The organism is Caulobacter sp. 10L414, assembly GCF_056395525.1.
Window position 1 is genome coordinate 1 of the sequence record NZ_JBFTJR010000024.1, and the last position, 53029, is coordinate 53029.

The window sequence follows — 53029 nt, forward strand, 5'->3', positions numbered from 1 at the left end:
TCTTCGCCACCGTCTCCACTACCAACATCCCCGTCTCGATCCGCGGCTACACAAGCCGCCGATCTGGCCATCAAAGCCTCAAGGACAGGGGGTCATTTTTGGACGCCGATATCCCCGAGATGGGGGTCATTTTTGCAAGCCGAAACACAGTTCAAGGGCGATATGGGCACGTTCGTGCGGCTCTACAGCTTCCTCAGCCAGATCCTCGACTACGGGAACACCGAGATCGAGAAGCGCGCGATCTTCTATCGCCGCCTGCTGCCCTTGCTGGAGTTCGGCCGCGAGCGCGAAGGGATCGACCTGTCGGGCGTAAAGCTGACGCACCACAGCCTGAAGGCCGAGGCCAAGCGCGACCTGCTCTATGGCGGGGGCGACGCGCCCAAGCTGCCGGGCATGTCCGAGACGGGCTCGGGCAGTCTGCAGGAGAAGGACAAGGCGCTGCTGGACGAGATCATCGCCCGCGTGAACGACCTGTTCGAAGGCCAGCTCACCGACGACGATCAGCTCAACTACGTCAACGGCTTCCTGAAGAGCCACATGCTGCAGTCCGAAGAGCTGCAGGAGCAGGCCATGGCCAATACGCGGGCGCAGTTCAGCAACTCGCCTACGCTGCAGAGCCAACTCCTCGACGCCGCCATGGACAGCGACGACGCCTTTACGTCGATGAGCCGGCAGGTGCTCGCATCGGAACGCATCCGCGAGGAGTTGCTGAAGATCCTGCTGGGGCCGGGCGATCTCTACGGGGCGCTGCGGCGCGCCGCCGGGGCGAATGAGGTCGAGGAGACTTAAGCGGCTTCAGGCTTGCCGGGGAACGGTCGGACCTCGGCATCCACCGGGCGCTTCTTAATGGCCTCGCGGATGCCTCGGCGCTTCTTTTCAAAGAGTCGGCGTAGCTCTCCTCGCTATGCGTTCCGGGCGCGCCATTCTTCTTCTCCCCTGAAAATTCAGACGGTTCGAGCGGCGCAGTGCGTCAGGCTTCGGGCGATTTGGCGCGTGGGGCCAGGGCGGTTTCCAGGCAGCCGATGATGCTGTCGCCGCTGAAGGGCTTCTTCAGAAAGCAGGTGGCGCCGAGGTCGAGGCCGCGGGTGCGGGCGCGTTCATCGTCGAAGGCGGTGATCAGGATCACCGGGGTGGGCACGCCGCGTTCGCCCAGGGCCTGCTGCAGGTCGAAGCCGGAAAGGCCGGGCATCTGCACGTCGCTGATCAGGCAGTCGGCGCCGTCCGAGACCTCCGAGGCCAGGAAGGCGGCGGCGGAATCGAAGGTGGCGACGCGGTGTCCCAGCGAGCGGATCAGGGCCTCCAGCGAGGTCCGGACGGCTTCGTCGTCGTCCACGACGGCGATCAACGGGGCTTGCGACACCAACTCGTCCTCTTTCGTCCCGTCGGCGCGTCCAGGCAAGCGGCGGCGACGAGGCTTCTATCTGCCGCAAGCGGCGAGCGGACGGAACTATACTCGGGTGTGTGGCGTCAGGTCGCGGCGGCGCCCTTGGCGCCCAGCTGCTCGGCCATGCGCACGAACTCGACCACCGAGCGGGCCTGCATCTTCCGCATGGCCGCGCCGCGGTGGATCTTCACGGTGATCTCCGACAGGCCGATCTCGAAGGCGATCTGCTTGTTCATCAGGCCCTCGGCGACCAGACCCATCACCTGACGCTCGCGCGTGGTCAGGGTCTCGTAGCGGCGGCGCAGGTCGTCCAGGCCCGAGCGCTCGGCGCGCTGGGCGTGGTCGCGGTCCATGGCGGCCATCACCGCGTCGAGCATGTCCTGGTCGCGGAAGGGCTTGGCCAGGAAGTCGACGGCGCCGGCCTTCATACCGCGCACGGTCATGGGGATGTCGCCGTGGCCGGTCATCAGCACCACCGGCATGCGGATGTCGGCGGCGTTCAGCTGGGCCTGGAAGTCGAGACCGCTGACCCCGGGGAGTCGAACGTCCAAGACAAGGCAGCCGGCGTCATGCGCATGTCCCGAGCGGAAGAAGTCCTGGGCGTTGCCGAACAGGCGCGTCTCCAGCCCGACGGACCTGAACAGGCTGTCGAGGGCCTCCCGCAGGGGGCCGTCGTCGTCGACAATGTGCACCGTCGGACCGGACATGGGCAAATAGCTGGACCCGCCGCCAGCGCGGCGTCAACAATGAGGGAGCGCATCCTTCGGTGAGCTCGATGCACGACCATCCGGGCGACGTCTTGCACATATCGGCCAATAGTCTGGCCGGGCTCCTGGACGCGGCCCACGAGCCGATCCTGGTGCGCGACCTGGACGGGCGCATCCTGTTCTGGAACCAGGGCTGCGAGGCGCTTTACGGCCACGGCCGGCAGGCCGCGCAGGGCGCGCTGGCCCGCGACCTGCTGGGCACGGTGTTTCCCGCGCCGCTCGACGAGATAGAGGCCCGCCTGCTGGCGCAGGGGCGTTGGGAGGGCGAGGTCACCCGCCGCCTGGCTGACGGCCGCGAGGCGGTGATCGCCCTGCGCTGGTCGCTGCGCCGGGATGTTTCGGGCGCGCCCGCCCAGGTGCTGGAGACCGGCCGCGACGTCACCGAGGCCCGCAGGGCCGAGGAGGCCCTGCGGCGCAGCGAGTACCGCTTCCGCAACGTCTTCCACGCCATGAGCGTGTCGTTCTGGGAGCTGGATTTCTCGGCCCTGGCCGGGATGTTCGGGGCCCTGCGCGCCAAGGGCGTGACCAGCCTTCGGGCCCACATCGCCGAGAACCCGCGCTTCGTGCGGCAGATGATGGAGGCCAGCCAGGTCGTCGACGTCAACGAGAAGTCGCTGCAGCTGTTTTCCGCCACGCGTGAGCAACTGCTGGGGCCGGTCGACCGCTTCTGGCCGCCGTGCAGCGAGCACGTCTTCGCCGCCAGCGTGATCGCGGCCCTGGAGAAGCGGCCGCACTATGAAAGCGAGGCGCGCTTTCGCACCTATGACGGCCGTGAGTTCGACGGCCTTTTCACCTGCTGCTACCCGCGCGAATACCTGCCGCAGGGCGCGACCCTGGTGGGGGTCATCGACATCACCGACCGCCTGCGCGCCCAGGAGGACCTGGCCCGCGTGCAGGCCGAGCTGGCCCACGCCGCGCGGATCTCGACGCTGGGCGAGCTGACCGCCTCGATCGCCCACGAGGTCAACCAGCCGTTGTCGGCCATCGTCACCAACGGCGAGGCGGGGCTGCGCTGGCTGCGGCGCGACGCGCCGGACCTCGACGAGGTGGGCCGCGCCTTCGACCGGATGATCGGCGAGGCCAACCGCGCCTCGGGCGTCATCGGCCGCATCCGCACCATGGCCGTGAAGGGCGAGCCGGAGAAGGCGCGCCTGTCGCTGGGCGCCCTGGTGGAGGACGCGGTGCTGCTGGTGCGGCGCGAGCTGACCACCCACGATGTGGCCCTGCGCGTGCAGGTCGCGCCCGACCTGCCGGAGGTCGAGGGCGACCGGGTCCAGCTGCAGCAGGTGATGGTCAACCTGATGGTCAACGCCGTGCAGGCCATGGCCCATTCCGACGAGCGGGTGCTGGTCGTGCGCGTCCAGGCAAACGAAGCCCAGGCCGGCGAAGAGGGGGTGACGGTGTCGGTCTCCGACACCGGGCCCGGCGTGCCGACCGAGCGCCTGGGCCAACTGTTCAACGCCTTCTACACGACCAAGGCCGGCGGGATGGGCATGGGGCTGTCGATCTGCAAGACGATCGCCCAGGCCCATGGCGGCGAGATCGCCGTGGTCTCGCGGCCGGGGGAGGGGGCGAGCTTCGTGCTGAAACTGCCGCGAGCGGTTGATCCGCAAGAGGTAAATTGATGAAATTTACTCATCAGCCCGTGCAAATCTGAGCGGCTAATTTTACGGTCGCGCGTGCGCTAGGTTGGCTTTGCGAGACCCCCTGGGGTCTCCGACTCCCCCAAAAAAGCCAATCGGAACATCCTGCACATGGCCATCAAAGCCTATGGCGCCTTCGCCGCCGACAAGCCGCTGGAAGCGATGGACATCACGCGCCGCGCGGTCGGTCCCAGCGACGTCCAGATCGAGATCGCCTATTGCGGCGTCTGCCACTCGGACCTGCACACCGTGCGCTCGGAATGGGCCGGCACCCTCTTCCCCTGCGTGCCCGGCCACGAGATCGTCGGCCGCGTGTCGGCCGTCGGCGGCCAGGTCAGCCGCTTCAAGGAAGGCGACGTCGTCGGCGTCGGCTGCCTGGTCGACAGCTGCAAGCATTGCCACTCGTGCGACGAGGGCCTGGAGCAGTTCTGCGAGAACGGCTTCGTGGGCACCTACAACGGCCCCACCAGCGACGCCCCCGGCCACACCCTGGGCGGCTATTCGCAGCAGATCGTCGTCAAGGACGACTTCGTGCTGAAGATCAGCCACCCCGAGGAGCAGCTGGCCGCCGTGGCCCCGCTGCTGTGCGCCGGCATCACCACCTGGTCGCCGCTGCGCCACTGGAACGTCGGCCCGGGCAAGAAGGTCGGCGTCGTCGGCATCGGCGGTCTTGGCCACATGGGCGTCAAGCTGGCCCACGCCCTGGGCGCCCACGTCGTGGCCTTCACCACCTCGGAAGCCAAGCGCCAGGACGCCCTGGACCTGGGCGCCGACGAGGTCGTGGTGTCGCGCAACGAAGGTGAGATGGCCGCCCACGCCAATTCGTTCGACTTCATCCTCAACACCGTCTCGGTCAGCCACAGCCTCGACGCCTTCACCGCCCTGCTGAAGCGCGACGGCACCCTGTGCCTGGTCGGCGTGCCCGAGCATGCTCACCCCAGCCCCGACGTCGCCGCCCTGATCTTCAAGCGCCGGTCGATCGCCGGTTCGCTGATCGGCGGCATCGCCGAGACCCAGGAGATGCTCGATTTCTGCGCCGAGCACGGCATCGTCTCGGAGATCGAGAAGATCGACATCCAGGACATCGAGACCGCCTACGAGCGTATGCAGAAGAGCGACGTGAAGTACCGCTTCGTGATCGACAGCGCTTCGCTGGCCAAGGGTTAAGTCTCCGGTTCCGCGCGGCCTTCCGGGTCGCGCGGACCACCCCTGGCGATAGCGGTCTCATACCTGGGTATGACGCCGCCAAACCCAGGGAGCGCGACGATAAGCCCAGGTGCGATGGCGGCGCGCACGCCCTGGGAAGAACAATGATCCCCGAAAAGAGAGGGCCCTTGGGGGGCGCTCCAGCCAGGGATCGAAACCATGTCCTTCCTCGCCATCGACACCGCCTCCGCCGCTCCCGTCCCGGGCCTGCTGGCCGGCCACGAACTGGCCGGCGAGGCGCGCAGCTTCGCCGACCTGCGCGAGGTGCTGGAGGCCCTGGAACGTTCGCTGGAGCCGGAGGCGCAGGCCGCCCGCGCCCTGGTCGCCCGGGCCTCGGCCATCGTCGTGGGCGTGGGCGCGCCGGCCGCCGTCGCCCCGATCCAGGGCGGCCTGGCCCCCTGGCAGGCGCGCAAGCTGCGCAAGCACATCGACGAGAACCTCGACACGACCCTGACCACGGCCGTGCTCGGCGACCTGGTGGCGCTGAGCGCCAGCTATTTCGGCCGCGCCTTCAAGTCGACCTTCGGCGAGACGCCCCACGCCTACATCACCCGCCGCCGGCTGGAGGCGGCCAAGGACCTGATGCTGGCCACCCGCGATCCGTTGAGCCAGATCGCCTACCAGTGCGGCTTCGCCGACCAGTCGCACCTGTGCCGTCTGTTCCGCCGCTCGGCGGGCATGGCGCCCCAGGCCTGGCGCCGGGCCAACCGCATTGCGGCCTGAGGGGCGGCTTGAGGGCGGCTTATCGGGTGGCGAAGGCGGCGCCGGCCTTCCGTCGATGCATCTTGGAAAGCGCTTCGAAGCGACCGATCACATGCCGTTGGTAGATCGGCTCGACGGCCGCTTCGAACCACGGATCTTCCAGCGGCATGGGGCCGCGTCCGATCGCCTCGCGCGCCACCCGCTCGACATCTGGAACGTGGCTCAGGCGGCCGCTGAGAACGGCCTCCCTGAAGGGGCCGCCATCGACCTCCTCGAACTCGCACCACTCATCATAGAGCGCGCACAGGATGGCGATCGCCGACCCGACATGGAGAAAGTCGAGGTCGATCAGCGGTGCGTAGCCGGGCCGGCTGGCCGACTCGGCGTCGACGAACCTGAGCGGATCGAAGCGCTGGTAGACGTTCGCGGCGTGGCCGAACCCGGAATAGCTCTCCGCCAGTTCGACATAGAGCAGCAGGATGTCGCGCAGCGCGTCCCGCGCCTCGCCTTGGTTCTCGTCGGTGATGAGATGCGGGGCCATGAGCCATGCGTCGCACGTTCGAGCCAGAAGCGTCCATCCGGGATGTCATCAGGCGCGTCTCCACCCAGCGACCGTTCCGACCGAACCGCGCGCCGCTCCCGCCGATCCGGGCCACACCTCCTGCCGGGAGACCCCAGGAGGACAGGACCATGGCCAGGTGGTTGAAGACCGGCGCCGACGCCGGCGCGGTGGCGAACGCGGATCGGGCGGTGCGCGAGACGGTGGAAGGCATCCTCGCCGACGTGGCCGCGCGCGGCGATGCGGCGGTGCGCGACCTGTCGGTGAAGTTCGACGGCTGGGACCGTGAAAGCTATCGCCTGTCGAACGCCGAGATCCAGGCCTGCGTCGACCAGCTGTCGGCCCGCGACCTGGCCGACATCGAGTTCGCCCAGGCCCAGGTGAAGAACTTCGCCCAGAAGCAGCGCGAGACGCTGCTGGACCTGGAGGTCGAGACCCTGCCGGGCGTGGTGCTGGGCCACAAGCACATCCCCGTGGGCGCGGCCGGCTGCTACGTGCCCGGCGGCAAGTATCCGCTGCTGGCCTCGGCCCACATGTCGGTGCTGACGGCCAAGGTGGCCGGCGTGCCCCGCGTGGTCACCTGCGCCCCGCCGTTCGGCGGCAAGCCCGCCCCGGCCATCGTCGCGGCCCAGGCCCTGGCCGGCGCCGACGAGATCTATTGCCTGGGCGGCGTGCAGGCCGTGGCCGCCATGGCGCTGGGCACGCAGACCATCGCGCCGGTCGACATGCTGGTCGGCCCCGGCAACGCCTATGTGGCCGAGGCCAAGCGCCAGCTGTTCGGCCGCGTGGGCATCGACCTCTTCGCCGGTCCGACCGAGACCCTGGTCATCGCCGACGACACGGTGGACGGCGAGTTGTGCGCCACCGACCTTCTGGGCCAGGCCGAGCACGGCCCCGACAGCCCGGCCATCCTGCTGACCACCTCGCGCAAGCTGGCCGAAGACACCATCGCCTGGGTGGAAAAGCTGCTGCAGGTGCTGCCCACCGCCGCGGTGGCCCGCCGGGCGTGGGAGAGCTTCGGCCAGGTGATCCTCGCCGACAGCGACGCCGAGATGGTCGAGATCGCCGACCGCATCGCCTCCGAGCACGTGCAGGTGATGACCGCCGACCCGGACTATTTCCTGCGCAACATGAGCAACTACGGCGCGCTGTTCCTGGGCGAGCGCACCAACGTCTCGTACGGCGACAAGGTGATCGGCACCAACCACACCCTGCCGACCAAGCTGGCGGCCCGCTACACCGGCGGCCTGTGGGTGGGCAAGTTCCTCAAGACCTGCACCTATCAACGGGTGGAGACCGACGAGGCCTCGGCCCTGGTCGGCGAGTACTGCTCGCGCCTGTGCGCCCTGGAGGGCTTCGCCGGTCACGGCGAGCAGGCCAACATCCGCGTGCGCCGTTATGGCGGGCGCGAGGTGCCCTATGCGGGCGCGGCCTCGCCCGTGCTGGCGGCGGAGTAGGGGTCTTGGATCTGCCGCGCACGCCCTCGTTCCGTCTCGACGGCCGCCGGGCTCTGGTGACGGGGGCGGGGCGGGGCATCGGCCTGGCCGCCGCCGCCGCCCTGGCCCAGGCCGGGGCTGCTGTGACGCTGGCGGCGCGCTCGGCCGGCGAGATCGAGACCGCGGCGCAGGCGATCCGCGCCGAGGGCGGGACGGCCGACGCGCTGGTGCTCGACGTCGGCGATCTTGCGGCCGTGAGGGCGGCCGTGGCCGCGCGGCCGGCCTTCCATGTGCTGGTCAACAACGCCGGCACCAACCGTCCCAAGCCCTTMGTCGAGGTCACCGAAGACGACTACGACGCCGTGCTCGACCTCAACCTGAAGGCCGCCTTCTTCGTGGCCCAGGCCGTGGCGGCGCGGATGGTCGAGGCCGGCGTGAAGGGCTCGATCGTTAACCTGACCTCGCAGATGGGCCACGTTGGCGGGGCGCGGCGCAGCCTCTATTGCGCGTCGAAATGGGGCCTGGAGGGGCTGTCCAAGGCCATGGCGCTGGACCTCGCCCCGCACGGAATCCGGGTCAACACCATCGCCCCGACCTTCATCGAGACCCCGCTGACCAGGCCGTTCTTCGAGGACAAGGCGTTCCTCGATAGCGTGCTGGCCAAGATCAAGCTGGGCCGCCTGGGCCAGGTCGAGGACCTGATGGGCGCGGTGGTGTTCCTGGCCGGCGACGCCAGCGCCCTGATGACCGGCAGTTCCCTGGTGGCGGACGGCGGCTGGACGGCCGACTGAGGGCTCGACGCCTTCCGCGAGCTAGGCTAGGCCTCGCTTACCAGTGCGGGCATGGCGAAACTGGTAGACGCAGCGGACTTAAAATCCGCCGGCCGCAAGGCCTTGCCGGTTCGACCCCGGCTGCCCGCACCAAACGATTTCAATGGCTTAGGCGAAATTCCCCTCCCCAGAAGGGCGATTTTGTGCGTTTCGTGAAGCGCATTGATTTTCCTAGCTTTTCCGACGTTTTCCCAGTTTTCCCCTCAGCTCCGAACGCACAACGAGCGCACAAAGGTTCGCTGCTCGTTCTGACCGCGAAACGGTTTCGTCCTCCGGTCGATTGACTCTTCCGTCGTGCAGGATGAGAACATTTGCGGAACATTCTGGAGCCGACAAATGCCTTCCCCTCCGCGCTCAGGAGCGCGCGACGGCGCACGCCTGCACGTCCCTGTTGATCGACCGCCAAAGGTTTTGCGCAAGCAGGTGGTGAAGCTCAAGCGCATGACGGCACTGATCGGCGCGCGTCGTACGACGCTGTGCTTCACCTTCCCCGGTTCGACGAAGGGCGCGAGATCATCGGTGACCCATGTGAGCCGCGAGCACGTGCCGCCGTTCGAGGGCGACGAGGCGTGGTTCGAAGTCGAGATGGTTCAGGCCAAGCCCTGGTCCTACTGGCGAGCCGTGCGCCAGGTGGAGCCGCCCGATGCCTGAGCCATCCGACAGTGATCGGCGCAAGGCCGCCCAACTCAGCGACACCTTTGCCAACGTGCGGCTCGTCGAGGCGCTGGAGCGTGGATGGGAGATTGGGTTTCGCTGCCAGTTCTGCGGTCACGGCAAGACCTGGCGGCGCGACGTCATGCTCGGCCGAGCCAGTGGGCTGCTGAACTGCACCATGACCGAGATCCAGGCCAAAGCCGTCTGTCCTCGCTGCCCGGGCCGGATGCCGATCATGACCTTCAACGGCGTGCTCCACCCGGCCGACCCGGCCAGGGCGCGCTGGGATGTGATGAACGCCTTGATGGAAGCCGGGTTGATCCCGGCGCACTACGGCTATGGCCATGGCGGCCGATGACGCATGGCGCAGATTTGGCCCACCCTGCGCCGCATCAAGACGGCGCTTACGATCCGGTGCATCCGTTGCGGCAACAGGGCCGTTTGGAGCCGAGAGAAGGCGATCGTGAACCTGGGCGGACACACCATGCCGCATCAGATCCGAGGCAAGCTCCGGTGCAGCCGCTGCGGTGCCCGGGGCCGGGATCACCTAGTCGATGTCGATGCAGGGATGTAGCGTCCGAACATGAGCCAGTGGAAGAAGCCCGATCGCGCGCCTGACCACGAGCAATTCGAGGAAGGCCCGCCGCCCGACGCGGTGAGACAGGTCGAAAGCGACGCACGACATCACTACGAACTGTTCGTCGACATGGGCGATCCAGAGCACGCCCCGCGCGGTTGGTGGGTGCTGCGCCGCTGGGACCGGCGGCCGGGCGATGTGTAATCTCTACAGCCTCAAGACCGCCGACCTGTTCGAGACCTGGGCCAAGGTCTTGCGCCTGCCGGTCGTGTGGGAAGGCCAGGCCAGCAACTTCGAGCCACGGCCTGAAATCCGCATGACCGAGGCCGCGCCGATCGTACGGCACGTCGGCGACCAAGCCACGGTGTCGATGACGCCGTGGGGCTGGCCGGGCCCTCGTGGGCCGGTTTTCAACTTCGTCAGCGAAGGCCGCGATTTCTCCGGCAGCGACCGAGTGCTTATTCCCGCCGACGCCTTCTATGAGTTCACGTCGCCCCAGCCAGGCCAGAAGCGAAAAACTCGTTGGCGCTTCACAATGCCCGGCAGCCCTTTGTTCTGGATCGCCGGCATAGTGAAGAACGGAGCCTGGACGATGCTGACCACTGAGCCAGGGCCGGACGTCGCGCCCTATCATGATCGGCAAGTCGTCGTGCTAGCTGGTCAGCATGGCCGAGACTGGCTCGATCTGGCGCGGCCGGCGGCGGAGATCCTGAGAGCCTTGCCCGCCGGCGAGCTGGCTGTAGAGAGAGATTTTCCACCGGCCAGTCAGGACCTCTTCAGCGCATGAGCGCCCCTATCGACTACTGGAAAGAGATCGTACGCAGGGGCGTCCTCGCGGTGGGCTATTCCCTGCAACGCACCGTAGGCGAGCCGATCTTGGCTGCGGAACTGGCCCAGCCGCAGGAGGGCCTGAAGCTTCGTGCGGCATATGCGGCGATCGAGATGCACAAGCTTGCCAGCGCTGAGACCGGGACGTTGCTCCACGCCGCCCAGCGTCGCTTGGCGGCCGCCATGGCGGGCAGCCCCGCGGTTGCCGAACTGGCAGCATATCAAGGTCTGCTGACGGAGCGTCTTTGGGTCGAGGTGGCGGCGGATCCTCCCCACGGCCTAGAGCGGCTGGCCTATCCGCACGAGGAGTGATCGCTTCCCCTAAGCGGACGTTGTCAACTGCCGTGCAGGGTGGAAAGCCGCCACAACACTCCCTAGTCTCCAGGCCGTGGATACAGATGCAGAACTTCTAGAAGTAGCCGACACCTTCCAGATTTCAGGTTTGGGGCTGGTCGTTGTGCCGGATTTCTCGGTCCCGAAGACCGTTTGGCGGGGGCGCACCGTGTCTGCTTGCGTTCTGCGGCCCGACGGAAGCCAACTCCGTGCGGATTTGAGCTTACACGTGTCTCACTTCAACATTCGCGATCCTTCAGCACCGCTCGACCGGCGATGGCGTGTCGTCCCAACATTTCCCCGGCTCACCAAGGATGAAGTGCCTATTGGCAGCCGTGTCTTTGTCGAAGTCGACGTCGTAAACGCGCTCGGGGGCGCGGCCGAATAGGTCTGCAACGGGTCGAAAGCGTCCATCGGCGGTGCACTGATAACAGGCCCCCTAAATTTAGGGGATTGCAGACCGCTGAATAGGGGCGCAACCATGGCATGGCGTAGGGGCCAAATCGTCACGAGAGGGTGATGCCGAGGCCGCTGAACGCGGGCCGTCCTGCCCCCTCTCTGTGGAGCGGCCACTCAGCGCGGCGCTCAAGGCGCCGAGTGAGCGCGCGGGCGTCGAATTGAAGGTCGCGGCGATAGCAAGGGGCAGATGAGCGACCCCGGCGTCCCTCTCGACAACTACCGCCCGAACAGCGGGTGTCCCTAGTTGATCAGGCCGTGGGTGCGAGCCATGTCTTCCATGGCCTTGAGCCGCTGGCTTACCCCCTGCAGCGCCGTCATGACCGCTTGAAGCTCGGCCTGGGTGTAGGTGGCCGAAGCGGTCCCCGCCGAATAGGTCGCGTAGGCGCCCTTGCTGGCGATGCCAGTCGACGCGGTCCATCCGACCTCTCGCGGACCGATCACCTTCTCCAGCCCGCCCCCGGAGCGGCGCACCAGTACCCCAGTGGCGTCCAGACGGATTGAATCGACAGGCGTCCCGAAGATATCGGTCCTCAGGATCAAGGAGCCGCCGAGCCCAGCCACCCCGAAGCGGAAGTTCGTTGTGGCATCAGCCCCAACAGCCCGCATCTCCACGGGGTTGCCGGTCGTGCTTCCATACACCTCCACACGGTTCACGATGGCGCCGGACTGATATACCGCGCGCAGGGCCTCGAACCCTCGGAAGCCGCCGAAGGAGCGGGTCAGGGGCTCGCCCTGCTGGTCGACCGAAGCTGTCAGGGCATAGGTGTTGGCGGTGGCAATGCCTTCGATCGAGTTTGAGTGTCCGATCTTCGATTGGAGAATGCTGCCCGCGCCGGACGCAGCCTCGTAAATTCCGCGGGTTCCGCCGACGATCTTGTTGTCGTCGATGACGTGGCCGCCACAGGGCAGCGTGTACCCCCGGATGGCGATGTTATCGGCCGAGTTGTTGTACAGGCTGTTGCCGCACACGATTGCGCCCTGAACATCGGCCAGGAGAATCGCCTCGTTTGTGGTTCCGATTACAGTGTTACCTTCAATGACTGTAACACAGGGTGCGTCCGAGCCTTCGACAGTGATGCCCTGGAGGTTTCCGCCGCAGATATTCCCCTGCACGATGATCTGACGCTGAGTGTCGCCAGGGATAGCGAACTTGGCGATCCGGATGCCGTGCTCGTTGTTGAAGCAGCGATTACCGATGAACGCGACGTTCTCACACCGGTCCGCGCCGATCCCCGTAGACAGGTTGTTGGCGACGTAGTTCCCCTCGAACACGGCATTGTCCACGTCGATGGACAGGGCGAAGCCCCAGTCGCGATTGTTCGTGATGCGGCAGTTCTTGACGAGGACATCACGAGAGGCCGAGCTAACCGCGCCGCCATCGCCTTTGCAGTTGTCGAAGAGGCAGCTGTCGAAAACCACCCCGGTGCTCTCGAACAGGACTACCCCGGTGGCATACCAGGTGACGTCGCCAATATCCTTCCAGCCGCAGTCACGCGCCAGGAAGTTGGTGACGTTGCGCAGAGCGACGTTCACGATCTTCGTGTTGCCAGCCCCCGGACCTTGGAACGAGAAGCCCTCGAAAATCACGTTCGAGATGCTCGGATTGTTCCAAACCGCTCGCTGGTCTCCGCCGTAGCTCGGCGCGCCGGTCATGTCGATGTTCGCCGGCAGAAACACCGTCGAGCTGTCACGGCCGGCTCCGACGAAATGCGTGTGCGACTTGATCTGCAGGTTCTTGTTCAGAACGATCTGGCCGGCCGGGAGGCGCACGGGGATCTTGCTCGTCTCCATCCAGTTGATGGCCGCCTGCATCGCATCGGCGACCGTCGAAGAGGGGGACGAGTAGAACTCCAGAAGGGACGGAAAATCCCGAACGCGATCAGCGCCGGAGCGGAAAGCGTAAAGGCTCGTGCCTTGGAACAGCTTCGCGCCGAACGAGGCGGACGGAACGTTGGAAAGGTTGGCCAGGGCCCCAAGCGCACCGGCGTCCACGCCAACCGTGGGCTTTCCGTCATCATCGAAGCCGAGCAGAAGACCAGCGCGCTCGTCCGCGGCGGGGATTTCAAGGCCGCCCTCCCCGAGCGGCGCCAGCAGCGCGCGGCCGGCGTCACGGCTCACGTCCTGGATCGCCAACATGGCCTTATCCAGCGCCTGTTCGTGCGTCGATGCGGGGAACGGACCATTCGCCGTGTAGGCCGCCGTCTGGGTCAGGCCCGTGCTGCGGAAGATGCGCAGGGTCTCGCCGACGGCGACCGGCGCACCGGTCGTGAGCGAACCTCCAGTGGGCGCGCCGGCGCCCGTGATGGTGTTGCCGGTAAGGGTGGTTTCCGATCCGTCCGCAGCGATCTTCACCGCAACGATGTCGGTGTTGGCCAGGAACTTGAACGGGATCGCGAAGGGCCCCGTCGCGCCGGCGCCGGCGTAGACCACATATGCGGCTGTGGTGGAAACGGTCATGGCAACCTGAGATCAGGAGCCCGACAGCTTGTCCGCACCGCGCGGGGCCAATCGAAGCGGTTGGCCTATTCTACCGCTTGTCGCACCACGCCTTGACTGCGGAGAGGCGGCGGGTCTTCTCGGCGTTGTCGGCGCCCTCGGTGGTCAGCCATGCGCCGTACTTGGCCACGGCGGCGCGCTCTTCGGGGGTGACGGGAAGCGGGAAGCCGGCGCCATCGGGCACGCGGGGCGTCGCAGGAACGGGCGCGGTCGCTTCACTCGGGCAGCGCTCCGGCGACAGGTTCAGCCTGGCCGGCAAGCTCGCGCACGCACTGAGCGTCGCACATGCCGCGAGAGCCATCAGGGTTCGGCTGCGCATTGGTGATCCTTTCGAGGGTTCGGCCGGCCTGGATGGTGATGGGCAGRCGGCCGGCGCAGGCGGCGGCGAGGCCTTCGTACGAGACCTCGGCCTGGCCGCCCTCCAGGGCCCGCAGGCGCTCGCTCGCGTCATTGGCGTCCTGCAGGGCGTCGATCTTCGCCGCGGCGACGTTGGCCTCGTACTTCAGGCGGCCGATGCGCCAGGTCTGGAGGCCGCCGAACGCCGCCAGGGCCACCATGCCGGCCGCAACGTAGGGCGTGGCGGGTCCGAACAGGGTCACGCCGCGCCTCGGTACATCGCAGCCTCCGCGGCACGCCGCGTGGTCAGGCCGTTGAGCACCTTGCCCTTCTGCTTGTTCCAGCGAGCGAACTGCGCGGCCGCGCCGGCGTAGTCCCCCGCCTTGTGGAGGCGCAGGAGGGTGGACGTTTTCAGGCCACCGTCGCCGTAGCCCACGTTGTAGGCGAAGCTGACGAGGGCATCGAACTGAGCCTGGGTCGTGGGCGCCTTGCCGACGAGGGTCGAGACGTTCGCGGCGAACCGGGCGAGATCAGCGGCGAACCGCGCGTCGGCCTGGGCCTGGGTCCAGGTCATGCCCAGCTTGATGTCGGGGCCCGTCGAGCCCCAGCCGATGGTCGGAACATCGTCCTTGGTCGGCAGGTAGGCCGTCAGCCGGCACTTCTCGTAGCCCTTGATGAAGCTGGCGCAGCGAGCGGAAGGCGTCACTTCAGCATCTCCTGGATCTTGTCGGAGATCAGCCACCAGATCGCGACCATCATCAGCCCCATCCCGGCGGTGGCGCCGGTGGCGTACTTGCGCATCCCGTCGAAGGCCGTGACCTTGGCCTTGACGTTGTTCTCGACCCGCATGACCCGGCCCGTGAGGCCGGTGCCGATGGGCTCGCCCTTCTCGTCGAGCTTTTCCCAGCCCACGGCGTCGGTGAGGCTGTCGACCTTGGTCGTGAGACCCTTCACCTCCGTCAGGATCTTCTGAAGGGTGACGTTGTTCAGGATGTCCTGCTCGGTCACTCCCGGCCCTCCAGAGCGATGTGGTTTGACCCGGCGGACGCCTCGACGCGCCCGACCCAGGGCGAGGCCAGCGCGAAGGCGAAGAGGGGGATGCAGGCGACGGCGACGAGAAGCGCCCAGCCCAGGAACCAGACACGCCGGTTGGCGGTCATTTCGGGCCAGGGCGCGAAGGTCAGGGCCCCGCCGATCAGCAGGGCGACGATGGCCACTCCGACCAGACCAGCAAAGAGCGTCCAGACCGCGCCCGTGGTCGGCCTGGACACCTTCACGGTGCTTGGCGTGCCTTCGCCGGAAACAGCGGCGGCCACGCCCGCCGCTGTCGTTGCCACGTCCTCGGCCATCCGGCAGATCCTATTGTGTAGTCGGCACAGCGATCACCTGGACCGGGATGCCGGCCAGGGAAGCGCCATAGGGCGAAAGGGTCAGGCCCGCCGTGATGATCGACAGGTTCAGCAGCGTGGTCTGGGCCGTCCAGCACTTGCCGGCCGCCGTTGTGGTGGTGCGGGTGGTGACGTTGCAGGTCACCGGCTGCGAGCCGGAGTTGACCGGGATGGCGAAGACACCAGGCGTCGCCGCGAGGGCGCTGGACCACGTCACCGACCAGTTTCCCGAAGCGTCGGTGTTCACCACGGCCACGCGAGTGATCCGCGGATGGGTGTGATCCGGCAGGGCGTACATGGCCACGTCGGTCCCCACGCCGCCGCCGACCGTCTCCGACGGCGGGACCATGTTGGACGGCAGCGGCACGGCGGCGGGATTACTCACGCCCATCTGGGCCGCGGATGGCTGCATCAGCGACGGCATGATCGCCGCCAGGGCCATGGCCGCCACACAGGCCACCATGACGATGCGGTCCTGGGTCGTTGAGAGCGGGATCCGGCTCACTTCGCCGCCCCAGCGAGATAGGGCGCCGCCACCTTCGTCAGGCTGGCGCCGCAGGCCGTGGACGAGAACAGGAGCACCGCGCCGGTCGATGCCACGCGCGGCACGGCAAAGGTCTTGTCGAGGCCCGCGCTCGCCGCCAGAGGCATGCACCAGATCGGCGTGTTCGTGGTGGCATCCGCCGGCACGGCCGTGAGGTTCAGAAGTTGGACGTAGCCAGCGCTGGCCGGCGCCACGACGCTCAGGTCATAGACGTTCCCGGCCGAAGCCTTGAGCACGATGCCGGTCGACGAAACCCCCGTCACCGCCGCCAGGCCGGCGGCTGTCGCAGAACTCGGACACGCCGACGCCAGAATCCACTGGGCGCCGTCCCAGCAGAAGTTCAGCGAAAGACCCGCGGGAAAGACCGTGGCGCCGCTGGACGCGATCGCGGCGTTGTTCGCTCGCAACGTGGTCAGGTTGCCGGCCATGTCGGTCTGGACGATGGCCAGTTGGCCGCGCAGGCCGCACCAGACGTCCTCTCGCTGGCCGTTCGTCACCGCGGTCGGCGCCGTCGACATGGCATAGCAGCCGATCTTGACCGGGTTGCCGCTGTCGGTCTGTGCGGAGGCGACGTTGCCCTGCACGGCCACGGGATCGCCAGTCGTTCCGGCCGGAGCAGCGCTGCCCGTGGACGACCTGATCACGACCCGTTGGGCGTCGACCGCAGGATCATAGGCGCTGCGGTTTTCGGTCTGGCGCCCCTGGGCCATTGCGCCGGTGGCGAACAGCGATCCGATCAGAAAGGCGGCGAGGAACTTGCGCGGCGTCATGGCGACCTGGGAGTTCAGGGCCTGACGGCTTGTCCACGCGTGCGGGGCCAATCGAAGCGGTTGGGGAATTCTACCCCGCGACTAGCACTCGTACTTCATGTAGCCGGAGCCGCAGGTGTCCGCGTCGACCGAACGATGCGGTGCGCGCGGGTAGAAGACCACCACGCCGAGCGCCACGACCAGCAAGATGGCGGCCAGTCCTTTCGGCCAGGCGGCCTTCGCCCGGCTGCTTAGGATGAGGACGCACAACAGAGTCGTTAGGCCGGCCGCCGCCGACACAGCAAATTCGATCATCAGTTCGGCTTCTCCGGTAGATCCATGGCGTCGCCGGCCTCGTCCTCGACGTGGTCGAGCAGCCAGCGCAGATAGAAGAGGTTCTGGAACGGCAGCAGGCGGCGCGCCTTGTGCAGATCCGATCGCGAGACCTTTCCTTCGGCCGTAGCTCCGACAATCGCGGCCGCATCGTCGACAGTGCCGACCGAGGGGCCCAGCAGGGTGTCGGAGATGTTGCGCGAGGCGTAGCGGGACGATGGCGGCAGGCCCATGGCGGCGTTCAACMCGACCCGGCCGCGCGTCACCTTCTCGGCGATGTTGTTGGCTTCGAAGATCCAGCCCAGCGTGCCGGACTGGTCCAGCCCCTCGGAGATCCACTTGCGCGGGTCTTCCGAAACATCCTTGCCGGCCACCTTCGACTTCACGGCATAGGCCAGCATCCCCAGCGCGACAGCCGCGACGAAACCCTGCAGCACGTTGGCGTCGCGCTGCTGGAGACCGTTCAGCATGACTCGCGACATCGACGAGAAGGTGAAGGTCTTGAACTGGCCTATCGTCTTGCCCAGCTCGCTCGACATCCACAGCGGCTTTTCCTGGCCGGGCGTGGCGATTATCAGGTCGACTTCCTTGGCCAGGGCGCCGCGATAGGCGGCGGCGGCCTCGAAGTCGGTCCAGTCGACAGTATTGGCCAGCCAGACGCCACCGTCTTTGTCGCCGTGCGCCTTGAACTGCTTGGCGATGCGGCTAGCCATGTCCTCGTCGATCCCGAGGAAGGCAAGGCGCCGCGCTTCGGCGGGGCTGGCTCCCTGGGTGATCGCCTTCAGCGTCCGCGTCTGGGTGATGAGCCCGACCATCTGCTTCATGCCGGCGTTCCAGAGCGACATGCCCGACACCACGCCCATCTTCTCGCCTGCGTAGGTGATGGCGCGCTCGACCTTGGAATAGCGACCGAAGTCCTCGAACACGTCCGCGAGTTGCTGGGCCCGGCTGTCGAGCACCATGTCCAGCGCCGTGCCGGCCAGTTTCACCTCGGCGGCCGCCAGCCGCGTCCCTCTGAAGTTACGCACCAGCGGCGCCAGGCCATCGCCCATCACTCGGCCCAGGCCGTGAACCATGATCGGACGGGCCACATCCGGAATGGCCGACAGCGTCATCCCGCCCAGCATACGCAGGTAGTTGATGGTCCGCAGCGACCGCGCAGTGCGGACGGCCAAGCCCATCGGATTGTCCGGCACGCCATAGGTCCCGCGGATGCGGTCGCGCATGGCCTCAAGGTCGCGCACGTCCCGATCGAGCGCCTTCTTCAGCCGGGTCTGCTCGGCTCCGTCTTTGGCCTTGGCCACCAGCGGTTCATAGGATCGCTGGATTTCGCCGATGGTGTCGGCCATGTCCGGCCGGCCGAAAGCCCGGGAGAGCTCTACGTCGGCGGCCATGGTGCGGGCATAGACCCGGGCGACGCGCTCGACGTCGCTCTCCAGGAAGTCTTCGATCAGGCTGTCAGGCACGTTCAGCACCCGCTCGCGCATCGGGCCCCGGATATTGGGGGTGACGTCGTAGGAGGTCCGCCCGGGCGCGCCGCCCAGCAGTTTCGCCACCACCTCCTGTGCGATCCGGCCAGCTTCGTCGGAAAACTGGCCGCCGCCCGGCGTGTTCAGATCGACACCCTTGCCTTGGGCGCCGGTCTCCCAACGGTCGTAGAACTTGGCCTCCGCTGAGCGGATCCGCTTTTCCAGCCCCTTGATCTGCTCGTCGACAACCTCGGGGCCCATGGCGGCGATGCGCTGCCTGAAACGGGCCGCCATCTCACCACGCCGCATCGTGGCCTTGGCTGCTATCTCGGCGCTCTCCTTGATGCTGGCGCGCACGTCGGCCAGCATCGCGGCCGGGTCCTTGGCCTCGGCCTTTTCCAGGCGGTCGGCGATCTTACTCAGGCGCTCGGCCCGGGCGGCCTGGCGCTGCACTTCTTCGTCCAGCCGCGCTGACGCGGCGGCGTCATCGCCGGCGTCGCGCGTCCGATCGGCGGCCTTGGTCGCCCGTTCAAGCGCCGCATCGGCCTTTTCCGCCTCCAGGGCGAAGGCGTTGCGAAGCCGCGCTACCTCGGCCTTGGCATTGGCAGGGTCCAGACTGCGAATGCTGCGCTCCAGCGTACGGCCGCGCCCGACTAGGCGCTCGACGCTCTTGGCGCTTTCCTCCTCCAGGTCGGCGATGCGCTCAAGCGCCTTTTCCACCCGGGCGTTGAGGCCGGCGTAGTTGAAGTTGACCCGGTCCTGGCGCCCGCGCAGCCGGCCGCGCTCCTTCAGATAGAGATCGAGCTCGCCGCCGCCCTGGGCCTTCAGTTGGTCCAGCGCGTCGCGCGCCGCGGTCCTCGCCGCCTCATCACCAGACTTTGTCGCCTGGCGCAGCGCCTGCTGCTGGGCTCGGTATTGCTCGGCGATCTGGGTGATGGCCGGGTCCTTCTGTGCCAACGTCAGCAGATCGTCCTTGATCTGGCCGAGGACCGCGAGCCGATCATCCGGACTCAGGCGGAGGTCCGAAATCTGGCCGGTCAGATCCTTGATCCGCTCCACCGTCGTGACGCGGTTGCCCTCGTAGCTCTGCTGCAGGCCTCCGGCGAACCAGTCCTGCAGGCGCCGGGTGAAGTCGTTCCTGTTCTCGACGATCTTTTCGAGGTTGTAGACCCGCGTCAGATAGCTGTCGGCGGTCGCGACATCGACACCTTCCGGCAGCAGCCCAAGTTCGATCGCCTGGTCCTTCAATGGGTCGAAGATCCTGCGGCGGATGGCTTGGGCGGCTTCGGCGACCTCGGGTATGTCGTGGGCATCGCCGCGGCGCATGGCCTTGCCCACCTCCTGCTTGAACTGGCTGTAGGAGAGCTTGCCGGCCGCCTGGCCGGTCAGATCCTGGACGCCCGCCCGGGTCTGGTCGAAGAGTTTGCGATCCCGGCTGAAGCGATAGCGCGCGAAGGCGTCGTCCATCTCGCCGAGACCCTGCGCGAGCGGTCCCTGCCACTGCTTGATGCGGGTCTCAGCCGCCAGCGGCGACGCCACACCGCGGTCATTGCCCTGCAGGTAGTATGGCGTCTCGGCCAATTCGGCGGCGACGCGCGCCACTTCGGGATTGGTCGAGGTGAGAGAACGCAGCAGCGGATTGTCGCTGACGGGGTTCTTGGCCTCCAGCTTTTCGAGACCCAGCGCCGACGCGGGGCGCGCATCATCTCCGGTGATGCGCTGCGCGGCGCCGACGGACGAACCGCCACTCCTCGCCGCGTCCCATTCCGATGCGAAGCGCTCGCTGACCTTGCCAGCCATCGGCGAGGCGTTGAAGAGCCCCAACGCGCCGCCCAGTGCTCCACCCAGGACGACGCCGGCGCCGATGTTGGTGGCCGCCTCCTGATAGGAGCGATCCTCTTGGGTCGCCATCAGCACCCCCTCGGCGGCCGATGCTGAGAGGCCGCCAACGAGCGCTCCTTCGCCGATGCGGCCGAGCACGCTTGCACCCTTGGCGCCTTTCGCCGCCCAACCACCGACCGGGATCAGGTTCACGGGGTCGAGGATGCCCGCGCCGATCGAGGCGACGACGCCTGGCGCGCCGGCCCGCGCCAAGACTTCTCGGGCACGGATCTCGTCGTCGACCCGGCGCTTGATGATCTCCACCTGGCCAGGATTGATCGCCTCGATGAAAGACGAGGCGTAGGGTTGATAGTCCTCGGGCAGATCCGCGAGTGGGTCGAAGTCGACCGGATTGCTCCTGGCCGCCTCAGTCATTGCGAAGGTGTCGCGGAAGGCGCCGATAGCGCTGCCGACGGTGTTGTTCTGCGTGAACGCCGAGCCGATCGTCTCGCCCAGTCCGGGCTTGGCCGGATTGGGTGCGCGAGGGGCGAAGCCGGCCAAACCGGCGGGCTGGAGTTCCTGCTCAGTGAAGACGCCCACTACATTCCTCCCGCGCGCGCCGGCACGGCGCCGATGGTGGTCAGGGTCGGATCGATGACACCGAGGCGATCGCGGGTGGCCCTGGCCCTGGCCATTTCCTTGTCCCGGGCCTCCGCCGCCTTCTTGTCCTGATCCTTCTTGGTCGGGCTCGTGTTCCAGTCCGGCTGGAAGTAGAGCGGCTGGCCACCCTTCGAGACCGGCTCAAGGGCACCATTCTCGCCGGCCTTCATGATGAAGTAGACGGGCCGGCCACCGCGCTGGAGCGGGCTTTCGATCAGCCGCAGGTCCTTGGCCTCGCCGTGCATGTTGGTCTGCTCGGCGAGCTGCCGACGGATCCATTTGGCGTTGTCAGAGGCCGACTGCCCAGGTACGCCGTAGACCACCTCCGGCGCGTTCTTCATGAACACGGGCTTGCCGTTGAAGACAGACGGCCCCCAGGCGCGGGAAATCTGGTCGTAGCCAGCGTTCATCGCCGCGTTGACGTCGCCGGTGCGGCGGTAGGCCAGCTGCGAGGCGCGCTTGAAGTCGGCCATCATCTCCGGCGGCACGTCGAACCTGGCTCCGAGGAAGCCGCGATCTTCCTGTACGGCCTTGTCGCCACTGATCGCCTTGGCCAGGAAGTTGTCGGCCTCCTGCTGTTTGGGGCCGAGTGCGGCGGTGAAGGCGTGATCTCTGGCCGTCCGCTCGTCGTTCGTCAGTTTCTGACCCAGCGCGATCGCGTCGGCCGCCTCCTTGGGCGAGAGGCCCATGCGGGCGTAGGAGATCATCAGGTTGGCGTCGCGCACGTCGTCGTCGCTGAACTCGCGCACCGTGTTCGGGGCCTGAGCGCGAAGGTCGGCGTAAGTCTTAGCCGCGGCCAGGCGCTGGTCAGGGTTGGCCGATCGCAGGCCGCCCGTGATCCTGCCCTTCAGGCCATCGGGGACCATCCCGACCTTGCGAGCGTACTGGATGGATTGCGCCGCCCACTGGTCGGGCGCCCAACCGCCGGCCCGCGCGTCGTAGTCGGCGTTCATCGCCTTACGATCTTCGGTGCTGTGCGGATCGAGCGGGACCCCTTGCTGGAGTGCCAGGTTGAGGCGCGCTTGCTGTTCGGCGGCCTTCTGCGCTTTCTTGACCGCCACGTCGGCGGTCTTGGTGAGCGATACCCAATCGGGTGAGCCGCGCTCAATCCAGCCTTCGCGAACGCCGCGCTCGATGTCGGCGGCGCCGGCCGTGCCGCGCTCAATCGCGATGTCCAACTCGCCGCGCTTGCGGTCGTTGCGAGTGGCCACCGCCGTCTCGGCCTTCTTGATCGCGGCGGCCTTGGCCTCGGGCGGCGTCAGCAGCGAGACGAGATCAGGTCCGCGGCGCTCCAAGGACGCGGCATCCCGCTCCAGGCCCTGCATGCGCTTGCGCCAGCCGGCCAAGTCGTCGCCATACTTCGCCGGGTTCTCGCGCGCCAAGCGTTCGTATTCGGCGACGCGCAGGCCGATCAGCTTGCGCCAGTCGCCGCCGGCCTGGTCGGCCAGCTTCTTGGCCGTGCCCGCGCCATGGTTGACAGCTGCATCCAGCAGCACCTCGGCATAAGCCGGGTTCTGGGCGAAGGTCACCTCGTTGAGCCCAATCTCCGAGGCGTACTCCTTCATGTAGATGTCGAAGGCCTGCTCCCGGGTCAGATCCTTGACCGGGATGCCATTGCGCGTGCCGTCGGCCTTGTCGGCGCGAATGCCGAACTTCGACGGTCGGCCGTTGTCGTTCGGGTTAAGGCCAGTCCCTTCGCGCTTGTCGATGATCCGGTTGACCGCGTCGGCGACCGTTCCCCCCGTCACCTTTCCGGTGGCTTCGGCAGTCTCGAGCACGCGACGCTCATAGGCAGCAGCAGCGACGTCCTTGCCGAACTCAGCGCGAGCCTTCACGCGGTCGATGGGATCTAGGTCGCCCAGCGAGCCGTCGAACGCGGCCACGGACGAGGCGACGATATCGTCCACCATGTCGAGCGGCGCGGCGCGCACGGCATCGACGGCCTTGGAGCGGGCCAGGTCGTTCTGAGCGCCGCGCCACGTCTCGTAGGCGTTTCGCTGATAGGTGACCGCCGCCTCGCCATAGCGGGTCAGCGCGTCGGCCTTCGCCTTAGCCACCAACTCGCGGGCCTTGGCCGTCTTGGCCTGGGCCTCATAGGGAGCATACTCCTTCTCGACGGCCAGTCGCACACTGTCGGCATAGCCCTGGCCGTTGTCGGGCGTGGCGGCGCGGACGTCCGAGACCGCCTTGGCGATGTTGAGCGAGGCGTCCGGCGCCTGTCCGGTCCACCACGACTCGTCGGCCTGATCCTGGATCTTCCGCGCTGCGGTGGCCTGGGCTTTTTCAAGGCCGTGGACATCGTCGCCGAAGCCGGTGACCGCATTGCCGGCGCGCTGTAGCGCCTGGCCGATCAGTTCGCTGCCGGTGTCGACGCCGCGCAGTCCTCCAGAGACGCCTCCAAGCGCCGTGCGGGTGCGCTGCTCATAACGGGGGACGAGGGCCATGGATCAGTTCCCGAAGCCGAACGAGGGGATTTTACCGCCAGCCTTGAGATAGTTGCCGCTGCCCGATAGCAGGCTGGAGCCCGCACCGATCCAGCCAGCGATCTTGGCGTTGCCGGCGGCCTTCTTGGCGGCCTTGCGCTGATACTCCTGGCCCGCAGCTTCATTCTCGTACGAGGTGCGAGACAGAGCGCCTTCGTAGCGCGCGTTCAAGGCATCGAGCGCCAAGTTCGCGGCGTCCTGCTGCATGATGTCGAGATTGGAGCCCGTGAAGCCCGTGCCGCTCTCGGCTATTGCTCCGCGCTGTGCGCCGAGCGTCTGGCGACCCTCGCGACGGATCTGCTCCTCACGCGCATTGGCCTGGGCCGAAACCGTGTCAGCGTTCTGGCGGGCAAGGTCGCGGTTGTAGGCGGCAGCGCCCGCCTGAGCGTTGTACTGTCCGGCCTGGGCGTAGCCGCTCTGCAGGGCGCCGAGCGCTCCGACGGCGCTACCGGCAAGCATCAGAGGTGCGGCCATCCTTAAGTCCTCGCCCAGCGCTCCGCGTCCGATCCGTCATCGCAGTAGGCGCTCATGAGGCCTTCGAAGCGGAACCCCAGCATTGTCACCCAGCGGCGGGCTGGCGGGAAATTGCAGGCGGTCACAGCTTCGACGCGGCGGTAAGGAGCAGCCGCCAGGAAGCGGCGCACGGCCCTGGTGATCGAGACAAGCTGGGCGCCAGCGCCCCCAGCGAGAAGGGCCCACGCCTCGCCGCGTCCGCCGCTATGGTCGATCACGCCGCCGCAGCCCACCACCTCGTCGCCATTCAGCGCAGTCCAGCCGTCCGACGCGACCAAGGCCTCGATCTGGACGCGTTGCAACTTGTCGCGCCAAGCGCTCTGGGCCGGCTGCAGGACCAGCGCCTCCAAGTGCGCCGCGGTCATCGGAACAACCCTCACGACGTAGAAAGCTCCGGCATCAGGGCGATGAGGTTGAACGGGAAGTCGTCGGCGTCGCCGCCGCCGAAGGCGATCGTGGCTTGGCCGTCGTAGTCGCCCGGAAAAGCGATCTCTTCGGTGTCCCCCGTGAGTAGCGCCGGCGGCTGGTCCATGAGGTCATAGGCATTGCGGTACTGGACGGCGTCCAGGTTGTCGAAATCGGGCCCGAACGCGCCCCCCAGCGTGGCCACCAAGCGAGCCTTCAGACGATGGATGCGCTTGATCTTGCCTTGGGCGGTGCCCGCGTTGCCGCCGGCCTCGATCGGCATGAGCTTGCCGCGATACGGCGCCGGCAGTGACACCGTCGCTGTGGTGGCCTCGATGTTAAGGTCGATGGAGCCGCCGCTCACCGTGCGTTGGGGATGCGCCGCGCCGTTGACCTTCACGTTCACGACCTGGCCTTCCAGGTGTCCGAGGCCCGTCAGGGTCGTTGTGGCCGCGCCTGAATAGGTCAGGCCGCTGTCACCATAGACGACCAGACTCTGGTCCTCCGAAATGTCGAAGTCGAGCTCCTCACCGATATACTCAACGTACCGGGCCGTGGCGCCATTGATGGTGCGCCGAACGATCAGCCAGAGGTCGTCGCGCGTGCCGTCAGGGGAAGGGATCACGCAGCCGGCTTCGACGATCCCGGCGCCGCCGATCGGATGGCTATGCCAGCCGAAAACGCCGTCCTCCTGCATGAAAGTCAGGCCCTTTAGGTCGCCATTCGCGCAGCCGGCCCAGATCACTTCGTGGGGGTTCTGCGCCCAGGCGATCCAGGTAATGCTGGACGCCAGACCGCCGCGATACTTGTTCAGGTCGACCGCATCAAAGCCGTCGCCGGCCTGAGAGACTGTCAGGCGCCGCAGCTTACGACCGCCTTTGCCGACAAAGACCGCATCCGAGCCGATCTGTAACGCCGCCACCGACGTGCCTCCCACCGCGGTCTCGGGGTTCTGCTTGGTGTTGCCGGGCCCGAAGACCTGCTGGTTGGTTTGTTGGTCTATCGAGTGAACGCCGGCAGCTGTGCCGACGAACAGCCGGCCCTTCAGCGGCTTGACCCATAGGATGGGGTTGCCCTGCTGGGACTGAACGTCGATCGAGACGGCGCTGTCGGGGAGCGTCTCTCCAAACTCCTTGGCCTTGAAGTTGGCGAAGTCGCCGGCGACGGACGCCCACACCTTCGTGTCGCGGAAGAACGTCAGGCGCTCACGGTAGAAGCACACGTTGTTGGGCCACCCGTCGACATCCGACCACGCTCCATGCGCCCACCGCCAGGTGACGTTGGAGCCTGCCACCTGATCGGGCAGGAGACTCAGAACCTGGCCTGTCATCTCAAGGGTCGAGGTGTAGCCGGTGATCTTCAGCCATCCATATCCAGGGTGCTGATAGAGCCACTCGGCGCCGATGCTGCCATAGTTGTCTTGCAGAAGATCCTCGCCGTCGCCGTCCCAGTACTTCCCGCTGGTGTGAACAGGCTTCTCCTGTCCCGTCACGTTCGTCTGTGAGCCCACAGGCGGACCGATTTGGGTGCAGACGTAGTATTTGCCATCGGAAATGCGGACGTTTCCGACGACGGCCTTCTGGTAGACCTCCCAAGGCTTCTCATTCGTGCCATCCTGTACCTCGAGGTAGAACAGGGCCCCCACGTTTGAGGGACCGAACACGCCGGGTACGTTGCTTGTGACAGTCGCCGTGGCGCCGACAGTGAGCGTGCCGCTCGCGTGGACCTGTAGGGCCTGGTTCTGGTTTCCGTCCTTGAAGGGCCCGCCCTCGGGCGTGAACAGCGCGAAGATCCACCGGACATTGCCCGATCGGGTCAGCGTGCGCGGCGCATAGGTCTTGGCAGAGTGGGTGATGTAGAGGATATCGCCCGACTGCTCGAACTTCAGCGCGAACGAGCCATCGGCCGCGGTCAGATCGGCCAGGGCGTACGGGCTCGGAATTTCGTAGATGTCGGCAGTCAAGGGGTGCCAGTAGGTGGCGTTCGGCGGCGACTGGTTGATGCTGGTCGCCTTGGCGTAGTAGCGAACCCCGCCCTGCAGTACGAGGTCGCCTATAGCGTAGCCAGTGACCGAGTTCCACGCCGCCACGGCGCCGGTCGTCAGGACGCCGCGGTTGCGGAAAAACCGGACATAGCCGTCGCCAAATTCCAGAACGAAGGCGTCATTGCGCGAGTAGGTGAAGGCCATCAGCCACGACTTGTTCGCAGCGGTCTTGATCGGGGCGACATAGCGCGTGCCGCCGCGCCGGGTGAGCGCCCCCTGAACCCGCGGGATCAGGTTCTGGCAGACCTGCAGCGCGGCGTTCCACTTTTCGAGGTCGGGCCGGCCGCCGAGCAGGGGCGAGACCTCGCCACCGTTGAAGCTGGTGTAGATCGGATCGGCGCGCATCAGAGCCTCGCCATGACCCAAGAGCCGTCAGGCATGCTCTCAGCCGCCTTCTCGATCGCGTTCTGGCGCCGAGCCTCCTTGATGGCTTCCTTGTACATGGCGGCCGCGCGCTGGATCTTGGCGTCGCTCTGCGTCAGCGGCTCGGCGAGATCCATCGCGATCCGGCAGGCCAGCGCCTCCTCAAAGCATGGATCCCAACGGGTCGTGTCGGCCTCGCGGCGGACGTAGCGGATGTTCAGCGGTGCGCCGAGATCGGTCAGGATCCGACCGCTTTCCAGTTGGTAGAGCGCCCGCCCGCCGCCGTCGTAGAGCGCCAGGCCGAGGGTTGCGTCGTAGTCGCCGATCCGATGCAGGCGCAAGCAGTCGGCCGGCGCGACGAACTGGCGGGCGTACTGAAACGCCGGCGTCACGGCCTCGGCCGGCAGTTGCGCCCGGGTCATGGCGAAGGTCCACGGGTGGGATCTCAGTTCCAGGTCCCGCAACGCCGTAAAGCGCGCCGTCAGAAGGCGCGCCTGCTTGGTGGGGTCGCCGAAGTCGACCACGGTCGCCACGCCGATCTTGATCAGCGCGGCGTTGCCGACGACGGTTTGCGAGGCGGCCATGCGAGATCTAGACCGGCGGCCACTTGCCCTCGGTCAGGCGCTGACGCAGCGCCTCCAGGGCCTTCAGGACGGCGACTTTGCTGCCGCCGGTAGCGTCATAGCTCACGCGCAGCTCGAACGGGGCGCTGGCCGTGGTGCTCGTCGTCTCCGTGACGTCGGTCTTCATCCCGCCGCCGATCTGAACGCTGTAGAAGCGATTGGCCATCTGGCCCTCCTATGAAAAGGGGCGAGGTCGAAACCCCGCCCCAGGCAGTCCACGCAGGCGGAGCAGGACCGGCTCAGTTGCCGCCGACGACGGTGGCGCGAAGCGAGATGGTGCCGGCGGCCGAGCCTGCGGTGTTGGCGGTCAGGCAGACGTCGTATTCCAGGAACGGATCGGCGCTCAGGCCGAGCAGTTCCCAGACACGCTTCTCGATCTTGGCGATGTCGGTCACCGCGAAGGTCAGGCTGCTGCCCGTGGTCGACGCGCTGGCCAGGCTGATGCCGTCAGCGAAGATGTCGGCGTCGACCACCCCGCCGCCGGCCTTTGCCGGCAGGTAGAGCCCGACGTCGCAGTCGGTGGCGCCGGCCAGGGCGTCGTTGAACAGTTCCAGCGACGACAGGACGTCGGTCGAGCGGATCGCGAAGAAGCGATAGACGCTGGCGTTGCTGTCGGTGGTGGCCTTCTCGACGGTGCCGCGCTTGGTGCGCAGCGAACCGCCGTCCAGCCAGCCGTTGTTGAGGATCTTGGGCTTGGCGTCCCGGTTCGAGATCGCCGTGGCCTTGGTGTTGACGACGGGCATGATGCCACTCCTTTAGGGCTGGCGATTAGGCGGTGAAGCAGGGAAGCTCGACGACCTTCTTCTCTTCCAGCCGCGTCGCCCCCGCGGTCATTTGGGAGTAGAGCTGGTAGGGCAGGTCTTCGAGATCATCGCGGATCGAGATGCTGTTCTTGATGTCGTTCCAGATCCCGAGATGCATGCCCGACTTGGCCCACACCGGGACACGACGGTGGCCGGCGCCGTTCAACTGCAGATCCTCGTAGTGGATGAAGTTGAAACCGAGGAAGCGCTTGACGACGTTGCCCTCGACCAGAGGCGCATTGCCTCCGTTGAAGTCCGAGGACACGACCTGGATTTCGTTGAGCAGGTTGTCGTTCTGCTCGGCGTCGATGGCGCAGAACAGTTGCTCGCTCTCGTCGATGTTGGCGCCCAGGAGCCGGCGTTTGGCGAACCGCAGCTTCGCGACGTTGAGCCCGGTTCCGGTGCCCCCCAGATCCACGCTCCCGCGGTTGGCAGCCAGAAACTGGGTCGTGGTCCCGCCAGCCTTGCCCGTCTGGCGGTCAGCGAAGAAGGCCGCGCAGACCTCTTCGTCCTTCGCACGGCGCAGGGCTTGCGCAGCGTTCTGGTTGTAGGAACTGGTCGGGTCCACGACCATGCGCAGCTTGTCCGCGCCGTAGACGAGCTGCGGCACGTTGAAGTCCTCAGGATAAACCCAGGGACGGTCGGTCGGGGCCTCGATCGGGCGGACTTGCTGACCGCGGCCACCGTTCTTCTGGGCGCGGATGGCGCMGACCTGCTCGACGGGCGAGGCGGCTTCGCCTTTATAGCTGCCGGTGGTGACGGCGCGCTCAAAGCGGCTGTCCGCTTGTTGGAGCAGCAGGGTGACGTTGGTCGCGTATTGCTGGACGTAGAAGGTATCGACGGGCGCCGTCATGGCGGACATCTCCGATTGGGGTTTCAAGTCCGATCGGCTTGTCCGCGCATGCGGGGCCTAGAAGTCGTCAGGTGGCCGGGGCTTGACCCTTGTCGGCCTTGCGGCCCTTGATCGGCGCGCCCTGCTGGACGAACTGCTCAAAGGCCGCGGCTCGCTCGATGATCTGCTGGGGGGCCAGATCGAAGCGGTTGACCAATTTTAGCACCTCAAGCCTGACTGCCACGTCCGGTTCAAGGGCGACGGCCGGCCCGCTCATTGCGGTCGGCCGCCGGCGATGACGGCGTTGAGCTTCTCCATCTCGGCCTTCTCGGCCGCGCCGCCGTTGACGTACCGGCCGACCCATTCCTTGTCGCCCATCAGCGCGTTGCGCCGGGCGGTGGCGCCTTCGATGGTCATGCCGAACTGCTTGACGCCGTCGCCCTCGATATAGCTGTCCTCGCCCAGGCCCTTGCCGATCTTGGCGAAGAGATCCATCGCCTTCTTGGTGCCGAGCGCGACCTCGATCGACTTCATCGCCTCCTTGTCGACGCCGAACTGGCGGGCGCCGCGCCGGAAGTGCTCGAAGTTCTCTTCGGCGGCTGCGCCCCACTCGGCGCGCAGGTCCGAGACGTCCTTGCGGCTCTGGGTCTCGAACTCGGTCTGGGCGGCCTTGGCTTGTTCGGCCATGAAGGCGTTCCAGCGCTCAGCCATGAGCTTGGCGCCTCGCGCGCCGACGCCGGCCTCGTGCAGCCAGGTCGCGACGTTCTTGGCGAAGCCTTCGTCGGCGCCTTCCAGCTTGTCGAGCCCGTAGCCTTCCGGGGTCTCAGGGCGGCCGGCCGCCTTGGCCAGGCGTTCCCAGCCCTCGGTGTCGGCGTCGTCCTTGGGCAGCGGGACCTTGTCGCGGCCCATCACGGTCTCAAGACCGCGATAGCTGCTCATGGCCACGTCCACGGACGGGAAGTTCTTGTTCTGGAGCCAGCCTTTCAGGTCGGCGTCCTGAATGCCGTCGAACCACGGCTTGTCCGCCGGCGCGGCGGGAGCGGCTGGCAGCTGGGCGTCGCCAGCCGCAGCAGCGGCCGACGGCGGATCGAGGAGGTCGGCGGCGCCGGTCGTGGTATCGGTCATTTCGCACCCTCAGCAGCGGTTTTGCGGGAATAGACGGCATGCAGATGGAGCGAGGCGGCGGGCACGTCCTCCAGCCAAATGGCCGAAATCATCGTTTCCACCTCGTCTATCTCGACGCCGAGGTCGTTGGCGGCCAGCACTCGCTGAGCTTCGAAGCGAGCGATCGAAGCCTTAAGGTCTTTCAGGCTGCATGTGACGCCGCCGGAACGTGCGAAGCGAAGGTTGCAACTCGGGGTTCTTTCGCTGCCTTCAACGCTCATGGTCTTCTTCCTGGAGGTTGAGCATCACGCGATCGTCGATGTGCAGTGTCGCGATGATGCGGTTGACGACCTCCTGGCGGCCGGCGAGGACCGCGGAGGCGATGGGATCGACCCGCCCCTGGCCGTCCCGCACGATCGGCGGATCCGGCAGGCGGGCGAACTTCTTGAGGTCAGCCAGCACGACACGGCCGTCGCCGAGCGGATGGCCGTGATTGTCGAGGCTGAACGCGCGGCGGTACGCTTGGCGGCGGTTCAGCAGGCGATGAAAGCGGTCAAGCACGCGGGCGCCCCGTATGAAAGCCGATAGGATTTCGAGGCTGCGCGGGCTGCTTGATGAGCACGCCACCCTGCAGGTTCTTGACCGAGCGGAGGCCCGCGAGCCGCGGCGCTGGCGGCGACTCCTCCCGGACCGAATGCGCCGCGCCGAAACCGTAGAAGATCCAGCCTTCGTCGCTCATACCGAGACCTCCGACGGCGTTGGATCCACGCCCGGGCCAGGCGGGAGATCCATCCAGTGGGTCAGACCGGTTATGCGGCTGCGGAAGTCGCCGTCATCCCACGACGAGCCGCTCCAGTGGCCGATCACGCATGAGCCGTCGCCGTAGAGCAGCAGTTCCGTACCATCCCGCGGCGCCGTCTCGATCGGCGACCACACCGCCGACAGGACCCGCCAGTCGTCCAGGGCTTCACTGGTCATGGTCACGCCCCCGCCGGAAGCAGTTGGGGCGCGACTTGGCCGGGCGCGGCGCCGGCGATGGCCTGGGCCTGAGCGAAGTCCCTGGCCGCCTTAGCGGCGACCTCAGCGGCTCCGAGGGTCTCGGCGATCTGCTGCTGCTGCGCCTCCTGGGCATCGAGCGCGGCCATCTCTTCGGGCGTGCGCATGTGCGACGGCTTCAGGCCGTTGATCTGGGCCAGGTCGCGCAGCATGTCTTCGCCCTTCAGGACCCGGACTGCCCTTTCGTCGTACTGAGCGACGACGGCGGCCTGCTCCAGGGTCCGCGTGATGGCCACGCCCTCTTCGGCGCGCTGGGCCCGAGAGAGCGGCGAGTTGTACTCGACCTCGTAGGCGTCGAGCTCGTCCGGCGGCGGCGGTAGGGCGCTAGCCTGGGACAGGATGTCGATCTCCGCCTCGATTAGCGGGCCCAGAAGCTCCGACTGCTGGCGGCCCATGGTCGGCCCCAGAAGCATGCCCTGTTGCTGGGCGATGAGCATGGCCTGGGTCGCCGTCATGCTCGGGTTCTCCATCAGGGCGCGGAAAAGCTCGACCAGGAACGCGTCATTGATTGTCCGGCGCGTGTCCTGCTGCATCTCCAGGGTGATCGGGAAGTTGGCGCCGACCTGAAGCGGCGTGGCCAGGGCTTCACCGTTGGGACCAAGCGCGCCGTAGTTGTAAGCGCCAGGCTGCATTTTGAACGGGCCAAGCGATCCGTCATCGCTCAGCAGCATGGGAGGGCGCGCCACAAGCTCGCCGGTCTGCAGCAGGGTCTTGGCCTGCTGGTTGGCCGTCTTGATGTCAGCCAGCACCGTCATGGCCGGCGAGCGGCCGTAGGTCTCGCGGGGCGCGGTGACGTACCGAGAAACGCAGTAGCGCATCGAGCGATAGCCGCCCTCGCGCATGAGCTTCCGCCCCTCGAAACTGACGTAGTAGGAGGCGAACGGCATGCCGCGATAGTCGGCGCGAGACCAGTCCGCGTCCTCGCGGGGCTTCACACAGTGGATCAGCTCGAACTTGCGCTCGGGCTCGGTCTCGGCGGCCTTGCGGATCACCTCGGGCGTCTCGTCGCCGAACTTCTGCACCCACTGGCGCGCCGTCATCTCGAACCGGCGGTGCACCTTGTCGATGAAGCCCTGGAAGTTCTGGGCGATGAACAGCTCGGCCAGCGCCACCGCCTTGTAGCGGATCCCTCGCCCGAGCAGATCGTCGACGAAGACAGCGCCGGTGCCGAAGACGCCAAGGCCGACGTAGGTCTCATGCATCTGGCCGGCGAAGTTGGCGGTCGCGGCGTAGCGGGCGGCGAACAGCGCGCTCGTCACGTCCCAGAGCCACTGATCCACCGCCGGCGAGTTGGGCGCGGCCTGGCCGTCGCGCTGCATGGCGCGGAAGCCTTCCTTGCGCAGCTCATGCCAGCGCTGGGTGCGCGGGGTGAGCATGCTCTCCATGACAGCGGCGAATTTCTCGGCTGCGAGCGGGGCGGTGCTGTCGAAGATCTTCTCGGACAGCTTCTCGCCGCCGACGCGCTTCTGCTGCTGGAAGTCCCGCTGACGGGGCAGCACGCGCTCGGCGGCCTCAAGCCAGTGGCTTTCCCAGTTGCCGCGGTCGGCCTCCATCTGGGACTGCTCGCGCAGCACATCCTCGACGCGGGAGTCGGTCATTGACGATGCTCCAGGCGGAACCGATCAATCCGTTCTAGCCACACGAGATCGTTGACCGACGGGGCCTGATCACCCTTCCGCTCGTTGCAAGCCTTATGCTTCAGGAGCAGGTTCCCCCACCGATCCGACCCTTTACGGCTTTTCGGAATGACGTGATCGACGGTTGCCGCCATTGGATCGCGCAGATCCGTGCGCAGTCGCAGTCGCCTGCCGCAAGCGGCGCAGCGGCCACCTTGCGCAGCGAAGAGGGCTGTCCGCTTGCGCGCCAAACGGTTCAACCGCCTTGCCCCAACATCTGCTTGGTCCCGGCGCCCAGCATCGCGGTCGCCACGCCGCCGGTGGAGCGCGCCAGCGGATCGGACGTGAAGGTCGCGGCGCGACCCTTGCGCTTGGCGGCGAGGTCGGCTTGCTCGCTGTCGACGCGCGCCTGGTTCACCGTTGGAGGCGGCGGCGGCGTGCTGATCTTCGGGGTGTCGATCTTGGGCTGCACGGCGCACCTGACCCCTTACGAGGTCAGCTCCTTCACCGTCCACATCACGGCCTCTTCCAAGGCCGTGATGCCGAGCAAGCGATAGCGTCCAGGCTTGACCTGCTCGACCAGCGCTTCCAGTTCCGATGCCTTCGACTTGATGGCGTCATGCAGCACCTTCTCCTCGTCGGTCAGGGCGCGGTACTTCGGCCGGAAGCGCGACACCGGTTCGGCGGTGCAATCGGATTGGCGGGCGTCGGGCGTGCCTTCGTAGACGTGGGCCATTGGGTGCCTCCTGAGGCGGCCAGATCGAAGCGGTTGCGCCCATTATCCCACGCTGGCGTCAGCCAAGCGGGTCGAAGTCTTCCGCCTGCTGCGGCCGATCGCGCCGGGGCGGCCCGGTGACCTGGTCCATCAGCCGGCCCACGATCGACAGATTGTCGACGTCGTCGTCATAGCGGCCTGCCGGGAAGGCGACGCACTCGTCGATGAAGCAGTCGCCGTCGCTGTCGTCGCGAACCCAGACGCGGCCCTCTTGGGTCAGGGCCTGGGCGCCGCGAGCGCGGGTGGGCTTGTCAGCGACAGAGGGCAGCCATTCGAGCCGGCACGAGACACGTCGCTCGCGCATGCGGCGGACCAGCATCGGCTCGATCGACTTCTGAATGACGCCGGCCTCGCCCACCCAGCGCTGAATGCCGCCCAGGCGCCGGTAGCGTTCCATCAGGTCGATCTGGTGCTCAATCCACTGGTCAGACGAGGTCTGCCCGCCCCAGCCGTCGATCAGGTAGACGTTCGCCGGTTCTGCAGTGTCGATGCCCCAGACGCGCAAGCGGGTGTAGTCGCCGCCGCCTTCGGTCACGGCATAATCGCTGGTTCCGACATAGCGGAGCGAGCGGGGAAGCTTGTCGTCGGTGAAGCGCTTGAAGGCCGCGCGCTGGAAGTATGTACCCTCATCTGGCGCCGGACGCTGCTGATAGAGGCTGGTCCAGGTCCGCGCGTTGCGCTGGAATGGGCTCCAGTGGTCCATAGGGTTGCCGGTGGCGCGCCCGAACCACTCGGGCCACAGGCTCTCGCCGACGGCGCGGCCCAGCGGGTCGTCAGGCTTTTCGCAGATCGCTGGCAGGCACACGACGCGCCAGCGCCGGCCGTCGCGGCCATCGAACCAGCCGCTCTCGCCGTTCCAAGTCTCGGGCAGGATCCTGCCGGCCGGATCGTCCTGGTGCCAGCGGGTCAGGATCATCACCTGGGGAGAGCCAGGGATCAGGCGGGAGCAGAAGTCGTCGACATACGCGTCCCAGGTCTTCTGGCGGATCGTGTCGCTCTCGGCCTCCTCGCGGCCGGCGATGGGATCGTCCAGCACGCCGAGGGCGCCGCGGTTGCCTGTCAGGCCGCCCAAGAGGCCGCCGGCCATGTACTCGCCGCCGGTCGTAAGCGACCACTCGTCCGCCGCCTTGGCGATGCCTGAGAGGCCTACGCCCGGGAAGAGGTTCCCGAACGCCGACGAGTTCACCAGCTGACGGGCGCGGCGCCCCTGCTTACGGGCGATGTTCGCCGCGTAGCTGGCCAGGATCACGTTCTTGCGGGGAAAGCGCGCCATGAACCAGGGGATGAACACCACGTCCACGTAGGTGCTTTTGGCGGAGCCTGGCGGCATGAGCACCATCAGGTTGGGCGTCTTGCCGTCGGCGAGGTCCTGCAGCTCCTGGCAGAGCAGTGCATGGTGCGCGGCCAGCGTGCCTAGCTTCATGACGCTGAAGGCGTCCTCGTCCTCCGCGTCGCTGATAGGCGCCGTCGGGATGTCGATCATGCAAGCGAAGTCGGCGAGCGACTCCTTGGCCAGGCGCCGACGCGCGGCGATTGCTGCGTCCCGCGGAGTGGTCATTTCACCGGGATGGCGGCCAGGGCGCGCAGTTGGTCGAGCGTGAGATCGGAGACGTCGACCTCCACCTCGGTGCGGATCGGGCCGCCGTCCGCGCCGGTAAGGACGCGGGTGTTGGTGTAGGCGTTCCCGACCTCCTTGGCGGCCTGCTCCAGAAGGTTCGCGGCCAAGGCCATGTTGCCCATGGTCTCAGCCTTGTCGACCATCCGCTCCAGCCGGCGTAGGCGCACGGCCTTGTTCGCGACGCCAATCGCCGCCGAGTCCTTCAGGAACTTCTCGCGCGTCTCCTCGAACATGGCCTTCCACTTGGCCGAGAGCTTCCGGCCGGCGCGCTTGGTCGGGTCGTAGGCCTCGACGCTCTGTGGCGTGATCTGGAGGCCGAATTCCTCCCTGACAGCCTTCGCCACGACGCCGGGCGGATCGAAGCACGCGAGGGACGCCACCACATAGGCGCGAGCCTCGTCATTGAGCGTGGGTTTTGGACGCTTTGCCATCAGGCCAATCTCAGGCTGCGCATCAGGCTCACATGCGCCTCGCCAGCTTGATCGCGTGTACGGATCGGCTCGTCCGGGGCGATGCCCTGACCTGCGCAGCCTGGCGCGTAGCGGTCTCGAGATCCTTGGTGACCGTCACCGCCGCGTCGATCGCTTCCTGCGCTTGCACGGGGTCGTTAGGATCGAGGCTCTCTAGGTCGTCTATCGGTCGGGGCACGGGGCGGCCTTATCGAAGCGGTTGCCCGATTATCCCATGGCAGCATCGCTATACTTGACGCTCGTAGGTGCCGATTTTCACATCCTAGCCGCTCCGCTTCTTGCAGCGAAGCATGGGTCAACTAGGCGCGATCGCGCATCCACGAGAGAGAGTACCGCAATGGCTGGACTTATTCGATTTGATCGTGCTGGGGCCTCTCGCGTTCCAGTTTACATCAACCCCCACCACGTTCGCGCGGTCACTCCGGGGCTCGGTCCCCAAGGTGGGACAATTGTTCGCCACGGCGATGGGGATGGCGGGTACTATCTCGTCGACGAACCAATCGAGGATGTTGTCAGGAAAATAAACAGCGGTCTTGGAGCTGCGCGCCTGTAACGCCAATCGCAAATTAGAACCTAGCCGCCGACCAGACTGAATGGCACTACCGTCCGATCTGCCAGGCCGAACTCCAGAAGCACTGCGGCTGGAGCCAGGCATCCCGGCTGGTCGGGCATCAAGACAGGCCGTCCGCGGCCGCCGCCCGGTCGCGGTGTACCGCCTCGCCGTAGACCTCTAGTTTCACGCCAGTCTGCGTCAGCCAGCCGCGCAGTTCCCGATGGATTTGGCCGGCAGCGAAGGCGTTCCGGGCAACCAGCGTCCTGTCGTGCTCGCGCCATTCGGCTGGATCGATGAACTTGATCGCGAAGTTCTCGTCCGTGGCGGCGACGACGCTGGCGCGCAGGGCCGGCGGTCCGGTGAAGGTAGCGACTGGCGCTCGGGTGGCGACGAGCGACGGCCGGACGGCGGCTGACTTTGGCGCCTTATCGATCACTCCGATGATCCAGTTTCGCCAAGCAGCCGCCCAGTCGCGGCATCTCCGCTCGTTCTGCAGGGCGTGGTTTCTGAAGCGTTCGGCCTGGATATCAGCCGCGATGTTGACGCCGGCCTCCCGCAATCGCGCTTGGGCAGCAGCGAGCGCCGATGCGTCAGGGTAGCCGTCCGGGATCTCGGTCTCAGGGCTTCGTTTCCTCACCCTTCCCTTAACTGGCGCTTCGCCTTCGTCAGAAGGAACGTTAGTTCCTTCTATCTTCTCTTCTCTACTCTTATCTAGGGTCGTAACTGGCTGTTTTTGCTCACCTTCACCCTGACAGGTATGGGGGTTCTCCTCGACACTTGCCGACTTCTCCCCGACACCCGGCGACTTCTCGTCGACAACAGCCCGACCTGACCGGGTCTTGGTGGCGCCTTTGACGTCCTTCCGCTCGGCCTCGAACTTGGGGTTGGAGATGTAGGCCTGACCGCCTTCCTCGAAGCGCACCAGCTTGCCGGCCGAGATCAGGCGGTTGATCAGCGGGTTGAGCTTCTGGACCGCGCAGCCGCAGTGACCGGCGATGTAGGCGCGGTTGTCCTCGACCGGGCGCCAGGTCAGGTACAGGAGGTCGATGATGGTGTTGTAGACACCCCTCTCCTCCAGGCTCATCCCGGCCATGCCGGCGAGGGCTGCGCCTGGGTCGCGGCGGTAGAAGTTATCTCGCCTCATTCGTCACCTCGATATGGCAGACGAGTTTCGCCCCGGTAGTCGCTCTCGCGCGCCAGGTTGCCGAAGCGGGTGGTGTCGCCGTGGAAGGAGAGTTTGACGGTCCCGATAGGGCCGTGACGCTGCTTGGCGATGATGACGTCCGCCTCGTTTTCGCAGCGCGTCAGATCATCCTGCCAAGCCAGGTGCTCCTCGGTCCCAGCCTTGGGCTCGGCGCGGCCGACGTAGTAGGCCTCGCGAAAGACGAAGAGCACGGCGTCAGCATCTTGCTCGATCGACCCGGACTCTCTCAGGTCTGCGAGCTGCGGCCGCTTATCCTCGCGGTCCTCCACCCTTCGGCTCAGTTGCGAGAGGGCGATCACCGGCACGCCGAGATCCTTGGCCAGGGCCTTGAGGCCGCCCGTGATCTCGCTGATCTCCGCGACCCGGTTCTCGGGGCGGCCCGTGCCTTTGGCGAGCTGCAGATAGTCGACGACGATCAGATCCAGGCCTTGCCGACGCTTCAGACGCCGGGCCCGGGCGGTGATCTTGGCGATGGACGTTCCGCCGCCGTCGTCGATGTGGAGCGGGATCTTGCGCAGGACCGCCGCGGCGTCACGCATCCGTCGATACTCGTCCGGCTCTATCTGGCCTTTACGGATCCTGTCGCCGGAAACGCCGGCGACGTCGGCCACGATCCGGCCGGCCAGCTGCTCCTTGCTCATCTCCAGGGAGTAAAAGGCCACCCGACCGCCGCGCACGGCTTTGACCGTCCCGTCGGGCTGGGCCTCGCCCATGAAGTTGCGGGCGGCATGGAAGGCGATGTTGGTCGCCAGGGCCGTTTTGCCCATAGAGGGCCTGCCGGCCAGGATGATGAGGTCCGACGGGTGAAGGCCTCCGAGCTTCGCATCCAGATCGATCAAGCCGGTCGACAAGCCGGTGACGGTGCCGCCGCGGTTCATCGCCTGGGCGGCGGTCTCCATGAAGCCGTCGAGCGCGACGTCGAACGCCGAAAAGCCGCCTTGCTGACCGCGGTCCTCCGCCAGGCCGAACAAGGCCTGCTCGGCACTCTCGATCAACTCGTGCGCCGACCCCGAGCCCGCGGCGGCCGCGCTATGGCTGGTCTGATCGCCGAAGCTGATCAGGTCTCGACGGAGCGATGCGTCGATGACCGCCCGGGCATAGTCCACGACGTTGGCCGCCGGCGGCGCGTGCTCAACGAGGTCAACGAGGTAGCGGACGCCGCCGAGTTCTTCGAACGCGACCTCTGCCTTGAACTCGTCGGCCAGCAGGATCGGCTCGGCCAGCTGGCCCTTGCGGATGTGCGTCTCGATCGAGCTGAACAGCCGCTGGTGGAAGGGCTCGTAGAAGTGGCGTCCCTGCAGGCTGTCGGTCAGCCGCTCGTAGGCCGAGTTATCGTGCCAGCGCAGCCCTCCAGCTCGCTGCTCCGGGTTCGGGCGAAAATCTCTCCGCGAGAGATCGAGTACGAGACCACGATCTCGCGGTCCGCGACGATGAGGATACCTTGTTCCATCATCTGCTCCTTCATGGGATCGCGACGTCATCCGACGTTGCTTGCAGGTAGGTATGCCCAACCGGTGCGACCCTGCAAAGGGAGGGGAAGCGGCCAACCTCATGCGCCGCCTCTTGTGCCAGGAACTCGCGAGCGGCGCTCGTGCTCGCCGCAGTAAGTGTGCCCACAACCCGCCTTGCGGCCGCAGAAGGTCCACTGGTCGGTGAAGGCGAGCGGCCAGCGGCAGTGGTGAGCCCCCAGGTCCAGCAGCCCTACGCCGACTGCCCTGGCCTCGGCCTCCCTGGCCTCCCTGGCCTCCTTTCGGCGCCGACGCAGCTCAGAGGCGACCGTGGCGCGGTCGCGGCGGATCCAGACGATCGTTGCGGTCCTAGACCAAGTCGTCGGGTCGTGTTCTGCCAGGCGATCCAACTTTCCGCTGATCGCGCCTTTCGATAGCCCGATGGCCTGGGCAATGAGTTCGTGCGAGAGCCCATCGACAAAGAGGCGCCTCAGCGCTGCAAGCCGCTCTGCGGTCCACTCCGCGCGGCTATGCAGCGGCCAGGCTTCAGGGTCTCTCCGTGCTAGCCGCGCGATCTTCTTGCGGACCGAATCCGTGGTCGTGCCTAGAGCCCGGGCGATCGCCTCATGCGAAAGGCCGCGATCAAGCAGATCTCGAAGTATAGGGACGCGTTCGTCCCACCAACCAAGCTGCCCATGACGTGCAGCGGCCGCCTCAGAGGCAGCTGGAATCTGTCGTGCGGCGGCGCTCATCGGATCAGCTCGCGCATGCGTCGCTCGGCGCGCAGGCGCAGCTGCCGCCCATAGTTGGCGATCGGGTCTGCCCATCGGCTAAGGACGGCGCCGATCGAAGCCTGAGCGCTCAGCACGGCGAGGCGACAGGCCTTGTTCCAGCTCCTTGAGTTCAAGTTCCCGCTCCCTTGCTTTGACCTGCTCTCGGCGGGCGTCGTTGGCTTGTTGGACGATGTGTTCGCGCAGCGTCGTGCCGGTTACGTCGGCGCCGACGTCGATCAGGAAGCCCAGGCCGTAGGCCATAGTCAGGCGCGTGATCGTCCGCGCGCTGAGGTGTCCCGCTAGGATGTTTTCCGCCGCCTTGGGCGTGCAGCCCAGCGCCCGCGCCACGTGCTTGGCGGTGTGGGTCGGGTGCAGGCTCATCAGCCTGGCCGCCACGGCGTCGCCGAAGCACGACCCCCTACACTCTTGGGGTAGAGCTCCCATGACCGTCTCCCTCGTCAGTGACATTGATGTCTCCGACGAGAAGGGCGGCCTCCAGGTCGGCCCAAGCCGAGGGAGGGCGTCACGAAAGAGCACTTGGAAACGACTGCGTGTGGAACTGTACGGCCGGGCGGGCATGCCCGGCCGTACTTCAATCGATCAGCGGCCCGACCGCCTCTTGCGGTCCTTGAGGTCCTGGACGAGCAGATCGAACTCGACATCGGCGCCGACGCTGCAGCGGCCGTAGCTGCCTGCAAAGCTAACGATGCGGTCGATGGCGCCGGCGTGCTGTTCTTCGAGTTCGATGGCCAGTCCGAACAGGAATTGGCGCATCGCGAGGTCGCGGTTCGAGGGGATGTGGTCGTCGGCCATGTGCGGCTCCTTTCGCTTGGAGCCGGGAGGGTTCGCGACGATTGCAGACCCCTCAACGCACGCGCATCTCGCTCTCGGTTAGAAAGCGACCTAACCCCCCCGTCTCCGGGCGCGTTGCAGGATTCTTCGCGGCGACAGGATCGAGCCGTCGAAGCGAAGGACACACAACCATGCGCACCGTTGACCTGGCGCTCGTGCGCCGCTGCGCCGAACTTGAGCTGGAAGCCGACGCGTTGTTGTCGGTGCTGGCGCACCACTTGCCGGACGTTGCTCGGCGCCTGGTCTACGAAGGACCGAGAGCCATCTACACTGGCCCGAACGCAACCAGGCGCGCGGCTGCCGAGAGCCTTTGCCGTCGCGCCCGCAAGCTGTTCGGTCACCTCGTCTGAACAGGCGCTCTGGGGGCTGATGTGATGAAGCCCCCAGAGTTGCACGAAGTTCGCGCCGGTTCGCAGATTCACCCCGACCTGGCCTTGGCGGTCGAACACGCCATCGCTGCCGGCGCCTGCCGCCGATCCGCGGCGCTGAACCCGGCCGATCGCGCGATGTGGCGCGCCATCGCGGACTCGCAGAGCCGCAAGGCGATCGAGCGATTGAACGCTTACCTGGCGGCCCGCTGTGGGACGTGAGACCCATGGACAGCGCCTGGAGCGGATCGAGCAGGTCGCAACGCGGCTGATGGTCGAGATGAACGCGGTGCGGCTGGTGCTCAGGCTTCTTTTCGAAGCCGAGGCCGAAGCCGCCGACGACGCCGAGCGGATACCGCTCCAAGCGGAGGTCGCCTGGCTGATCGAAGACCTGCTGGACCAGATCGCCACCGACGGCGCGGAAGGACCACGCGCCTGGCTCGACGAGGCGGCCGCGCTGGCGGCGCGGGACCTATTAATCGGCGGCCGCGGTAGTGCGAATACCGACGATAGCTGTGAGGCGCCCGCTAACGAGAATGCGCGGAAGTGAGGCTCCAACATCAAGCGGCCCTGCCGCTAGGCCGGACTGACGACAGAACCAACGCGTCTAGGGTGGCTTCCGCCAACGCAAGTCGTCGGACTCCAATATCGCTGCTGCCATCTGCGATCTGTCCGAGGCGTTTTCCATCGTTGAATAGCTTTGTCGAGATTGTCGATCGGCTAAGCCCGAGGGCGGCTGCGGTCTGATCGCAGCGCCTGAGAAAGGAAATCAGGCAGGGCTGAAGTTGGGTCATAGCCCGAATTGTCGGGAAGTTTCCCAAATTGTCAACGGGGAGGGTCCCGAATAGGTTCGACCCCGAAGGGAGCGCCAATGCCGCCTGAGCCATCTATACAAGCCGAACGCATCCGGGATCGCATGAGTGCGATGCGGCTCAACCCCTATAGTGCGGCGAAGAAGGCGGGCTTGGGCGAGAGTTTTGTTCGCGACATTCTGCGCGGTAAAGTGAAAAGCCCCAGCGCTGAGCGCCTCGCTAAGCTCGCCGAGGCTTTAGAATGTAGCGTCAACTTCCTCCTCGGGCTCCCTGAGCCCGAATTTGCGGTCGGCGCACTTCACAACTTTGCGCTTGGGGTGGATGAAATCCCATCGCCGCTAGCAAGGTCCGACGCGGATAGCCACCAACAACGGCCGGGTGCCGTACTTCTGCCGATACGTTTTGAGCTCATGACCTCGGCGTTTAGGCGTCGCGGAGAAATTGAGAGGGATCTAGGTTTTGAGGTCGCCTCGTCTCCCCCCAGCTTCGACAAGCGCGCCCAGTGGTTCGAGGTTGTGCGCGACGCTGGAGCTGACTTGATCGCTCCTGCCGGATCTCTTTTACAGGTGGCTGAGCTCACAGAGGCCGATCGGAGCACCGTGGCTGATGGCGATGTGGTGATAATAGAGAAGCACCTGATAGGCCCTTCCGCTGCATACTATCTGGTAGAGCGCTCAGTTAGAGTAGTAAAGAATAGATATCCAGACTTAGGGCTGTGGTTCTACGAGTATGCCTCGGCGGATCATGAATACTGGGGAATAAGCGATGATATATTTTTAGACGAAAATAACCCGGATTCAAAGCCTTTAGATTTGGACGTTTTTCGCGATCTTTTGGAAGAGTTTCGACACCTTGCTGGCAGACTGGACGCCTCAACGCTTCAGGATAATGAAGCGGCCTTTGAGAGTTTGCTGCAACAGCGGAAATCGCGGCCGCGCTTGATGGGCAAGGTCCTTAGGGCGCTGGTGCCCATCGACCCTCAAGGGGGATTCGGGCTAACCCCTCAGGCGCCTCCGCGAAAATTCCCGAGCTAAGCGCTTTACTCGGGAAAATTCCCGAACTATCGTCCTCCATATTGCTATGGAGGACGCGACCATGCTCGCCCAATCGACCAACACCCAGCCCGAAGCCACACCCAAAGCGGCCCTGAAGGCCAAGAGCAACGCCATCGCGAGTTCTCCCTCCGCTTCGGCGGGCTCGGGATCCTGGAAAAGCATCGCAAAGCGCCTGAAGGGCCTGCACGAAGCGATTTCCGACGGCCTGCAGAAGGTCGAAGATGATCAAGGCGTCGTCGGCACGGCCTACCGCCTGACGAAAGTGGCCGCCGCCAGCGGGAGCGGCCCCGCCGATCGCCTCGCCGCTCACATCGCAATTGAGGGCATCGCCAAGAGCTTCGTCACCGACGGCACCTACGGCCGCTACGCGGTGTGCCCGGGTGGCATCGCGCAAATAGCTGGCTTGGTCGGCGAGCTTCAACAGGACGCGCGCCAGGCATGCGAGTTGGCCGGAAGGGCCCTCGAAGAGGTGTTTTTCTCGAGTTCGCGCCGTCGCGCCGCTCAGACTGCCGAGTTCGCTCAGGCCTTCAGCGCCTGGGAGCGTGCGGCCATCGAGAATGCGGCGCTGGACGTGGCTTCCGCCGACGCTGGCGAAGCGCTTGAGAGCGCCTATTCGGTGCCCGAAGCTTTGTGGCCCCAACGCCCGCGCGGCCCGACCTATTGTTCGGAAGAAGCCATCCAGAAGGCGACCATGCCGTTCGACCGGAAGGTCGACCTGATGAACATTCTTCGGCAATGGCGTGCCGCCCAAGCCGCATCCGCTGAAAAGGCTGCGGCTGAGCGCGCCGAGGCATCATCCAGCGCGGCCTACGAACAAGCCTGGAGCACCTTCAGGGCGCTCATGTCGGCTCGACCGGCGTCCACCGCGCAGCTCCTCCAGAAGATGGAGGTTTTGCTGAAGGAGACTGTGCTCGAGCGGAGCGTCCTCAGCATGGTCGAGCCGCTCGCGGCCGACGACATCGCCGAGCTGATTTCCAGCGAGCCGAACGACACCGACAGCTACGAGAAGCGGATGCTGCTCGAGTTCTACTTCGACCTCTGCCGCATCAACGGCACGCCGTCGCCGCTGGAGCGGGTCGCGCCGTTCGACCCGGCCGCCTGGACTGAGACGTTCGAGGCGCTGCCCGGGCATCAGATCGACGAGCGCGGCGCCGTGTTCCACGAGCCCGAAGCCTGGGGTCCCGACTACCTGACTGACGAGGACTTCCGCGTCACCGATCCAGCTGAAATCGAGGCTTACTGGCTGGCGGTGGAAAACTACTGCCCCGAGTCCGTCGCTGAGCGCGCGGCCCAGTTCCCTGACTACCGCGTCCGCCCCTTCATCGCCGGCAGCCTCCGCAGCTACGAGTTCATCTACGGCGAAGGCGATCCGCGTCTGGCGGAGAAAGCCGCCCTGTTCGAGCGGCGCCATGAACAGGACAAACTGCCGCCGCTCGGCCGGCACCTCTGGACCGATCTGGCACCCTGGCAGCAAAAGCTGGTGCGCGAGTTCGCCAAGGAGCGCGCCCAGCAGGCCTCAGCGCCGCAACTCTTGGCGGCCGAGTGATCGCATGGCCGCCGGTCAACGCCGGCGGCCAGTTTGACCCCGTGCGCCGTCGTCCAGTGCGGTTTGACGTAGCGCGACACCACCGCTCGATTTGACGAAGCACACCATCGGCAACACGCAACTGGATAGTTGCGACCGCCCATCACCTGCGCCCGCCAGGGCCGCTAAGCCCCTCGATCAGAAAGGATCCACATGTCCGACCAAGCCGCTTCCCACGCTGAAAAGATTGGCCACAACCGCGATTGCAGCGGAGAGCGCCTTGAGCGCGAAGCGAAGTTCCTGCTCGAGATGCAGGCCGACATCCGCACTTTGCCCAAGCAGCGCCTGGCCGAGCTCGCCGACGAGCAGACCGAGTTGGCCGCCGGCTATCGCGACAGCGCGGCAACCTGCAGCGGAGGCGACCTCCTGAACATGCTGCTGCTCGCCGGCCGCAGCGCGTTCAAGGCCCGGGTCTACGCCGACGCCGCGCGGGCCGCGTAGAATGGAGGGCCTGTCCGAGGACAAGATCGAGGGCGTACGCGCCATCGCCGACTTCCTGGGCTGGCCCGGCAAGGCTGGCGAGCGCCGCGTCTACCACGTTCGGGAGCGGGGCTTAGGTCCGATCCGTAAGCGCGAGGGGATCGGCTACTATGCCTTTCGATCCGAGCTGACAGAGTGGTTGAAGTCGAAAGACACCCTCGGCAGCGACCGCGCTGCTTGACGCTGGCGCAGACGGCGGCGCTTTAATCGTTCATGGCCAACATCCAGAAATTCCAGGGTCCGCCACGGAAGGACGGCACGCGTCCGACGAAATGGCGGGCCGCCACCAAGGACGCGAGCGGCAAGCGGATTTCGAAGGTCTTTGCGCGCAAAGGCGACGCCGAGGCCTGGCTGAAGGAGGTGGATCGCGCCGGCGTCATCGGCTCCTCGACCATGACCGTGATGGACGTGGCCCGCGAGCACTATGCCCACTTCGACAAGCTGGTGAAGCAGGGCGTCAAGGAGGCGTCGACCCGCGACGGGTACGAGACCGCCATAGACAAGCACCTCGCCTCGGCGGCGCAGTTCGCGGCGACCCGCATGTGCGACCTGACGGCCCCGAAGTCGCAGGACTATCTCGATGGCGTGTTTGAGGCGTCCGGGTCGCTCGACCTTGCGCGACGCCAGCGCCGCTACCTCGTCACTTGGTGTGACTTCGCCATCCGTAAGGGTTGGCTCGGTGTGAACCCTGCGCGCGCCACCAAGATCGAGGTCGTTCAGCGGCTCGACGACGAGGACGTTGTCGAGATCCCCGCCAAGGAGACCTTGGCGGCGGTGCTCGAGGCGGCAGGGCAGGGCGACAACGCGGTGCGCGACACGGCCGTTGTGCGGCTGCTCATGTTCGCAGGTCCGCGCATTTCCGAGCTGCTGGGCCTGGCCGACGATAAGGCGGCGATCACCAAGGACGGTGGTGAGTTGGCCATCACCGAGCGCCTGTGCGGCAAGTACCTGACGCTGGGGTCGCCGAAGTCCAAGAGGGGCCGCCGTAAGGTGCCGATCGGCCCGGCCGCGGCGATGGCCGTCCGGGCTTGGCGCCTGCGCCGCGGCCCCGCCCAGGCGTTCACGCTGGATGGTGGCAAGGGGAGGGAGCGCCACGCCGGCCGGCTATTCCCCAGCGCCGACGGCCCGCTGTGGAGCTATCAGGCCTTCTGGCGAGAATGCTGGCTGCCGCTGATGCGGCGCGCCGGGCTGGTCGAGATGATCCCCGACTCCAAGGGCAAGAACCGGCCCGTGCCGGCCTTTGGCCCGCACGCCCTGCGCCACGTCGCCGTCAGCCTTTGGATCGCCCAAGGGCTTAGCCCCAAGCGTGTGCAGGAGCTAGCCGGGCATTCGAGCCTCGCCATGACGATGGACCTGTACGGCCATCTTTGGACAGACACCGATGGGGATGCGGCGCTCGCGCGGAAGAGCGAGGCGATTATCGGTTAGCGGTTGAAAGGCGGGGCGAAAAAACTATTGACTCCAGACGTTAATGGCGCCCGTTAACCATTGCTTAACTGAACAAATCGCATACAATATGGGTTGAGGCGGTCAACGCCGGAACTCCCCAGAGCATCCAAGCGGGTGCAGGCGCAGAGCGCAATCATGGGCCGGGGGGCCGCCTCACACGTTCCGAAACAGCTGAATGAACTCCTGCTGGGCAGGCCCAAGGGTAAGCCTCTCTAGGCCCGGAACGATCTTGGCTCCGTAGCTAAAGTAGTTGTCATTCTGATGATACACGTGCGGCTTAAGCACGCGGGCGTAGCGGCATTCGCAGTTGCCGTAATAGTCCGGCTCAAGGCCCCAGTTCAGTCCAGAGACCGCTAGGTCGGCAAGTTGAAGCCCATACCTTGCGGGTTGATCATGCGCCTCTATTCCATCGATGTCGATCACCGGCCAGTGGATGCGAATGTCGGCGTCGTTGCTAGCATGAAGCCGCTGTAGATAACCTCTGAAATCTTCGTAGGACATGCCGCCGCGCCTCGCGAAGACGATTTTGACGCGACCATCACCTTCCGGCGTAGTCCTGCGCTGGTCGCGGCAGAACCATGAAATGCGCTCGATGAGATAGCGGCACATATAGTGGTAGAGTTGGTTCTTCTCGGTATATGTCCCCCGTGGAATGATTGGCTTGTATGCCATCACACAAATGACGCGAAACGGCTTCCCTTGGAGCGCATTAATAGCTATTACTCTTTGCTGATGATCCATCTCAGCAAGATGGAGAGGTTTGTTTCTCTTTCTGGAAGGGAGTTGGCTAACGATTTCCTTGGCCCATTGCACGGAATCCAGGTCGCGCGACTGCCTCCATATCGTGGCGCCTATTGTCAGCCAGTGTGATGGGCCTCCACTTCCGCCGGGTTCACGGAAACGCCCAATGAGGCCGTCGTCTCCAGCCTCGTCAATATATGCGATGAAGGTATGCGCCATACCGTACAGCAAAGCTGAACAACTGCAGCTAGACAAGTTCCGCGCACTCGCCGTGCGTCGCCCAGCGCATAGGCGACGCACAACTAGCGCAAGTTCTTGAATTTGCACGCGGCCCGTCGCCCTTAAAATCCGCCGGCCGCAAGGCCTTGCCGGTTCGACCCCGGCTGCCCGCACCAGATTCAGCCGCGCGCCCGCCGCCGCCACGCCAGCGCCGCCAGCCCGATCGCGAACGCCACCAGTTCGGCGTAGCTCCACAGGTAGTAGGCCGAGAAGAAGCCCCACTGGCGCAGCGAGCGGTCCAGCGCGAAGGCGACGTGGGTCAGCACGATCAGCAGCTGGAAGGCGGTCATGAACAGCAGCCAGATGCGGCGGTCGAACAGGGTCAGGCCGACCAGCACGCTGAGATAGACCAGATCGATGGCGAAGATGCCCCACTGGGTGAGGCTGTGGTCCTCGATCTCGGCCAGGGCCGAGCCGACCCAGGCCAGGATGGTGGCGACCGCCAGGAGCCGTTCGAGCCGGCCGCCCATCCACAGCGCCACGCCGCAGACCACGAACATCGCGCCGGCGCCGAGCTGGGTCGGCAGGATGCTGAACATGAGGCCCCCGAACAGTGTCCGGGGGCCATTGTCGCGACGAATCGCACGGGTCGGAAGAGGTGGGTCGGAAAGCCGACGCTTGGGAGGACGCTCAGGCCGAGCGCACGATCTCCAGGCGGCCGGCGACGCGGTCTTCGACATAGCCCTCGGGGCGCGGGGGATCGGTGTCGGACTTGTCGCCGCCGCCGACCAGGGTGACGCGGCGCAGGCCGATCTGGTCCTTGGCGTCGGCCAGGGCGCCGTGGGCGGCGATCAGCGAGCGGCGCACGTCGGCCAGGCCCGAGGCGGCTTCCATCACGTGATCGACGGCCTGCTGGCCGACGCCGGCGGCGACGCGGGCTTCCAGGCGGGCACGGGGCATGGCGGCGATCAGCTCGCCCATGGCGGCCAGGGTGTTGTCGACGGCCTCCTCGGCGGTGAACAGGCGGGTGGCGAGATGCTCTGCGACGATGCGACGGTTCATTGAGCGGGGGTCCCCTCGGTTGTCCGGCGCTCCGGCAGGCGCGATCCGGACGATGATCGAAGGCGCCGGCGGGCGCCCTCCTTGGGGAAGGCCGCCTCAGCCGTGGCGCAGGTTCTGGAAGAGCTCGACCACCTGGCGGGCGCTCAGCAGCCCGCCGATCAGCATGGCGAAGCCGAGCGCGATGGCCAGGACGGCCAGGAGGCGGAAGGCGGGGGTCAGAGCATGGTCGAGTCCTCCGCGTATTTCTCGCGGAACCCCTCGTCCAGCACCGTGGCGGTGATGGTCAGGATCTCCCTCAGCACCATCTCGGCCGGCTTGGCCGCCGACTCCTTGCGGATCGCCGAGACCAGGTCGGCCACCAGCGGCGAAAGCTCGGGCGGGGCCAGGTCCGTGAGCTGGCGCTGCAGCTGCGACCAGCCGAAGGCCGGGACCGCCGGCTCGGGCGGCAGGGACGGCCAGGCCTGCTCGAAGGCGCTCACCGCCTGGCGGATCTGGCGGGCCTTCCAGACCAGCAGCCCCAGGCGATGCTCCTGCAGGCTGGTCGGGCTGGCGGTGGTCGGGACCGGATTGTCTGGAAACTCTTTCACTGGGGTCGAAGGCCTCGGTTGATTGCGAGGCCGACGGTGGCGAGGCGGAGGGGGCGTCCGCCAGTCGGATTGGATCGGTGTGGGATTGAATCCCATAGTCGCCGCCGGCGAATCCCACACCCGCGGCGACCCGCTCGTGCTCGCTCAGCACCCGCGCGGCGGCCCTGCGGCCGTTGACGCCCAGCTTGCGGCAGGCGCTTTCCACCAGGGCGTCGGCGCGCGACTTGGAGACCCCCATCAGCGGGCCGATTTCCTTGGAAAGCCGGTGCTCGCTGACGAGGCGCAACGCTTCTCGTTCGCGCTTGGTCAACAGTTCGAGGCCGGCGGCGATGTTGCTGGGTTCGGTCATGCGGGCGAGCGGAAGGAAACTACTCGATCTAAGAGGGAGGTGCGTTGCGGCCGGTGACGGCTACGTCGATAGATAGCCGAGTTCTGCGAGCTTCGGACAATATCGATGACGACAACCGGCCCGGATCCCATCGACCTTGCGGTCGGAACCCGCATCCGTATTCGTCGTCGTTATCTGAAGGTCAGCCAGGACGACCTGGCCGCGGCGCTGGGCCTGACCTTCCAGCAGATCCAGAAGTACGAACGCGGCGAGAACCGCGTCTCGGCCTCGATGCTGGTGCGCATCGCCGGAAGGCTGGAGACGACGGTGGCGGCCCTGGTGGGCGAGGACGCGCCGTCGGGCGAGGATTCGGCCATGCTGGCGGCGCTGACCCTGCCGGGCGCGCTCGACCTGCTGCACGCCTACGCCGCCGCCGGCCCCAAGACCCAGCGGGCGCTGCTGGGCCTGGCCCAGTCGCTGCTGGCGGCCGACGAGGAGTAGGCGCGGCTCAGGCCTGCAGCCGTTCGACGTTGGAAACGCCGAGGTCGGCCAGGGTCTTTTCGAGCTCGACGGCGGCGGCCTCGACCTCGACCGGGTCGCGGCCGCGGATCACCAGGCTGGCGCCGTAGAGGTCCGGCGGGGCGAAGAACGGATAGCTGCCGATCGACAGGTCCGGATGGGCCTTGGCCACGGCCTCCAGCGGCGCGGCGATCGTGCCCTCGCCGGCGCCGGTGACCCGCACGGTGGTCGAGATCACGACGGCCCCGGTGCGCAGGCGCGGGCCGACGTCGTCGAGCATGCCGCGCATGATCGCCGGCACGCCCGCCAGCACGAACACGTTCTCCTTCTGGAAGCCGGGCGGGCCCTGCACCGGGTTCTTCACCAGGCTGCCGCCCTCGGGCACGTGGGCCATGCGGCGGCGGGCGGCGTTGGGCTCGCCCCAGCGCTCGCGCAGCATGGTCATGATCTCGGGATGTTCGGGGGCCGTCACCCCGAAGGCCTTGGCCACCGAGTCGGCGGTGATGTCGTCGTGGGTGGGGCCGATGCCGCCGGTGGTGACGACATAGTCGTACTTGGTTCGCAGGGCGTTGACCGCGTCGATGATCTCCTGCTCGACGTCGGGCACGACGCGGGCCTCGCACAGGTCCACGCCGTAGGTCGCCAGGTACTTGGCGATGGCGTTGAGGTTCACGTCCTGGGTGCGGCCCGAGAGGATCTCGTCGCCGATGATCAGCACCGCCGCCGTCACCCGATCCTTGCTGGCGGTCATGATCGCCGTCCCCTACACCCTGTCTCAGACACCTATCCGACTTAGGCCCCGCATGCTTCTGCCGCAACCGCTTACCCACGGCCGCATCGTCCAGCGCTACAAGCGCTTCTTCGTCGACCTGGTGCTGGACGACGGGCGCGAGATCACCGCGCACTGCCCCAACTCCGGCGCGATGCTGGGGGTGAACCTGCCGGGGCAGGGGGCGTGGGTGTCGTTCTCCGACGATCCCAAGCGCAAGCTGGCCTGGACGCTGCAGCTGGTCGAGGCCGCCGGACCGGACGGGACGGGGTTGGTGGGGATCAACACCATGCTGCCCAACAGGCTGGTCGCCGAGGCCCTGGCGAGCGGGACGATCCCCGAACTGACCGGCTACGCCAACGTGCGGCCCGAGGTGAAGTACGCCGCCGCCAGCCGCGTCGACTTCCTGCTCACCGACCCCGAACGGCCGCCCTGCTGGCTGGAGGTCAAGAACGTCCACCTGTCGCGCACGCCAGGCCTGGCCGAATTCCCCGACTGCAAGGCCGCCCGCTCGACCCGCCACCTGGAGGACCTGGCGGCCCAGGTCGCGGTGGGCGACCGGGCCGTGGCGCTGTTTGTCGTGCAGCGCGAGGACTGCGAGGAATTCATGGCCTGCCGCGAACTGGATCCGGCGTTTGCACGCGGGCTCGACGTCGCCCATGCGGCCGGCGTCGAGGTTCTGGTCTACGCTTGCGATATGTTCACGGAACAATTGAAAATTAGCCGCCGCATCCGTGGCCCGTTCGATGTCGAGAAGACTTCAACCGCGTGACATTCTCGGGCCAGCCGTGGGGGCGATATGCAGATAGCCATCTTGCTCGCAGTGTTCGTGATCTCGGCGTTCGGGATGACCCACCTGAATCTCAGCGACGCGGACAAGGCCGCCCTCGCCGCCAAGCCCGCCATCTACCGTGGCTTCATCAACCTGTGTCGCAGGCTTTGGTTGGTGATGATCGTCGGTGTGGTTCTCTGGATCGTGGTCAGCGGCCTCGGCAATTCGGGCGGTGGCGACTGCGATTACTCCCGCAACGGTGCGTCCTGCACGCCGTACTGATCAGCGTAGCTGGAACCGCGTCTCCATCAGGCTGATGGACGCAGCGCCCACCGTGACCGTCAGTACATCGTTGGCGGACTGCTCCCAATCCACCCAATTCGCTCGGCGAACTCGGCGAACGTCAGGGTCTCGATGGGCTGGAGGGGCTGACGCGGACCGGCGCGGATCACCTAGACGGTGGCGTCGGGGCAAAGAAGGCGAAGAAAGTGGTTCGTCTGCCCATGTAATATTTAGCCTGCTACGGTTGTGCTTATGGACTGGACCACAATCCTCACGGGCGGCTTTGTCGCCGGTTGCGTCAGCGGCGCCATTTCGCAGATCGCACCGTGGGCGCGCGAGGCGATCAGCAACAATAAAGCGGCAGGGTTCTCCGCGCTGAGGCTCGCCCTGATGCTGGAGGACTACGCGGGCAAGTGCTCATCGCTCTACAGCGAGACGCAGACAGCCATCGGCACGAACGGTCACGCCGGTATGCTCCACACGTCACTGCCTGAGCTTCCCGATTTTCCCAGCGATATCGCGTGGCTGGCGATGGGCACGAAGTTGTCGTCGAAGGTGCTCAACTTCCCCGTGGTTCGGTCCGAGGCGCTGGCGGCCATCGGGGACGACTGGGAACACAACAGCATCGGCTATGTTGACGAGCATGCCGACTACGTCAGCGCAAAGGCTGTTGAACTCGGCCTGCGGGCCATCGCTATCGCAGAGCGCCTACGCTGGGAGCGTAAGCTTGGGTCGGCATGGGAAGATCCAAAGTCGAACACCAAGGTTTACTTGGCCGCCCAGTGGGTCGAAGTTGAGGCGCAACGAGCTCGTTTCGAGGCCCAGAAGGCTGAGGAAGCAATGACGATCTTCGGGGGGATCCCTCAGTAGGGGGGCGGAATGAAGATCGGCGAGATTCTTCGCGACCCCAAAGTACGCTGTTTGCTCTCCGCTCAAGGGCCAACCATCCGCGACGCCAGTTGAAATTTCATGCTATGGTCGCGACATAAGCCCGACCGGCATCCAGTGTTTCCGGTGCGCCCTCGGGGCCGCGCCCTGTTTGAGATTGAACCGCCCATGACCCTCGACGACGCCTTCGAGATCGAGACCGAGACCCGCACGGGCCAGATCAAGATTCACAAGCCCGAAGACTTCGAGGGCATGCGCCGCGCCGGCCGCCTGGCCGCCGAGTGCCTGGACATGCTGATCCCGCACGTCGTTCCGGGCGTGTCGACCGATCGCCTGGATACGCTGGCCCGCGAGTTCATCCTCGACAACGGCGCCCTGCCGGCCTGCCTGTTCTATCGCGGCTA

Annotated in this window: 67 protein-coding genes, 1 tRNA gene and 1 pseudogene (1 of these 69 cut by a window edge); 25 read left to right on the forward strand and 44 right to left on the reverse strand. The window is 66.4% G+C overall.

The window, feature by feature from the left end; translation table 11 throughout:
* The first annotated feature begins 132 nt into the window (after window positions 1-132).
* A complete protein-coding gene (locus AC1DCG_RS11455; protein ID WP_477036859.1) occupies window positions 133-789 on the forward strand; it encodes a hypothetical protein in 657 nt (218 codons plus the stop codon).
* A 181-nt stretch (window positions 790-970) separates the two neighbouring features.
* Here the strand turns inward: AC1DCG_RS11455 and AC1DCG_RS11460 are convergent, their stop codons facing one another.
* Both AC1DCG_RS11460 and AC1DCG_RS11465 read right to left on the reverse strand, forming a co-directional pair.
* Window positions 971-1360, reverse strand: a complete 390-nt coding sequence (locus AC1DCG_RS11460) for a response regulator transcription factor (RefSeq protein ID WP_477031222.1) — start codon at window positions 1358-1360, stop codon at window positions 971-973.
* Window positions 1361-1467: 107 nt separating this feature from the next.
* Window positions 1468-2091 carry a response regulator transcription factor gene (locus AC1DCG_RS11465; RefSeq protein ID WP_165261639.1) on the reverse strand — a complete coding sequence of 208 codons (624 nt, stop codon included), beginning with the start codon at window positions 2089-2091 and terminating at the stop codon, window positions 1468-1470.
* A 68-nt stretch (window positions 2092-2159) separates the two neighbouring features.
* Between AC1DCG_RS11465 and AC1DCG_RS11470 the strand changes: the two genes are divergently transcribed.
* From AC1DCG_RS11470 to AC1DCG_RS11480, 3 genes are all read left to right on the forward strand, one after another.
* Window positions 2160-3776 carry a sensor histidine kinase gene (locus AC1DCG_RS11470; protein ID WP_477031221.1) on the forward strand — a complete coding sequence of 539 codons (1617 nt, stop codon included), beginning with the start codon at window positions 2160-2162 and terminating at the stop codon, window positions 3774-3776.
* Between the two features lie 129 nt (window positions 3777-3905).
* A complete protein-coding gene (locus AC1DCG_RS11475) occupies window positions 3906-4961 on the forward strand; it encodes an NAD(P)-dependent alcohol dehydrogenase (protein WP_477031218.1) in 1056 nt (351 codons plus the stop codon).
* 198 nt (window positions 4962-5159) lie between these two features.
* Window positions 5160-5723: a helix-turn-helix transcriptional regulator gene (locus AC1DCG_RS11480; protein ID WP_477031217.1), complete on the forward strand. Its 564-nt coding sequence runs from the start codon at window positions 5160-5162 to the stop codon at window positions 5721-5723.
* 19 nt (window positions 5724-5742) lie between these two features.
* Here the strand turns inward: AC1DCG_RS11480 and AC1DCG_RS11485 are convergent, their stop codons facing one another.
* Window positions 5743-6243 (reverse strand): hypothetical protein, encoded by a 501-nt coding sequence (locus AC1DCG_RS11485; RefSeq protein ID WP_477031216.1) that lies wholly within the window; start codon window positions 6241-6243, stop codon window positions 5743-5745.
* A 149-nt stretch (window positions 6244-6392) separates the two neighbouring features.
* Between AC1DCG_RS11485 and hisD the strand changes: the two genes are divergently transcribed.
* The 8 genes from hisD (at window position 6393) to AC1DCG_RS11525 (ending at window position 10898) form a co-directional block, all read left to right on the forward strand.
* The gene (hisD, locus tag AC1DCG_RS11490; protein WP_477031215.1) at window positions 6393-7718 is read left to right on the forward strand and encodes a histidinol dehydrogenase; all 1326 of its coding nucleotides are present in this window, start codon (window positions 6393-6395) and stop codon (window positions 7716-7718) included.
* A gap of 5 nt (window positions 7719-7723) precedes the next feature.
* The gene (locus AC1DCG_RS11495) at window positions 7724-8488 is read left to right on the forward strand and encodes an SDR family NAD(P)-dependent oxidoreductase (RefSeq protein WP_477041491.1); all 765 of its coding nucleotides are present in this window, start codon (window positions 7724-7726) and stop codon (window positions 8486-8488) included.
* A 45-nt stretch (window positions 8489-8533) separates the two neighbouring features.
* Window positions 8534-8620: transfer RNA gene (locus AC1DCG_RS11500), tRNA-Leu, on the forward strand.
* Window positions 8621-8968: 348 nt separating this feature from the next.
* A complete protein-coding gene (locus AC1DCG_RS11505; protein ID WP_477031213.1) occupies window positions 8969-9178 on the forward strand; it encodes a hypothetical protein in 210 nt (69 codons plus the stop codon).
* Window positions 9171-9539 (forward strand): hypothetical protein, encoded by a 369-nt coding sequence (locus AC1DCG_RS11510; protein WP_477031212.1) that lies wholly within the window; start codon window positions 9171-9173, stop codon window positions 9537-9539. The genes AC1DCG_RS11505 and AC1DCG_RS11510 overlap by 8 nt, the downstream gene beginning before the upstream one ends.
* Before the next feature lie 225 nt (window positions 9540-9764).
* The gene (locus AC1DCG_RS11515; protein WP_477031211.1) at window positions 9765-9962 is read left to right on the forward strand and encodes a hypothetical protein; all 198 of its coding nucleotides are present in this window, start codon (window positions 9765-9767) and stop codon (window positions 9960-9962) included.
* Window positions 9955-10545 carry an SOS response-associated peptidase family protein gene (locus AC1DCG_RS11520; protein WP_477031210.1) on the forward strand — a complete coding sequence of 197 codons (591 nt, stop codon included), beginning with the start codon at window positions 9955-9957 and terminating at the stop codon, window positions 10543-10545. The genes AC1DCG_RS11515 and AC1DCG_RS11520 overlap by 8 nt, the downstream gene beginning before the upstream one ends.
* Complete coding sequence (locus AC1DCG_RS11525; RefSeq protein WP_477031209.1) at window positions 10542-10898, forward strand: hypothetical protein; 357 nt, start codon at window positions 10542-10544, stop codon at window positions 10896-10898. Before AC1DCG_RS11520 ends, AC1DCG_RS11525 begins: the two co-directional genes overlap by 4 nt.
* A gap of 720 nt (window positions 10899-11618) precedes the next feature.
* Here the strand turns inward: AC1DCG_RS11525 and AC1DCG_RS11530 are convergent.
* The 35 genes from AC1DCG_RS11530 to AC1DCG_RS11700 form a co-directional block, all read right to left on the reverse strand.
* Window positions 11619-13835, reverse strand: a complete 2217-nt coding sequence (locus AC1DCG_RS11530; RefSeq protein WP_476869980.1) for a right-handed parallel beta-helix repeat-containing protein — start codon at window positions 13833-13835, stop codon at window positions 11619-11621.
* Window positions 13836-13905: 70 nt separating this feature from the next.
* Complete coding sequence (locus tag AC1DCG_RS11535) at window positions 13906-14058, reverse strand: hypothetical protein (protein ID WP_477031207.1); 153 nt, start codon at window positions 14056-14058, stop codon at window positions 13906-13908.
* Window positions 14059-14089: 31 nt separating this feature from the next.
* Window positions 14090-14473, reverse strand: coding sequence for a hypothetical protein (locus AC1DCG_RS11540; RefSeq protein WP_477031206.1), 384 nt, complete (start codon window positions 14471-14473; stop codon window positions 14090-14092).
* Window positions 14470-14916, reverse strand: a complete 447-nt coding sequence (locus AC1DCG_RS11545; RefSeq protein WP_477031205.1) for a lysozyme — start codon at window positions 14914-14916, stop codon at window positions 14470-14472. Before AC1DCG_RS11545 ends, AC1DCG_RS11540 begins: the two co-directional genes overlap by 4 nt.
* A complete protein-coding gene (locus AC1DCG_RS11550; RefSeq protein WP_477031204.1) occupies window positions 14913-15218 on the reverse strand; it encodes a hypothetical protein in 306 nt (101 codons plus the stop codon). Before AC1DCG_RS11550 ends, AC1DCG_RS11545 begins: the two co-directional genes overlap by 4 nt.
* Window positions 15215-15559, reverse strand: coding sequence for a hypothetical protein (locus AC1DCG_RS11555; RefSeq protein WP_477031203.1), 345 nt, complete (start codon window positions 15557-15559; stop codon window positions 15215-15217). The genes AC1DCG_RS11550 and AC1DCG_RS11555 overlap by 4 nt, the downstream gene beginning before the upstream one ends.
* A 10-nt stretch (window positions 15560-15569) precedes the next feature.
* Window positions 15570-16103 carry a hypothetical protein gene (locus AC1DCG_RS11560; protein WP_477031202.1) on the reverse strand — a complete coding sequence of 178 codons (534 nt, stop codon included), beginning with the start codon at window positions 16101-16103 and terminating at the stop codon, window positions 15570-15572.
* Window positions 16100-16912 (reverse strand): hypothetical protein, encoded by an 813-nt coding sequence (locus AC1DCG_RS11565; RefSeq protein WP_477031201.1) that lies wholly within the window; start codon window positions 16910-16912, stop codon window positions 16100-16102. Before AC1DCG_RS11565 ends, AC1DCG_RS11560 begins: the two co-directional genes overlap by 4 nt.
* Before the next feature lie 81 nt (window positions 16913-16993).
* Window positions 16994-17206 carry a hypothetical protein gene (locus AC1DCG_RS11570; RefSeq protein WP_477031200.1) on the reverse strand — a complete coding sequence of 71 codons (213 nt, stop codon included), beginning with the start codon at window positions 17204-17206 and terminating at the stop codon, window positions 16994-16996.
* Window positions 17206-21114, reverse strand: a complete 3909-nt coding sequence (locus tag AC1DCG_RS11575; RefSeq protein ID WP_477041492.1) for a hypothetical protein — start codon at window positions 21112-21114, stop codon at window positions 17206-17208. Before AC1DCG_RS11575 ends, AC1DCG_RS11570 begins: the two co-directional genes overlap by 1 nt.
* A complete protein-coding gene (locus tag AC1DCG_RS11580) occupies window positions 21114-23618 on the reverse strand; it encodes a glycosyl hydrolase 108 family protein (protein ID WP_477031198.1) in 2505 nt (834 codons plus the stop codon). Before AC1DCG_RS11580 ends, AC1DCG_RS11575 begins: the two co-directional genes overlap by 1 nt.
* A gap of 3 nt (window positions 23619-23621) precedes the next feature.
* Complete coding sequence (locus AC1DCG_RS11585) at window positions 23622-24131, reverse strand: hypothetical protein (protein WP_477036855.1); 510 nt, start codon at window positions 24129-24131, stop codon at window positions 23622-23624.
* A gap of 2 nt (window positions 24132-24133) precedes the next feature.
* Entirely contained in the window at window positions 24134-24535 is a 402-nt protein-coding gene (locus tag AC1DCG_RS11590) for a hypothetical protein (protein WP_477031196.1), read from the reverse strand.
* Window positions 24536-24546: 11 nt separating this feature from the next.
* The gene (locus AC1DCG_RS11595; RefSeq protein WP_477031195.1) at window positions 24547-26964 is read right to left on the reverse strand and encodes a phage tail protein; all 2418 of its coding nucleotides are present in this window, start codon (window positions 26962-26964) and stop codon (window positions 24547-24549) included.
* On the reverse strand, window positions 26964-27566 hold the full coding sequence (locus AC1DCG_RS11600; RefSeq protein WP_477031194.1) for a phage connector family protein: 603 nt from the start codon (window positions 27564-27566) through the stop codon (window positions 26964-26966). The genes AC1DCG_RS11595 and AC1DCG_RS11600 overlap by 1 nt, the downstream gene beginning before the upstream one ends.
* A gap of 7 nt (window positions 27567-27573) precedes the next feature.
* Window positions 27574-27771 carry a hypothetical protein gene (locus AC1DCG_RS11605; protein ID WP_477031193.1) on the reverse strand — a complete coding sequence of 66 codons (198 nt, stop codon included), beginning with the start codon at window positions 27769-27771 and terminating at the stop codon, window positions 27574-27576.
* 73 nt (window positions 27772-27844) lie between these two features.
* Window positions 27845-28348, reverse strand: coding sequence for a hypothetical protein (locus AC1DCG_RS11610; protein ID WP_477031192.1), 504 nt, complete (start codon window positions 28346-28348; stop codon window positions 27845-27847).
* A gap of 25 nt (window positions 28349-28373) precedes the next feature.
* Entirely contained in the window at window positions 28374-29261 is an 888-nt protein-coding gene (locus AC1DCG_RS11615; RefSeq protein ID WP_477041493.1) for a phage capsid protein, read from the reverse strand.
* 67 nt (window positions 29262-29328) lie between these two features.
* A complete protein-coding gene (locus tag AC1DCG_RS11620; RefSeq protein ID WP_477031190.1) occupies window positions 29329-29484 on the reverse strand; it encodes a hypothetical protein in 156 nt (51 codons plus the stop codon).
* Window positions 29485-29513: 29 nt separating this feature from the next.
* Window positions 29514-30365, reverse strand: coding sequence for a hypothetical protein (locus tag AC1DCG_RS11625; protein WP_477031189.1), 852 nt, complete (start codon window positions 30363-30365; stop codon window positions 29514-29516).
* Entirely contained in the window at window positions 30362-30625 is a 264-nt protein-coding gene (locus tag AC1DCG_RS11630) for a hypothetical protein (RefSeq protein WP_477031188.1), read from the reverse strand. The genes AC1DCG_RS11625 and AC1DCG_RS11630 overlap by 4 nt, the downstream gene beginning before the upstream one ends.
* The gene (locus AC1DCG_RS11635) at window positions 30615-30905 is read right to left on the reverse strand and encodes a Bbp19 family protein (protein WP_477031187.1); all 291 of its coding nucleotides are present in this window, start codon (window positions 30903-30905) and stop codon (window positions 30615-30617) included. The genes AC1DCG_RS11630 and AC1DCG_RS11635 overlap by 11 nt, the downstream gene beginning before the upstream one ends.
* Window positions 30898-31083: a hypothetical protein gene (locus AC1DCG_RS11640; protein WP_477031186.1), complete on the reverse strand. Its 186-nt coding sequence runs from the start codon at window positions 31081-31083 to the stop codon at window positions 30898-30900. The genes AC1DCG_RS11635 and AC1DCG_RS11640 overlap by 8 nt, the downstream gene beginning before the upstream one ends.
* Window positions 31080-31322 carry a hypothetical protein gene (locus AC1DCG_RS11645; protein ID WP_477031185.1) on the reverse strand — a complete coding sequence of 81 codons (243 nt, stop codon included), beginning with the start codon at window positions 31320-31322 and terminating at the stop codon, window positions 31080-31082. The genes AC1DCG_RS11640 and AC1DCG_RS11645 overlap by 4 nt, the downstream gene beginning before the upstream one ends.
* A 2-nt stretch (window positions 31323-31324) precedes the next feature.
* A complete protein-coding gene (locus AC1DCG_RS11650; protein WP_477031184.1) occupies window positions 31325-32998 on the reverse strand; it encodes a portal protein in 1674 nt (557 codons plus the stop codon).
* Window positions 32995-33276 (reverse strand): HNH endonuclease, encoded by a 282-nt coding sequence (locus tag AC1DCG_RS11655; RefSeq protein ID WP_477041494.1) that lies wholly within the window; start codon window positions 33274-33276, stop codon window positions 32995-32997. The genes AC1DCG_RS11650 and AC1DCG_RS11655 overlap by 4 nt, the downstream gene beginning before the upstream one ends.
* Window positions 33273-33488 carry a hypothetical protein gene (locus AC1DCG_RS11660; protein WP_477031183.1) on the reverse strand — a complete coding sequence of 72 codons (216 nt, stop codon included), beginning with the start codon at window positions 33486-33488 and terminating at the stop codon, window positions 33273-33275. Before AC1DCG_RS11660 ends, AC1DCG_RS11655 begins: the two co-directional genes overlap by 4 nt.
* 15 nt (window positions 33489-33503) lie before the next feature.
* Complete coding sequence (locus tag AC1DCG_RS11665; RefSeq protein ID WP_477031182.1) at window positions 33504-33752, reverse strand: Acb2/Tad1 domain-containing protein; 249 nt, start codon at window positions 33750-33752, stop codon at window positions 33504-33506.
* Between the two features lie 58 nt (window positions 33753-33810).
* The gene (locus tag AC1DCG_RS11670) at window positions 33811-35274 is read right to left on the reverse strand and encodes a hypothetical protein (protein WP_477036852.1); all 1464 of its coding nucleotides are present in this window, start codon (window positions 35272-35274) and stop codon (window positions 33811-33813) included.
* Window positions 35275-35345: 71 nt separating this feature from the next.
* Window positions 35346-35840: a DUF2280 domain-containing protein gene (locus tag AC1DCG_RS11675; protein WP_477031180.1), complete on the reverse strand. Its 495-nt coding sequence runs from the start codon at window positions 35838-35840 to the stop codon at window positions 35346-35348.
* A 710-nt stretch (window positions 35841-36550) separates the two neighbouring features.
* Window positions 36551-37576, reverse strand: a complete 1026-nt coding sequence (locus AC1DCG_RS11680; protein ID WP_477031179.1) for a DUF1376 domain-containing protein — start codon at window positions 37574-37576, stop codon at window positions 36551-36553.
* Window positions 37573-39117, reverse strand: a complete 1545-nt coding sequence (locus AC1DCG_RS11685; protein ID WP_477041495.1) for a replicative DNA helicase — start codon at window positions 39115-39117, stop codon at window positions 37573-37575. The genes AC1DCG_RS11680 and AC1DCG_RS11685 overlap by 4 nt, the downstream gene beginning before the upstream one ends.
* 68 nt (window positions 39118-39185) lie before the next feature.
* The gene (locus tag AC1DCG_RS11690) at window positions 39186-39836 is read right to left on the reverse strand and encodes a GcrA family cell cycle regulator (RefSeq protein ID WP_477030502.1); all 651 of its coding nucleotides are present in this window, start codon (window positions 39834-39836) and stop codon (window positions 39186-39188) included.
* A 78-nt stretch (window positions 39837-39914) separates the two neighbouring features.
* Window positions 39915-40238, reverse strand: a complete 324-nt coding sequence (locus AC1DCG_RS11695) for a hypothetical protein (protein WP_477030503.1) — start codon at window positions 40236-40238, stop codon at window positions 39915-39917.
* Window positions 40239-40457: 219 nt separating this feature from the next.
* Entirely contained in the window at window positions 40458-40670 is a 213-nt protein-coding gene (locus tag AC1DCG_RS11700; protein WP_477030504.1) for a hypothetical protein, read from the reverse strand.
* Window positions 40671-40840: 170 nt separating this feature from the next.
* On the opposite strand from AC1DCG_RS11700, the gene AC1DCG_RS11705 reads away from it, so the two are divergent.
* The 8 genes from AC1DCG_RS11705 (at window position 40841) to AC1DCG_RS11740 (ending at window position 46437) form a co-directional block, all read left to right on the forward strand.
* Window positions 40841-41059 carry a hypothetical protein gene (locus tag AC1DCG_RS11705; RefSeq protein ID WP_477030505.1) on the forward strand — a complete coding sequence of 73 codons (219 nt, stop codon included), beginning with the start codon at window positions 40841-40843 and terminating at the stop codon, window positions 41057-41059.
* Between the two features lie 24 nt (window positions 41060-41083).
* Window positions 41084-41299: a hypothetical protein gene (locus AC1DCG_RS11710; RefSeq protein ID WP_477030506.1), complete on the forward strand. Its 216-nt coding sequence runs from the start codon at window positions 41084-41086 to the stop codon at window positions 41297-41299.
* Entirely contained in the window at window positions 41289-41627 is a 339-nt protein-coding gene (locus AC1DCG_RS11715; protein ID WP_477030507.1) for a hypothetical protein, read from the forward strand. The genes AC1DCG_RS11710 and AC1DCG_RS11715 overlap by 11 nt, the downstream gene beginning before the upstream one ends.
* A 321-nt stretch (window positions 41628-41948) precedes the next feature.
* Window positions 41949-42923, forward strand: coding sequence for a helix-turn-helix domain-containing protein (locus tag AC1DCG_RS11720; protein WP_477030508.1), 975 nt, complete (start codon window positions 41949-41951; stop codon window positions 42921-42923).
* Window positions 42924-42984: 61 nt separating this feature from the next.
* A complete protein-coding gene (locus AC1DCG_RS11725; RefSeq protein WP_477030509.1) occupies window positions 42985-44490 on the forward strand; it encodes a hypothetical protein in 1506 nt (501 codons plus the stop codon).
* A 192-nt stretch (window positions 44491-44682) separates the two neighbouring features.
* On the forward strand, window positions 44683-44970 hold the full coding sequence (locus AC1DCG_RS11730; RefSeq protein WP_477030510.1) for a hypothetical protein: 288 nt from the start codon (window positions 44683-44685) through the stop codon (window positions 44968-44970).
* Window position 44971: 1 nt separating this feature from the next.
* Window positions 44972-45190 carry a hypothetical protein gene (locus tag AC1DCG_RS11735; RefSeq protein WP_477030511.1) on the forward strand — a complete coding sequence of 73 codons (219 nt, stop codon included), beginning with the start codon at window positions 44972-44974 and terminating at the stop codon, window positions 45188-45190.
* A 32-nt stretch (window positions 45191-45222) separates the two neighbouring features.
* Window positions 45223-46437 (forward strand): tyrosine-type recombinase/integrase, encoded by a 1215-nt coding sequence (locus tag AC1DCG_RS11740; protein ID WP_477030512.1) that lies wholly within the window; start codon window positions 45223-45225, stop codon window positions 46435-46437.
* 174 nt (window positions 46438-46611) lie between these two features.
* On the opposite strand, the gene AC1DCG_RS11745 is transcribed toward AC1DCG_RS11740, so the two are convergent.
* The 5 genes and pseudogenes from AC1DCG_RS11745 to AC1DCG_RS11765 all read right to left on the reverse strand — a co-directional run.
* Entirely contained in the window at window positions 46612-47418 is an 807-nt protein-coding gene (locus AC1DCG_RS11745; RefSeq protein ID WP_477030513.1) for a DUF3800 domain-containing protein, read from the reverse strand.
* 179 nt (window positions 47419-47597) lie between these two features.
* Window positions 47598-48017 carry a hypothetical protein gene (locus AC1DCG_RS11750; RefSeq protein WP_477030514.1) on the reverse strand — a complete coding sequence of 140 codons (420 nt, stop codon included), beginning with the start codon at window positions 48015-48017 and terminating at the stop codon, window positions 47598-47600.
* Window positions 48018-48108: 91 nt separating this feature from the next.
* Window positions 48109-48480, reverse strand: coding sequence for a hypothetical protein (locus AC1DCG_RS11755; protein WP_165261659.1), 372 nt, complete (start codon window positions 48478-48480; stop codon window positions 48109-48111).
* Window positions 48481-48695: 215 nt separating this feature from the next.
* Window positions 48696-49067 carry a hypothetical protein gene (locus AC1DCG_RS11760; protein ID WP_477030516.1) on the reverse strand — a complete coding sequence of 124 codons (372 nt, stop codon included), beginning with the start codon at window positions 49065-49067 and terminating at the stop codon, window positions 48696-48698.
* A 160-nt stretch (window positions 49068-49227) separates the two neighbouring features.
* Window positions 49228-49416: pseudogene (locus tag AC1DCG_RS11765) on the reverse strand (LuxR C-terminal-related transcriptional regulator); the annotation flags it as partial.
* Window positions 49417-49521: 105 nt separating this feature from the next.
* Here AC1DCG_RS11765 and AC1DCG_RS11770 point away from each other — a divergent pair.
* On the forward strand, window positions 49522-49896 hold the full coding sequence (locus tag AC1DCG_RS11770) for a helix-turn-helix domain-containing protein (protein WP_116488708.1): 375 nt from the start codon (window positions 49522-49524) through the stop codon (window positions 49894-49896).
* Between the two features lie 7 nt (window positions 49897-49903).
* On the opposite strand, the gene AC1DCG_RS11775 is transcribed toward AC1DCG_RS11770, so the two are convergent.
* Window positions 49904-50665, reverse strand: a complete 762-nt coding sequence (locus AC1DCG_RS11775; RefSeq protein WP_477036595.1) for a competence/damage-inducible protein A — start codon at window positions 50663-50665, stop codon at window positions 49904-49906.
* Window positions 50666-50717: 52 nt separating this feature from the next.
* Here AC1DCG_RS11775 and sfsA point away from each other — a divergent pair, with 52 nt between their 5' ends.
* From sfsA to map, 4 genes are all read left to right on the forward strand, one after another.
* Window positions 50718-51455, forward strand: coding sequence for a DNA/RNA nuclease SfsA (gene sfsA / locus AC1DCG_RS11780; RefSeq protein WP_477030518.1), 738 nt, complete (start codon window positions 50718-50720; stop codon window positions 51453-51455).
* Window positions 51456-51482: 27 nt separating this feature from the next.
* Entirely contained in the window at window positions 51483-51737 is a 255-nt protein-coding gene (locus AC1DCG_RS11785; protein WP_477030519.1) for a hypothetical protein, read from the forward strand.
* A 252-nt stretch (window positions 51738-51989) separates the two neighbouring features.
* Window positions 51990-52607 (forward strand): hypothetical protein, encoded by a 618-nt coding sequence (locus tag AC1DCG_RS11790; protein WP_477030520.1) that lies wholly within the window; start codon window positions 51990-51992, stop codon window positions 52605-52607.
* A gap of 186 nt (window positions 52608-52793) precedes the next feature.
* On the forward strand, window positions 52794-53029 hold the 5' end (the start) of the coding sequence (gene map, locus AC1DCG_RS11795) for a type I methionyl aminopeptidase (RefSeq protein ID WP_477030521.1). 595 nt of this gene lie beyond the right edge of the window; the window shows 236 of its 831 coding nt (coding positions 1-236); its start codon is at window positions 52794-52796; the stop codon falls past the right edge of the window.

What these genes read in the sequence shown, in the direction of transcription:
- AC1DCG_RS11465 (WP_165261639.1), bottom strand. Translation starts at nt 2,091, where the DNA reads ATGTCCGGTCCGACGGTGCACATTGTCGACGACGACGGCCCCCTGCGG.
- AC1DCG_RS11675 (WP_477031180.1), bottom strand. Translation starts at nt 35,840, where the DNA reads ATGGCAAAGCGTCCAAAACCCACGCTCAATGACGAGGCTCGCGCCTAT.
- AC1DCG_RS11525 (WP_477031209.1), top strand. Translation starts at nt 10,542, where the DNA reads ATGAGCGCCCCTATCGACTACTGGAAAGAGATCGTACGCAGGGGCGTC.
- AC1DCG_RS11680 (WP_477031179.1), bottom strand. Translation starts at nt 37,576, where the DNA reads ATGAGGCGAGATAACTTCTACCGCCGCGACCCAGGCGCAGCCCTCGCC.
- AC1DCG_RS11470 (WP_477031221.1), top strand. Translation starts at nt 2,160, where the DNA reads ATGCACGACCATCCGGGCGACGTCTTGCACATATCGGCCAATAGTCTG.
- AC1DCG_RS11640 (WP_477031186.1), bottom strand. Translation starts at nt 31,083, where the DNA reads ATGAGCGACGAAGGCTGGATCTTCTACGGTTTCGGCGCGGCGCATTCG.
- AC1DCG_RS11720 (WP_477030508.1), top strand. Translation starts at nt 41,949, where the DNA reads ATGCCGCCTGAGCCATCTATACAAGCCGAACGCATCCGGGATCGCATG.
- AC1DCG_RS11590 (WP_477031196.1), bottom strand. Translation starts at nt 24,535, where the DNA reads ATGACCGCGGCGCACTTGGAGGCGCTGGTCCTGCAGCCGGCCCAGAGC.
- AC1DCG_RS11595 (WP_477031195.1), bottom strand. Translation starts at nt 26,964, where the DNA reads ATGCGCGCCGATCCGATCTACACCAGCTTCAACGGTGGCGAGGTCTCG.
- AC1DCG_RS11670 (WP_477036852.1), bottom strand. Translation starts at nt 35,274, where the DNA reads ATGATCGACATCCCGACGGCGCCTATCAGCGACGCGGAGGACGAGGAC.
- sfsA (WP_477030518.1), top strand. Translation starts at nt 50,718, where the DNA reads ATGCTTCTGCCGCAACCGCTTACCCACGGCCGCATCGTCCAGCGCTAC.
- AC1DCG_RS11625 (WP_477031189.1), bottom strand. Translation starts at nt 30,365, where the DNA reads ATGACCGATACCACGACCGGCGCCGCCGACCTCCTCGATCCGCCGTCG.
- AC1DCG_RS11565 (WP_477031201.1), bottom strand. Translation starts at nt 16,912, where the DNA reads ATGACGCCGCGCAAGTTCCTCGCCGCCTTTCTGATCGGATCGCTGTTC.
- AC1DCG_RS11725 (WP_477030509.1), top strand. Translation starts at nt 42,985, where the DNA reads ATGCTCGCCCAATCGACCAACACCCAGCCCGAAGCCACACCCAAAGCG.
- AC1DCG_RS11515 (WP_477031211.1), top strand. Translation starts at nt 9,765, where the DNA reads ATGAGCCAGTGGAAGAAGCCCGATCGCGCGCCTGACCACGAGCAATTC.
- AC1DCG_RS11690 (WP_477030502.1), bottom strand. Translation starts at nt 39,836, where the DNA reads ATGAGCGCCGCCGCACGACAGATTCCAGCTGCCTCTGAGGCGGCCGCT.
- AC1DCG_RS11790 (WP_477030520.1), top strand. Translation starts at nt 51,990, where the DNA reads ATGGACTGGACCACAATCCTCACGGGCGGCTTTGTCGCCGGTTGCGTC.
- AC1DCG_RS11600 (WP_477031194.1), bottom strand. Translation starts at nt 27,566, where the DNA reads ATGGCCGCCTCGCAAACCGTCGTCGGCAACGCCGCGCTGATCAAGATC.
- AC1DCG_RS11735 (WP_477030511.1), top strand. Translation starts at nt 44,972, where the DNA reads ATGGAGGGCCTGTCCGAGGACAAGATCGAGGGCGTACGCGCCATCGCC.
- AC1DCG_RS11570 (WP_477031200.1), bottom strand. Translation starts at nt 17,206, where the DNA reads ATGATCGAATTTGCTGTGTCGGCGGCGGCCGGCCTAACGACTCTGTTG.
- AC1DCG_RS11755 (WP_165261659.1), bottom strand. Translation starts at nt 48,480, where the DNA reads ATGAACCGTCGCATCGTCGCAGAGCATCTCGCCACCCGCCTGTTCACC.
- AC1DCG_RS11750 (WP_477030514.1), bottom strand. Translation starts at nt 48,017, where the DNA reads ATGTTCAGCATCCTGCCGACCCAGCTCGGCGCCGGCGCGATGTTCGTG.
- AC1DCG_RS11695 (WP_477030503.1), bottom strand. Translation starts at nt 40,238, where the DNA reads ATGAGCCTGCACCCGACCCACACCGCCAAGCACGTGGCGCGGGCGCTG.
- AC1DCG_RS11710 (WP_477030506.1), top strand. Translation starts at nt 41,084, where the DNA reads ATGAAGCCCCCAGAGTTGCACGAAGTTCGCGCCGGTTCGCAGATTCAC.
- AC1DCG_RS11530 (WP_476869980.1), bottom strand. Translation starts at nt 13,835, where the DNA reads ATGACCGTTTCCACCACAGCCGCATATGTGGTCTACGCCGGCGCCGGC.
- AC1DCG_RS11480 (WP_477031217.1), top strand. Translation starts at nt 5,160, where the DNA reads ATGTCCTTCCTCGCCATCGACACCGCCTCCGCCGCTCCCGTCCCGGGC.
- AC1DCG_RS11520 (WP_477031210.1), top strand. Translation starts at nt 9,955, where the DNA reads ATGTGTAATCTCTACAGCCTCAAGACCGCCGACCTGTTCGAGACCTGG.
- AC1DCG_RS11510 (WP_477031212.1), top strand. Translation starts at nt 9,171, where the DNA reads ATGCCTGAGCCATCCGACAGTGATCGGCGCAAGGCCGCCCAACTCAGC.
- AC1DCG_RS11770 (WP_116488708.1), top strand. Translation starts at nt 49,522, where the DNA reads ATGACGACAACCGGCCCGGATCCCATCGACCTTGCGGTCGGAACCCGC.
- AC1DCG_RS11645 (WP_477031185.1), bottom strand. Translation starts at nt 31,322, where the DNA reads ATGACCAGTGAAGCCCTGGACGACTGGCGGGTCCTGTCGGCGGTGTGG.
- AC1DCG_RS11700 (WP_477030504.1), bottom strand. Translation starts at nt 40,670, where the DNA reads ATGGCCGACGACCACATCCCCTCGAACCGCGACCTCGCGATGCGCCAA.
- AC1DCG_RS11785 (WP_477030519.1), top strand. Translation starts at nt 51,483, where the DNA reads ATGCAGATAGCCATCTTGCTCGCAGTGTTCGTGATCTCGGCGTTCGGG.
- AC1DCG_RS11650 (WP_477031184.1), bottom strand. Translation starts at nt 32,998, where the DNA reads ATGACCGACTCCCGCGTCGAGGATGTGCTGCGCGAGCAGTCCCAGATG.
- AC1DCG_RS11630 (WP_477031188.1), bottom strand. Translation starts at nt 30,625, where the DNA reads ATGAGCGTTGAAGGCAGCGAAAGAACCCCGAGTTGCAACCTTCGCTTC.
- AC1DCG_RS11685 (WP_477041495.1), bottom strand. Translation starts at nt 39,117, where the DNA reads ATGACGTCGCGATCCCATGAAGGAGCAGATGATGGAACAAGGTATCCT.
- AC1DCG_RS11580 (WP_477031198.1), bottom strand. Translation starts at nt 23,618, where the DNA reads ATGGCCCTCGTCCCCCGTTATGAGCAGCGCACCCGCACGGCGCTTGGA.
- AC1DCG_RS11485 (WP_477031216.1), bottom strand. Translation starts at nt 6,243, where the DNA reads ATGGCCCCGCATCTCATCACCGACGAGAACCAAGGCGAGGCGCGGGAC.
- hisD (WP_477031215.1), top strand. Translation starts at nt 6,393, where the DNA reads ATGGCCAGGTGGTTGAAGACCGGCGCCGACGCCGGCGCGGTGGCGAAC.
- AC1DCG_RS11505 (WP_477031213.1), top strand. Translation starts at nt 8,969, where the DNA reads ATGACGGCACTGATCGGCGCGCGTCGTACGACGCTGTGCTTCACCTTC.
- AC1DCG_RS11610 (WP_477031192.1), bottom strand. Translation starts at nt 28,348, where the DNA reads ATGCCCGTCGTCAACACCAAGGCCACGGCGATCTCGAACCGGGACGCC.
- AC1DCG_RS11605 (WP_477031193.1), bottom strand. Translation starts at nt 27,771, where the DNA reads ATGGCCAATCGCTTCTACAGCGTTCAGATCGGCGGCGGGATGAAGACC.
- AC1DCG_RS11730 (WP_477030510.1), top strand. Translation starts at nt 44,683, where the DNA reads ATGTCCGACCAAGCCGCTTCCCACGCTGAAAAGATTGGCCACAACCGC.
- AC1DCG_RS11665 (WP_477031182.1), bottom strand. Translation starts at nt 33,752, where the DNA reads ATGGCCCACGTCTACGAAGGCACGCCCGACGCCCGCCAATCCGATTGC.
- AC1DCG_RS11475 (WP_477031218.1), top strand. Translation starts at nt 3,906, where the DNA reads ATGGCCATCAAAGCCTATGGCGCCTTCGCCGCCGACAAGCCGCTGGAA.
- AC1DCG_RS11740 (WP_477030512.1), top strand. Translation starts at nt 45,223, where the DNA reads ATGGCCAACATCCAGAAATTCCAGGGTCCGCCACGGAAGGACGGCACG.
- AC1DCG_RS11705 (WP_477030505.1), top strand. Translation starts at nt 40,841, where the DNA reads ATGCGCACCGTTGACCTGGCGCTCGTGCGCCGCTGCGCCGAACTTGAG.
- AC1DCG_RS11775 (WP_477036595.1), bottom strand. Translation starts at nt 50,665, where the DNA reads ATGACCGCCAGCAAGGATCGGGTGACGGCGGCGGTGCTGATCATCGGC.
- AC1DCG_RS11555 (WP_477031203.1), bottom strand. Translation starts at nt 15,559, where the DNA reads ATGGCCGAGGACGTGGCAACGACAGCGGCGGGCGTGGCCGCCGCTGTT.
- AC1DCG_RS11745 (WP_477030513.1), bottom strand. Translation starts at nt 47,418, where the DNA reads ATGGCGCATACCTTCATCGCATATATTGACGAGGCTGGAGACGACGGC.
- AC1DCG_RS11585 (WP_477036855.1), bottom strand. Translation starts at nt 24,131, where the DNA reads ATGGCCGCACCTCTGATGCTTGCCGGTAGCGCCGTCGGAGCGCTCGGC.